At 68.6% G+C, this 57,384-nt stretch carries 49 protein-coding genes (2 of these 49 only partly in view); 29 read left to right on the top strand and 20 right to left on the bottom strand.

The annotated features are described in order from the left end of the window. Positions 1–285, bottom strand: partial view of a lipoyl(octanoyl) transferase LipB gene (gene lipB / locus P7L68_RS08895; protein ID WP_372004268.1) — the beginning only. The gene continues 411 nt to the left of window position 1, outside the view; 285 of the gene's 696 nt are visible here — the first part of the coding sequence; it begins with the start codon at positions 283–285; its stop codon lies off the left edge, out of view. 267 nt (positions 286–552) lie between these two features. On the opposite strand from lipB, the gene P7L68_RS08900 reads away from it, so the two are divergent. Both P7L68_RS08900 and mgtE read left to right on the top strand, forming a co-directional pair. After that, positions 553–2,862 carry an NADP-dependent malic enzyme gene (locus P7L68_RS08900; RefSeq protein WP_372004270.1) on the top strand — a complete coding sequence of 770 codons (2,310 nt, stop codon included), beginning with the start codon at positions 553–555 and terminating at the stop codon, positions 2,860–2,862. 80 nt (positions 2,863–2,942) lie between these two features. Beyond that, entirely contained in the window at positions 2,943–4,352 is a 1,410-nt protein-coding gene (gene mgtE, locus P7L68_RS08905; RefSeq protein WP_372004271.1) for a magnesium transporter, read from the top strand. Here the strand turns inward: mgtE and P7L68_RS08910 are convergent. After that, positions 4,334–5,455, bottom strand: coding sequence for an acyltransferase family protein (locus P7L68_RS08910; RefSeq protein ID WP_372004273.1), 1,122 nt, complete (start codon positions 5,453–5,455; stop codon positions 4,334–4,336). The genes mgtE and P7L68_RS08910 overlap by 19 nt on opposite strands. Positions 5,456–5,500: 45 nt before the next feature. Here P7L68_RS08910 and P7L68_RS08915 point away from each other — a divergent pair, with 45 nt between their 5' ends. Next, positions 5,501–5,989, top strand: a complete 489-nt coding sequence (locus P7L68_RS08915) for a YbjN domain-containing protein (protein WP_372004275.1) — start codon at positions 5,501–5,503, stop codon at positions 5,987–5,989. A 62-nt stretch (positions 5,990–6,051) separates the two neighbouring features. Here the strand turns inward: P7L68_RS08915 and P7L68_RS08920 are convergent, their stop codons facing one another. The 5 genes from P7L68_RS08920 to P7L68_RS08940 form a co-directional block, all read right to left on the bottom strand. Beyond that, positions 6,052–8,346 carry a TonB-dependent receptor gene (locus tag P7L68_RS08920; protein ID WP_372004277.1) on the bottom strand — a complete coding sequence of 765 codons (2,295 nt, stop codon included), beginning with the start codon at positions 8,344–8,346 and terminating at the stop codon, positions 6,052–6,054. Positions 8,347–8,460: 114 nt separating this feature from the next. Further along, a complete protein-coding gene (locus tag P7L68_RS08925) occupies positions 8,461–9,423 on the bottom strand; it encodes a FecR domain-containing protein (RefSeq protein WP_372004279.1) in 963 nt (320 codons plus the stop codon). A gap of 58 nt (positions 9,424–9,481) precedes the next feature. Beyond that, positions 9,482–10,027: a sigma-70 family RNA polymerase sigma factor gene (locus tag P7L68_RS08930; protein ID WP_372004280.1), complete on the bottom strand. Its 546-nt coding sequence runs from the start codon at positions 10,025–10,027 to the stop codon at positions 9,482–9,484. A 50-nt stretch (positions 10,028–10,077) separates the two neighbouring features. Further along, entirely contained in the window at positions 10,078–11,262 is a 1,185-nt protein-coding gene (locus tag P7L68_RS08935; protein WP_372004281.1) for a multidrug effflux MFS transporter, read from the bottom strand. A gap of 96 nt (positions 11,263–11,358) precedes the next feature. Further along, complete coding sequence (locus tag P7L68_RS08940; protein WP_372004283.1) at positions 11,359–12,057, bottom strand: DJ-1/PfpI family protein; 699 nt, start codon at positions 12,055–12,057, stop codon at positions 11,359–11,361. Positions 12,058–12,191: 134 nt separating this feature from the next. Between P7L68_RS08940 and P7L68_RS08945 the strand changes: the two genes are divergently transcribed. Beyond that, positions 12,192–13,202, top strand: a complete 1,011-nt coding sequence (locus P7L68_RS08945) for a GlxA family transcriptional regulator (RefSeq protein ID WP_372004285.1) — start codon at positions 12,192–12,194, stop codon at positions 13,200–13,202. 68 nt (positions 13,203–13,270) lie between these two features. Beyond that, on the top strand, positions 13,271–13,600 hold the full coding sequence (locus tag P7L68_RS08950; RefSeq protein ID WP_372004287.1) for a hypothetical protein: 330 nt from the start codon (positions 13,271–13,273) through the stop codon (positions 13,598–13,600). 19 nt (positions 13,601–13,619) lie between these two features. Here P7L68_RS08950 and P7L68_RS08955 read toward each other — a convergent pair whose 3' ends face one another. Beyond that, a complete protein-coding gene (locus P7L68_RS08955) occupies positions 13,620–14,525 on the bottom strand; it encodes a LysR family transcriptional regulator (RefSeq protein ID WP_372004288.1) in 906 nt (301 codons plus the stop codon). Positions 14,526–14,860: 335 nt separating this feature from the next. On the opposite strand from P7L68_RS08955, the gene P7L68_RS08960 reads away from it, so the two are divergent. The 15 genes from P7L68_RS08960 to P7L68_RS09030 all read left to right on the top strand — a co-directional run bounded on the left by P7L68_RS08960 (position 14,861) and on the right by P7L68_RS09030 (position 32,971). Then, positions 14,861–15,349 carry a PaaI family thioesterase gene (locus P7L68_RS08960; protein WP_062764716.1) on the top strand — a complete coding sequence of 163 codons (489 nt, stop codon included), beginning with the start codon at positions 14,861–14,863 and terminating at the stop codon, positions 15,347–15,349. A gap of 57 nt (positions 15,350–15,406) precedes the next feature. Beyond that, positions 15,407–16,576, top strand: a complete 1,170-nt coding sequence (locus P7L68_RS08965; protein ID WP_372004290.1) for an isovaleryl-CoA dehydrogenase — start codon at positions 15,407–15,409, stop codon at positions 16,574–16,576. Between the two features lie 95 nt (positions 16,577–16,671). Continuing rightward, the gene (locus P7L68_RS08970; RefSeq protein WP_345959839.1) at positions 16,672–17,865 is read left to right on the top strand and encodes an acetyl-CoA C-acetyltransferase; all 1,194 of its coding nucleotides are present in this window, start codon (positions 16,672–16,674) and stop codon (positions 17,863–17,865) included. 191 nt (positions 17,866–18,056) lie between these two features. Further along, positions 18,057–19,190 (top strand): acyl-CoA dehydrogenase, encoded by a 1,134-nt coding sequence (locus P7L68_RS08975; protein WP_372004292.1) that lies wholly within the window; start codon positions 18,057–18,059, stop codon positions 19,188–19,190. A 79-nt stretch (positions 19,191–19,269) separates the two neighbouring features. Then, positions 19,270–19,872 carry a 2-hydroxychromene-2-carboxylate isomerase gene (locus P7L68_RS08980; protein WP_062764706.1) on the top strand — a complete coding sequence of 201 codons (603 nt, stop codon included), beginning with the start codon at positions 19,270–19,272 and terminating at the stop codon, positions 19,870–19,872. 128 nt (positions 19,873–20,000) lie between these two features. Further along, a complete protein-coding gene (locus P7L68_RS08985; RefSeq protein ID WP_372004294.1) occupies positions 20,001–21,608 on the top strand; it encodes a carboxyl transferase domain-containing protein in 1,608 nt (535 codons plus the stop codon). A gap of 64 nt (positions 21,609–21,672) precedes the next feature. Then, positions 21,673–22,470, top strand: a complete 798-nt coding sequence (locus P7L68_RS08990; protein ID WP_372004296.1) for an enoyl-CoA hydratase/isomerase family protein — start codon at positions 21,673–21,675, stop codon at positions 22,468–22,470. A 63-nt stretch (positions 22,471–22,533) separates the two neighbouring features. Then, positions 22,534–24,555, top strand: a complete 2,022-nt coding sequence (locus P7L68_RS08995) for an acetyl-CoA carboxylase biotin carboxylase subunit (protein ID WP_372004298.1) — start codon at positions 22,534–22,536, stop codon at positions 24,553–24,555. Positions 24,556–24,580: 25 nt separating this feature from the next. Then, on the top strand, positions 24,581–25,492 hold the full coding sequence (locus P7L68_RS09000; protein WP_372004300.1) for a hydroxymethylglutaryl-CoA lyase: 912 nt from the start codon (positions 24,581–24,583) through the stop codon (positions 25,490–25,492). Positions 25,493–25,498: 6 nt separating this feature from the next. Beyond that, complete coding sequence (locus P7L68_RS09005; RefSeq protein WP_372004301.1) at positions 25,499–26,905, top strand: SLC13 family permease; 1,407 nt, start codon at positions 25,499–25,501, stop codon at positions 26,903–26,905. Between the two features lie 179 nt (positions 26,906–27,084). Then, positions 27,085–27,585: a MarR family winged helix-turn-helix transcriptional regulator gene (locus tag P7L68_RS09010; RefSeq protein WP_372004303.1), complete on the top strand. Its 501-nt coding sequence runs from the start codon at positions 27,085–27,087 to the stop codon at positions 27,583–27,585. A gap of 235 nt (positions 27,586–27,820) precedes the next feature. Beyond that, entirely contained in the window at positions 27,821–28,888 is a 1,068-nt protein-coding gene (locus P7L68_RS09015) for a Glu/Leu/Phe/Val dehydrogenase (protein ID WP_372004305.1), read from the top strand. A gap of 134 nt (positions 28,889–29,022) precedes the next feature. Further along, the gene (locus P7L68_RS09020; RefSeq protein ID WP_372004307.1) at positions 29,023–30,426 is read left to right on the top strand and encodes a bifunctional enoyl-CoA hydratase/phosphate acetyltransferase; all 1,404 of its coding nucleotides are present in this window, start codon (positions 29,023–29,025) and stop codon (positions 30,424–30,426) included. Further along, on the top strand, positions 30,423–31,601 hold the full coding sequence (locus P7L68_RS09025) for an acetate/propionate family kinase (protein WP_372004309.1): 1,179 nt from the start codon (positions 30,423–30,425) through the stop codon (positions 31,599–31,601). The genes P7L68_RS09020 and P7L68_RS09025 overlap by 4 nt, the downstream gene beginning before the upstream one ends. 293 nt (positions 31,602–31,894) lie before the next feature. Next, the gene (locus tag P7L68_RS09030) at positions 31,895–32,971 is read left to right on the top strand and encodes an agmatine deiminase family protein (protein WP_372004311.1); all 1,077 of its coding nucleotides are present in this window, start codon (positions 31,895–31,897) and stop codon (positions 32,969–32,971) included. A gap of 25 nt (positions 32,972–32,996) precedes the next feature. Here P7L68_RS09030 and P7L68_RS09035 read toward each other — a convergent pair whose 3' ends face one another. After that, positions 32,997–34,358 carry an OmpP1/FadL family transporter gene (locus tag P7L68_RS09035; RefSeq protein ID WP_372004313.1) on the bottom strand — a complete coding sequence of 454 codons (1,362 nt, stop codon included), beginning with the start codon at positions 34,356–34,358 and terminating at the stop codon, positions 32,997–32,999. A gap of 326 nt (positions 34,359–34,684) precedes the next feature. Between P7L68_RS09035 and aguB the strand changes: the two genes are divergently transcribed. The 3 genes from aguB to P7L68_RS09050 all read left to right on the top strand — a co-directional run bounded on the left by aguB (position 34,685) and on the right by P7L68_RS09050 (position 37,086). Further along, on the top strand, positions 34,685–35,566 hold the full coding sequence (gene aguB, locus P7L68_RS09040; RefSeq protein WP_372004315.1) for an N-carbamoylputrescine amidase: 882 nt from the start codon (positions 34,685–34,687) through the stop codon (positions 35,564–35,566). Positions 35,567–35,794: 228 nt separating this feature from the next. Beyond that, positions 35,795–36,604 (top strand): cell envelope integrity EipB family protein, encoded by an 810-nt coding sequence (locus tag P7L68_RS09045; RefSeq protein WP_372004317.1) that lies wholly within the window; start codon positions 35,795–35,797, stop codon positions 36,602–36,604. Positions 36,605–36,648: 44 nt separating this feature from the next. Beyond that, complete coding sequence (locus tag P7L68_RS09050) at positions 36,649–37,086, top strand: PaaI family thioesterase (RefSeq protein WP_372004319.1); 438 nt, start codon at positions 36,649–36,651, stop codon at positions 37,084–37,086. Positions 37,087–37,090: 4 nt separating this feature from the next. Here the strand turns inward: P7L68_RS09050 and P7L68_RS09055 are convergent, their stop codons facing one another. From P7L68_RS09055 to P7L68_RS09065, 3 genes are all read right to left on the bottom strand, one after another. Further along, complete coding sequence (locus P7L68_RS09055; protein WP_372004321.1) at positions 37,091–38,371, bottom strand: DNA polymerase IV; 1,281 nt, start codon at positions 38,369–38,371, stop codon at positions 37,091–37,093. 93 nt (positions 38,372–38,464) lie between these two features. After that, positions 38,465–39,580, bottom strand: coding sequence for an ISAs1 family transposase (locus P7L68_RS09060; RefSeq protein ID WP_372006792.1), 1,116 nt, complete (start codon positions 39,578–39,580; stop codon positions 38,465–38,467). A 99-nt stretch (positions 39,581–39,679) separates the two neighbouring features. Next, positions 39,680–40,705 (bottom strand): ROK family protein, encoded by a 1,026-nt coding sequence (locus P7L68_RS09065; protein WP_372004323.1) that lies wholly within the window; start codon positions 40,703–40,705, stop codon positions 39,680–39,682. Between the two features lie 234 nt (positions 40,706–40,939). Between P7L68_RS09065 and P7L68_RS09070 the strand changes: the two genes are divergently transcribed. Then, positions 40,940–41,305, top strand: coding sequence for a response regulator (locus tag P7L68_RS09070; protein WP_372004325.1), 366 nt, complete (start codon positions 40,940–40,942; stop codon positions 41,303–41,305). A 6-nt stretch (positions 41,306–41,311) separates the two neighbouring features. Continuing rightward, complete coding sequence (locus P7L68_RS09075; protein WP_372004327.1) at positions 41,312–42,688, top strand: PleD family two-component system response regulator; 1,377 nt, start codon at positions 41,312–41,314, stop codon at positions 42,686–42,688. A gap of 162 nt (positions 42,689–42,850) precedes the next feature. Here P7L68_RS09075 and rpmG read toward each other — a convergent pair whose 3' ends face one another. Next, complete coding sequence (gene rpmG, locus P7L68_RS09080; RefSeq protein WP_014746073.1) at positions 42,851–43,018, bottom strand: 50S ribosomal protein L33; 168 nt, start codon at positions 43,016–43,018, stop codon at positions 42,851–42,853. A gap of 321 nt (positions 43,019–43,339) precedes the next feature. Here rpmG and P7L68_RS09085 point away from each other — a divergent pair, with 321 nt between their 5' ends. Continuing rightward, the gene (locus P7L68_RS09085; protein ID WP_372004329.1) at positions 43,340–43,537 is read left to right on the top strand and encodes a hypothetical protein; all 198 of its coding nucleotides are present in this window, start codon (positions 43,340–43,342) and stop codon (positions 43,535–43,537) included. Positions 43,538–43,570: 33 nt separating this feature from the next. Beyond that, positions 43,571–43,927: a hypothetical protein gene (locus P7L68_RS09090; RefSeq protein ID WP_372004331.1), complete on the top strand. Its 357-nt coding sequence runs from the start codon at positions 43,571–43,573 to the stop codon at positions 43,925–43,927. Between the two features lie 30 nt (positions 43,928–43,957). On the opposite strand, the gene P7L68_RS09095 is transcribed toward P7L68_RS09090, so the two are convergent. The 6 genes from P7L68_RS09095 to dprA form a co-directional block, all read right to left on the bottom strand. Then, the gene (locus P7L68_RS09095; protein ID WP_372004333.1) at positions 43,958–44,731 is read right to left on the bottom strand and encodes a ferredoxin--NADP reductase; all 774 of its coding nucleotides are present in this window, start codon (positions 44,729–44,731) and stop codon (positions 43,958–43,960) included. Positions 44,732–44,857: 126 nt separating this feature from the next. Next, positions 44,858–46,105 (bottom strand): Bcr/CflA family multidrug efflux MFS transporter, encoded by a 1,248-nt coding sequence (locus P7L68_RS09100; RefSeq protein WP_372004335.1) that lies wholly within the window; start codon positions 46,103–46,105, stop codon positions 44,858–44,860. Between the two features lie 47 nt (positions 46,106–46,152). Further along, on the bottom strand, positions 46,153–46,923 hold the full coding sequence (locus tag P7L68_RS09105; RefSeq protein ID WP_372004337.1) for an HpcH/HpaI aldolase/citrate lyase family protein: 771 nt from the start codon (positions 46,921–46,923) through the stop codon (positions 46,153–46,155). Further along, positions 46,923–49,268 carry a ribonuclease R gene (gene rnr, locus P7L68_RS09110; RefSeq protein WP_372004339.1) on the bottom strand — a complete coding sequence of 782 codons (2,346 nt, stop codon included), beginning with the start codon at positions 49,266–49,268 and terminating at the stop codon, positions 46,923–46,925. Before rnr ends, P7L68_RS09105 begins: the two co-directional genes overlap by 1 nt. Before the next feature lie 156 nt (positions 49,269–49,424). Next, on the bottom strand, positions 49,425–52,292 hold the full coding sequence (topA, locus tag P7L68_RS09115) for a type I DNA topoisomerase (protein ID WP_372004341.1): 2,868 nt from the start codon (positions 52,290–52,292) through the stop codon (positions 49,425–49,427). 99 nt (positions 52,293–52,391) lie between these two features. Continuing rightward, a complete protein-coding gene (gene dprA, locus P7L68_RS09120) occupies positions 52,392–53,537 on the bottom strand; it encodes a DNA-processing protein DprA (protein ID WP_372004343.1) in 1,146 nt (381 codons plus the stop codon). Between the two features lie 207 nt (positions 53,538–53,744). Here dprA and P7L68_RS09125 point away from each other — a divergent pair, with 207 nt between their 5' ends. Beyond that, positions 53,745–54,305: a hypothetical protein gene (locus P7L68_RS09125; RefSeq protein ID WP_372004345.1), complete on the top strand. Its 561-nt coding sequence runs from the start codon at positions 53,745–53,747 to the stop codon at positions 54,303–54,305. Next, positions 54,302–57,010 (top strand): AMP-binding protein, encoded by a 2,709-nt coding sequence (locus tag P7L68_RS09130; protein WP_372004347.1) that lies wholly within the window; start codon positions 54,302–54,304, stop codon positions 57,008–57,010. The genes P7L68_RS09125 and P7L68_RS09130 overlap by 4 nt, the downstream gene beginning before the upstream one ends. Here P7L68_RS09130 and plsY read toward each other — a convergent pair. Further along, positions 56,995–57,384: the 3' portion of a glycerol-3-phosphate 1-O-acyltransferase PlsY gene (gene plsY / locus P7L68_RS09135; protein WP_372004349.1), read on the bottom strand. Its footprint extends 246 nt past the window's final position; the window shows 390 of its 636 coding nt (coding positions 247–636); its start codon lies off the right edge, out of view; the stop codon is at positions 56,995–56,997. The two genes, P7L68_RS09130 and plsY, sit on opposite strands and share 16 nt — an antisense overlap.

The raw sequence follows: 57,384 nt of genomic DNA on the forward strand, positions 1-57,384 counted from the left end.
GGCCACGCGCTGGCCGGGGCCGTGATAGGTGATCTGGCCGCCGCGGCCGGTCCGGTAGACCGGAAAGCGCGGCGGCACCAGCAGATCGCGTTCCTGCTGCGCGCTGGTGCCGGCGGTCAGGATCGGCGGATGTTCGACCAGCCAGACCCGCTCCCCCGCAGTCCCCTCGCGGATCCGGGCGGCGCGCGCCTCCATCTCGGCGACAGCGGCTTCGTAATCGGTCAGCCCCGGGGCGATGACCCATTCCACCGGTGAGAGCCCGTTACCCCGCAGAGTTCCCGCCATCCGTCTCGTCCTTGTTCTCATCAGCGACAGCTGGCCCCAATCTAGTGTGCCGGGGCGGGTTGCGCCATATCGCGCGACATCCCGCACGATGGTGCGGCGAGGCCCCGCCCATGCGATGGTTGCAAACCGGACCTCCGGCGGCTGCGGCCGGGTGCCGGTGGCCTTTCGGGGCGCGGCGGCTATACTGTGCGCGCAGGCGGGACGGGAGCGGATGAAGAGGCCGGAGCCCGGGCCCGCGGCGCAAGATACCGGGGGAGACGACCGCGAATGTCGAAGGAACTGCGCGACGGCGCGCTCGAATATCATCGCCTGCCGAAGCCGGGCAAGTTCAGCATCGAGCCGACCAAGCCGCTCGCCAACCAGCGCGACCTCGCGCTCGCCTATTCTCCGGGCGTGGCCTATGCCTGCGAGGCGATCGTCGAGGATCCGCTCAACGCCTCGCTCTACACCACCCGCGGCAACATGGTCGCGGTGGTGACCAACGGCACGGCCGTTCTGGGCCTGGGTGCGATCGGCCCGCTGGCGGCCAAGCCGGTGATGGAAGGCAAGGCGGTTCTGTTCAAGAAGTTCGCCGGCATCGACGCGGTGGACATCGAGATCGACGAGCGCGACCCCGACAAACTGGTCGAGATCATCGCCAGTCTGGAGCCGTCTTTCGGCGCGATCAACCTTGAGGACATCAAGGCGCCGGAATGCTTCGAGATCGAGGAACGGCTGAAGGACCGGATGAAGATCCCGGTCTTCCACGACGACCAGCACGGCACCGCGATCGTGGTGGCGGCGGCGATGCTGAACGCGCTGCGCGTGGTGGGCAAGCCGCTGGATCAGGTGAAGCTGGTGGCCTCCGGCGCCGGTGCCGCGGCACTGGCCTGCCTGGACCTGCTGGTCGAGCTGGGCCTGCCGCGCGCCAACATCACCGTCACCGACATCGTCGGCGTGGTCTGGAAGGGCCGCAACGAGCAGATGGATCCGCGCAAGGAGACCTATGCGGTCGAGACCGAGGCGCGGACGCTGGCCGAGGTGATCTCCGGCGCCGACATCTTCCTGGGCCTGTCAGCCCCGCGGGTGCTGACGGCCGAGATGGTCAAGACCATGGCGCCGCAGCCGATCATCATGGCGCTGGCCAACCCGACGCCCGAGATTCTGCCCGACGAGGCGCGCCGGGTGCGCCCCGATGCGATCATCGCCACCGGCCGGTCGGACTTCCCCAACCAGGTCAACAACGTCCTCTGCTTCCCCTTCGTGTTCCGCGGCGCGCTGGATGTGGGCGCGACCACGATCAATATCGAGATGAAGAAGGCGGCCGCCCAGGCGATCGCCGATCTGGCCTTGGCCGAACCCTCGTCCGAGGTGGCGCAGGCCTATGGCGGACAGGAGCTGCGTTTCGGCCCGGAATATCTGATCCCGAAGCCCTTCGATCCCAGGCTGGTGGTCGAGGTGTCGTCGGCGGTGGCCCGGGCCGCGATGGAAAGCGGCGTCGCCACCCGGCCGATCGAGGATTTCGACGCCTATCGCCAGGTGCTGTCGTCCTATTTCTTCCGCTCGGGCCTGGTCATGCGGACCGTGTTCGAGCGCGCGAAGGCGCAGCCCAAGCGCGTGGTCTATGCCGATGGCGAGGATGAGCGCGTGCTGCGCGCAGCCCAGATCGTGGTCGACGAGGGCTTTGCCCAGCCGATCCTGATCGGCCGCCGCGCGGTGGTGCAGCGGCGCATCGAGCGGCTGGGGCTCAGGCTCAAGCTCGACAAGGACATCGAGCTCTGCGATCCCGAGGATGATCCGCGCTACAACACTTATTGGTCGGAATATCACCGGCTGATGTGCCGCCGCGGCGTCACGCCCGAAAGCGCCCGTACCGTGGTCCGCACCCGGGCGACGGTGATCGGCGCGCTGATGGTCCATATCGGCGAGGCCGACGCCCTGATCTGCGGCCCGGTCAGCCGGTTCGTGAAGAACCTGCGCCACCTGAAGGAGATCTTCGGGGTCCGCCGGGGGGTGAGCGAGCCCTGCGCCATGCAGGCGCTGATCCTGCCGACCAAGACGATCTTCGTGGCCGACACCCAGGTCGAGCACAAGCGCAGCCCCGAGCAGATCGCCGAAATGACGATCATGTGCGCCGAAGAGGTCCGCCGCTTCGGCATCACGCCCAAGATCGCCCTGCTGTCCTCGTCGAGCTTCGGCACCGGCGAGACGCCGTCGGCGCAGATGATGCGCGATGCCTTCGCCCTGGTCCGCGAACAGGCACCGGAGCTGGAGGTCGAGGGCGAGATGCAGGCCGACGCGGCCATCTCGGAAGAGGTGCGCCACCGGGTCTTCCCGGGGTCCCTGCTCCAGGGCTCGGCCAATCTGCTGATCACGCCGGACCTTGATTCCGGCAACATCGCCTTTAATCTCGCCAAGGCGCTCACCAGCGGCACCTCGGTCGGGCCGGTGCTGATCGGGCTCAACCATCCGGCCCATATTCTCACCCCCGCGGTGTCGGTGCGCGGTATCGTCAACCTGTCGGCCCTGGTGGTCGTGGACGCGATCGAAAAGTCGCGCGACACGCCCTGGTGCCCGATTCCGGCGGAACCTGCCTGACATGATCTGAGCGGTCGGCTTTCCGGGAACGGGATGCCGGCCGGCATCCCCTGACCCCTCGATCCCCGGAGAACGGCAGCTTGCGCGACGACGACGACATCCAGGGACGCGAAGGTGAGGTGGCCACCGCGGCGGGCGAGGCCGAAGCGCTCTACGGCGTTTCGGACGAACTGGTCCGCCGCGTGGCCGATGCCCTTGACGAAGGCGACGCGCCCACGGCGCGTATGCTTGTCGCCGAACTGCATGCTGCCGACATCGCCGATCTGCTGGAGCGGCTGTCGGGCGACGAGCGCCGTGCGCTGGTGGAGCTGCAGCGCGACGGCTTCGACCCTGAGATCCTGCCGCATCTGGGCGGCAATGTCCGCGATCAGGTCATCGCCCAGTTGGGCCCCCGGGCGCTGGCCGAAGCGCTGTCGGAACTGGACAGCGACGATGCGATCTACCTGATCGAGGATCTGGACGACGACATCCAGGCAGCACTGCTGGCGGCGGTGCCCCCCGCCACCCGGCGGGCGCTGGAGGAAAGCCTCGCCTATCCGGAATACTCCGCCGGCCGCCTGATGCAGCGCGACCTGATCGCGATGCCGGCCTTCTGGACGGTGGGGCGCGCGATCGACTTTCTGCGCGAAACCCCCGACCTGCCCGAGGAATTCTACGAAATCTTCGTGGTCGACCCGCGGCACAAGCCGATCGGGTCGGTGCCGCTGGCCCGCATGCTGCGCCATCCGCGCAAGGTGCTGTTGCGCGACATCATGGACCGTGACGTCGATGCGATCGCGGCCGCCACCGACCAGGAAGAGGTGGCCCGGCTGTTCCGGCACTACTCCCTGGCCTCGGCGCCGGTCGTCGACGATCAGGGCCGGCTGATCGGCGTGATCACCTTCGACGACGTGGTCGACGTCATCCAGGAAGAGGCCGAAGAGGACATGGCCCTGATGGCCGGTGTCGGCTCCGAGGTCGACGTGAATGCCAGCCTTGCCTCCGTCGTGCGCCAGCGCATCGCCTGGCTGGGGGTCAATCTGGGCACCGCGCTAATGGTCAGCTCGGTGATTTCGCTGTTCGAGGCGACGATCGAACAGATCGTCGCCCTGGCGGTGCTGATGCCGATCGTGGCTTCGATGGGCGGCAATGCCGGCACCCAGACCCTGACCGTGGCGGTCAGGGCGCTGGCGTTGAAGGAACTGACGCCGTCCAACGCCATGCGCATCCTGACCCGCGAGGTGGGGGTGGGTACGATCAACGGCCTGGTCTTCGGCATCGCGGTCGGCGCCGTGGCGGCGGTGATCTTCGACCCCTTCATCGGCGGGGTGCTGTTCTGCGCCCTGCTCGCTAATCTGGTGACGGCGGGCCTGGCCGGCATGCTGATCCCGCTGGCGCTGGACCGGTTGAAGGTCGACCCGGCGGTCTCGGCGGGCGTGTTCCTGACCGCGGTGACCGATGTGGTCGGGTTCTTCGCCTTTCTGGGGCTGGCTCAGCTCGTGCTGCTCTGAGCCCTGTCTCTGTGCTTCAGGCGGCGTTGCAACCAGGCCTGCGCGGGACGCTCGATGAGATGGCGGCAGGGGAAAGCCGCCAGGACCGAGAGCGTCATCATGATCAGGGCGAGCGGCAGGGCCTGACGGAGATGGCCGGTATCGACAAGCAGCTTTGCGACCGTTGCCAGCACCAGTGGATGAACGAGATAGAGGGCATAAGAGGCGTCGCCCAGGCGGATGGCTGCACGGGAGCACCACCCGCGGGGAACAGGCAGCAGTGCGGTGCCGAGGACGATGCCGAGGCCGGGCACGCCGTAGATCAGGGCCCGATGGCCGCCCACCGGCCAGATCACCTGCAAAACCAGCAACAGGATGCCTGCCGCCAGCAGCCAGGGCGCGCCCGGGCGCAGATGCTCCGCCCTGTGCCGACAAAGAAGGGCCGCCCCCATGCCGGCAGCGAATTCGAGCAGCAGGGGGCTGGTATAGAAGGCGATGACCGGATCGGCCGGATCGAAGATTTGACCGGCAATGACCAGCCCGATCAGAACTCCGGCACAGCGACCGGCCGTGCGGCTGGCCGTCCCTGCGAAGCAGGCGGCGAAGAGGGCATAGAAGGCCATTTCGTAATTGAGGGTCCAGCCGACGTGAAGCACGGGCTCCACGATTCTCCCTGACAGCGTCTGTGGCAGGAATAAGAGTGCCATCAGCCAGGCAGCAGGATCGGCATCGACGGTAGTGAAGCGCTGCGGCGCTGCGGCCGCCATCGCCCAGAGGAGTGTGGTGAGCAGCCAGTAGAGTGGCACGATGCGGAAGATGCGTTTCAGCATGAAGACGGATCGACGGCCATTCGGGCTGAAGGCATGCACCATGATGAAGCCCGACAGCACGAAGAATATGTCGACGCCGGCGATCAGTCCGGGGATCCGTGGGATGCCGTCGATGTTCCGGCTGTGAAGGATGCCGATCGTGTGGTGGAGAACAATCAGCCCCGCAGCGATGAAGCGGAGGATCTGGAGAGCGTCGATCCGAAGAGGTGCGGTCGGCATGTGTGGCTTTTCATCGGAAGATGTCAAGGGTAGACCCGAATCTTGTGCCAGCTTGCCGCTGCCGGCGCCATCCAATAGGCTTCCGTCTCGTGACATCGAAACCGGAAGGCAGGTTCAGGCATGACTGGCATGACGTCGATCCGCGGCGTGGTGGTTGCCGCCGCACTGGGCATGATGCTGCTGGCGCCGCAGGCGGTGGCCGCGCAACAGATGATCGACGGTTCCGACCCCGACCAGATCCTGAATCTGGCCCGCGGCTACGGCTCCGCCAATCTGGAGAAGTCCGACAACGGCGATCCGCTGATCCGCGGCCGCATCGACGGTGTCGGCTATGCGATTTTCTTCAACGACTGCACCAACAACCGCGACTGCGACACGCTGGGCTTCTATGCCGGCTGGACCGACACCAACGTGACCGGGGCCCATGTTGCCGAGTGGAACCGCAGCAAACGTTTCAGCCGGGCCTATATCGACGACGAAGGCGATCCGGTGCTGGAATTCGATGTGAATCTGAAGGGCGGGGTCAGCCGGCGCAATTTCGACGACACGCTGGACTGGTGGAAGACGGTCATGCTCGACTTCCGTGATCAGGTGATCAACCCCAACTGAGATGACGAAAACGCCGGCCGCGACGGGCCGGCGTTCCGTAGGTCCAGGAAGATGGCGATCGTTCAGAAGGCCATGGTCGCCTTGATCAGGAAGGACCGGCCCGGCTCGTAGATCGGGTCGACGTTCGAGAATTCCTGGCCATAGGTCGTGCGATCGGCATAGGCCTGGTCGAAGACGTTGTTGACCTCGCCGCGCAGGGTCAGCCCGTTCACGAGATCCGGGGTGTATTCCGCATAGAGGTTCAGGGCCTGATAAGCTTCGAGTGAGCGATTGCCCTGGCTCACGAGGTCGTCATTTTCGAAGGCGGCTTCGACCGTGCTGCCGATCAGCAGGCCCATCGTCTCGAAACGGTGGGCAATCTCGACCGCGATCAACTGCCCGACCGGCGTCCCCAGATAGAGGCCCAGATCGGAATCACCCGGCTTGCCGTCGATGGTGAGATCGGTGTCGGTGTAGGAAATCCGTGCAAAGCCGGGCCCCCAGCTGTAGGCGGCCGACAGGGTGTAGCCTTCGGTTTCGAAATCGGACGTCAGTTCCGCCCCCCGGGTATAGTCGCGCCCCCCGCCGTTGGGGAGCGTCTCGTAGAAGGCTTCATTGCGAGCGTCCTTGAACCGGCTGCGGAACACCCCGGCCGCAAAGGTGAAGCCTTCATGCCGGTATTCTGCGCCGAGGGTCACATTGTTCGAGCGGACCGGCTTGATTCCCTGCGCATAGGTCCAGCGCTCACTCAAAATGAAGTTCTCAGCCAGCGTCACGCCACCGAAGACGTTCGAATAACCGGCTTTCAGCGTCAGGTCATCCCGAACGTCCCAGGCCACTGAGGCATTGCCGCTGAGGCCGGCATGGTCGATTTCGGTGCCGTTCACGCCTTCGAACCACTGCTGGTCGCCGCGCAGGCCGAAGGAGAGGCGCAGCGGGTCGATCGGCTGCAGGCGGGCCTGGGCATAGACGCCGACATTGGTCGCCGTCTCTGCCATGTCGCTGCTGCGGTCCTTGTACGAGGCTTCGTCGTCGTAGAAATCGACACCGGCGGTGACGCTGTCGTCGGGGGTGAAGAACATGCGGTTCTCGACCCGGCCCGACAGGCTGGTGGTCTCGCCATGGCTGTAGACGACCGTATCGTCGGGGCTGGGGACGCCCAGATCCGTCTCGTTCCAGCCCAGAACCACGCGCGGGTTCCACATCCCCTCGCGGGTCGTGTCCTCGTAGGTCGCGACCAGATTGCGGCGGCGGAGATCATAGAGCCGGTCGTCGGCCGGGCGGTTGGTCAGCCGGCCGATATTGGCGCGGAAGGGGCGAACCGAATCGTCCTGCACCTGCTCGCCCGAGAGTTCGAAGCGGTGGCCGTCGGCGCTTTCCCAGGCACCTTTCGCAAGGATGCTCTGCAGGGCGGCGCCGGTACCCGAGACCTCGCGGCCATTGCCGGCTTCGTAATTGTCGCCATCGGCCTGTTTGAAGAAGGCGAGCCCTTCGAAGCCGTCGGTGGTACGGCCATAGACCGACCCGCCCTTGGTGAAGGTGTTGCCGTTGCTGTCCCAACTGGTCGAGACATAGCCGCCGGCCATCTCGCCCGGATCGAGCAGGTCGGCGGCATCCGCCGTTTCATAGACGATGGCGCCGCCGAGCGCGCCCGGCCCGGCATCGGCGGGTGCGACGCCCGGATCCACCCGCACGGCCTTGAGCAGGGCCGGATCGATCAGCGTGGTGGCGTTGTGGTGGAAGACCTTGTTGTTCTGGCGGGCGCCGTCGATGGTGACCGCCAGATTGGTTTCCTCGATGCCCTGGACATAGATCTTCTGGGCGACCGGCTGGCCGCCGCCGACGGAGACCGTGGCCTCGCCCGCGAAGACGTCCTTGAGGGTCGCCGGGTTGCGCCGTTCCAGATCCTCACGGGTGACGGTCAGCGATCCGGCGCGGTCGGCGGCATTGCCAAAGGCATCGGCGCTGCGGGCACCCTGGACCATCAACGGGTCGAGGGTGGTGCTGCCGCCGGCGCTGTTGCCTGCGGCGGCCTCGAAGATCACCACGCCGCCGGCATCGAGCCGATGGGCGAGCCCCGTGCCCGCGAGCAGACGGTCGAGTGCCGCCGCCACGCTCAGCCGGCCGGAGACACCGCCGGTCGTGGCCTCGCGCACCAGATCGCCATGGGCCGAGACCTGGAGGCCCGCCTGACGACCGAAGACCGGCAGCGCATCGGCCAGTCTCTGGGCCGGGATGTCGAAATCATGCAGGGCGGCCTGTGTGGCCGTCTGTGCCCGTGCCGCGGTGGTCCAGGCTGCCCCCGTCGTCAGCGCCGTTCCCAGCATCAGTGCAGCCGCGACGGCCCGCCCGGCCGTATTGTTCTTCACCGTATTCATACCCCGACCCTTCGGATGCGTTCTTCGGCGTCGCCCGCCATATGCGTCATGGATTTTGCGCGTGCGACGCAGTTGCAGATGTCGATCCGTTGACGACGGCACCGGGGCCGGTGTTCAGATTTTTTTCGAGAGCAGCAGGATCCAGGGCGTGACCTCGATGACGCGGGCCCCCTGGGCAGCGGCGATGGCGTCGAGCGCGGCCCTGGGCCGGCGGAGGTCGTAGATGCCGGTCAGCGGCTGGCGGGCGAGCCCGTCATCGGTGAGCAGGATCATTTCGCGCGCATAGGGGCGCAGCGCGTCGACGACCCGGGTGACGGGCTGGTCGCGCACGATCAGCTGGCCTTCCGTCCAGGCGGCGACCTCGTCCGGGCGCAGACCGTCCTGGGCGAGATGACCGTCCGCCGCGACGATCAGCCGGTCGCCGGCGCCGAGCAGGCGCGGTTCAGGCCCGCCCGTCACCTCCACCCGGCCATGGCGTACCGCAACCGACACGCCCTGTCTGGTCTCCGCCACCTCGAAACCGGTGCCGTGGACGGTGACCGTCGCCCGACCGGCCGAGACCACGAAGGGGCGGGCAGGGTCGGGGGCCACGTCGAAATACGCCCGGCCCTGGATCAGATGGATTCGTCGGCCGGTGGCGTCGATGATGATGTCGACGGCGCTGTGCGGTGCCAGATCCATGCGGCTGCCATCGGCGAGCGCGATCTGGCGGGTTTCGGCAGTGCCGGTCGACTGATCGGCGAGATAACCCGGCAGCCATCCCGGCAGCACGGCAAGTGCGATGCCGGCCGCCAGGGCAAGACCGGCTGCCGCCATCCGTATCCTCCGGCGCGGACGGAGGCCGTGCACCGCTGCGCTGCGGGCCGGGCTTCCGGCGGGCACCGGCAGAACCTGTCCCATCAGCGCATAGGTCTGCACAATCTCTTCCCAGTCGCGCCGATGATCCGGATCGGCGGCAAGCCAGGCGTCGAACCGTCTCTGCAATCCGGTATCGCCGGGCGCATCGAGCAGGCGCACCAGCCAGTCCGAGGCCCGGACCGGCCTCTCTTCTCCGCGCATCGGCGCCTTCCCGTTCATCTGCGGCTCCCGAAACAGAAGACGTTCGGCGACCGGTTTTTGTTCAGATGAAAGGTCATCATTCCCGTCCCCGCAGGCGATGCCGGCAATGTTCGAGCCCGTCGGTCACCAGGGCATGGGCGAGGCCGGTGGAGATGCCGAGGCGCGCCGCGATCTCGCGGATGGTCAGCCCCTGCATGCGGTGAAGCTCCAGCGCCTCGCGGGTGCGGGCCGGCAGTTCCGCCATCGCCTCCGACAGGCGCCGGAGGTCCGATCGCGTCTCGGCCTCCGTTTCGGGCGAGGGATCATCCGCGGCAAGCCGGGCCATGGCCTCGCCCGGGTCGGCTGCACGGCGCAGGTGGTCGCGGCCGATGCGCCGGCGCAGATCCAGCGCCAGATTGCGGACGATCCGGAACAGATAGGCCCGGGGCTCGTCGAGCCGCCGCTCGGGCTCGGCCGCCTCGAAGCGCAGATAGGCGTCCTGGACGACATCCTCGGCATCGGCGCGCTCGCCGACGATGCGCGTGGCATAGCTCACCAGCGCGCCGCGATGGGCCAGGAAGGTGTCGAGCCGGTCGGGTTTCTGATCCAAGCCGAAGCCTGTGGCAAGAAGGATGATCGGCATCCCATAGCACGACCCGCAGCCATATTGCGACTAATTCTCAATGTTATGCCTCAGCGCGGGATCAGCTTCAGGCAGGCAAGGGCGGCAAGGGCACAGGCGGCGAGGGCGAGGCCGAGGCCGGCGGCATCGTCATGGGGCAGCAGGGCGGCGGTGGCCGCGATCACCGCCGATCCGCCCAGCTGAAAGAGGCCGAGCAGCGAGGATGCAGTGCCCGCGAGCATCGGTTCCAACTGCACCGCCCGGGTCATGACATTGGGCACCTGGATGCCGAGCCCGGCGCCGAACAGCGCCATCGGCGCCATGAGGGCGATGGCGGAGAGTGGCAGCAGCAGGGCGGCGGCGGCCATGGCGATACCGGCTGCGACCAGCACCAGCGTGCCGATCCGGATCATCCGGCGGCCGCCCAGGCGCAGCCCTGCGCGGCGCACCACCTGGGTCCCGGCCAGGAAACCCAGCGAGGGCAGCAGCGACCAGAAGCCGTAATGATCGGCGCGGATCCCAAGCGTGCCGATCAGCAGCACGGGGGCGAGGCCGACGAAAATGAACAGTCCGCCGAAGGTGAAGGTCAGCATCAGCCCATAGCCCCAGAAGGCGGGCATGCGCAGGAAGACACCATAGCCGGAGAGTACGCCGGTATGGCGGGCGCGGCTGCGGTCGGCAGCCGAGAGGGTCTCCGGCAGATGCAGCCGGCAGGTGATCCAGGCGGCGACGGCGGCAAGGGCGATCAGGCCGAAACTCCATCGCCAGCCGCCCAGGCGCTCGATCACCCCGCCGATCACCGGGGCGCTGCCGGGGGCGAGTGCCAGCGCCAGGCCCAGCGACGACATCGCCACCACCAGGCGCTCGGGCGGTACGGCATCGCGCAGCACGCCGCGGCCGACCACCGGCCCGGCGGCGGCGCCCAGCCCCTGGACGAAGCGGCAGACGAGCAGCTGGCCGGCATCGGCGGCGAAAGTGGCACCGATCGAGCCCAGCGTCAGCAGGCCGAGGCCGATCAGCAATGCCGGCCGCCGCCCGGCCCGGTCGGCGATCGGGCCGTAGAGCAGCTGGCCGGCACCATTGCCGATCAGGCAGATGGCGAGGGTCAGCTGGGCGGTGGCGGTGTCGGTGCCGAGATCGGCCGCGAGGGCTGCGAGCGACGGGAGATGGATCGTGCCGGCGCCCTGGCCGACGATCACGGCACCGATCACGATCCAGAAGGCCCAGCTGGCGGCGCGGTCGGGGGAGGGCGGCATCGGGGCTCCGGCAATCAGATCCGGTGGGGCGATCCCGCCGGGGCCCTCGACGATAGCCGCAGGCATCCCCGGCCGACAAGCCGGAGGGTTGCATGCTCAGGCAAGGCGGGCGGCGGCTGCGTCCACCAGGCGGCGGCGGGCGGCGATCCGGCCGGCAAAGGCGGTCTCGACCATGGTCAGCACGGCGGGCGGGGCCAGTTCCGGGCGACCTGATCCCATCGGCGGCTCCGGTGCGTATTCGATGGCAAGCTCGGCCGCGGCGGCGATCTCGGGGCCGGCGATGCGGGCGGCGAGGGCGAGAGCGATGTCGATGCCGGCGGTGACGCCGCCGCCGGTCGCGACCGGCCCGTCGATCACCACACGATCGGCCGACGGCTCGGCACCCAGCGCCGCCAGCAGCGGCCGCGAGGCCCAGTGGGTGGCGGCCCGCCGGCCACGAAGCAGGCCGGCCGCCCCCAGCACCAGGGCGCCGGTGCAGACCGAGGCCACGCCGAATTCAGCGGCCTGGGCGCGGCTGCGGACGAAATCCAGCACATCCGGGCGGTCGAGCAGGGCGTCGACGCCGCCGCCGCCGGGGATGATCAGCAGGTCGAGCGGCGGACAGTCGGCGATGCTGGCCTGCGGGGTGATCATCAGCCCGCCATCGGCTGCGACCGGCTGATCATCCAGCCCGATGGCGACCGGCGCCCAGCCGGGCAGGCGCAGAAACACCTCCCACGGACCGATCATGTCGAGCGCGGTGAGGCCGGGGAAGATCAGCAGCCCGGCGCGGTGGCGGATGGCGGTGTCGGTCATGGACGGGGCACTCCTTCAGGGATGGGTGCCGCTATGCTGCCGCGCCGACCCCTTGGCCGAAAGGTCATCAACTCCTCTTTTTCGGCACGGCGATGATGTAGGATCGGGGGGTGGCGCGATCCCGGAGGGCATCCATGCGCGAGATCCTGTTCCTGAGCTTTCCCGGTGCCCAGCTGCTGGACGTGACCGGGCCGTTCCAGGTCTTTGCGACCGCCAATGATCTGGCCCGGCTGGGCGGGCGGCCGGCACCCTATCGGCTGCGTCATGCGGCGGGGGCCGGCGGGCCGGTGGAGACGACCTCGGGCATGCAGCTGCTGGCCGAACCGGCGGCGGTGCTGAGAGAGGCCCGGCCGCATACCCTGATCGTTGCCGGTGGCGACGGGGTGAACGCCGCCGGGCGGGATGCGGCCTTCCTCGATCTTCTGACCACGGGGGCGGGGCGGGCGGAGCGGGTGGCGTCGGTCTGTTCGGGGGCGCTGCTGCTGGCGGCGGCCGGCCTGCTGGAGGGGCGCCGGGCCACCACACATTGGTGCCGGACGGATGAATTCCGACGGCGCTTTCCCGCGGTACGGCTGGAGCCGGACCAGATCTGGGTCCGGGACGGACCGGTCTGGACCTCGGCCGGCATCACCGCCGGGATCGATCTGGCGCTGGCGCTGGTGGAGGCGGATGAAGGCCAGGCCCTGGCCCGGGCGGTGGCCCGCCAGCTGGTGGTGTTCCTGCGCCGGCCGGGTGGTCAGTCGCAGTTCAGCCCGCTGGTGCCGGAACCCGTGACGGCGCCTGAAGGCGGTTTCCTGCAGCTGCGCATAGACGCGACCGCCGACCCGACCGCCGATCTCACGGTGCCGGCGCTCGCCGAACGGGCGGGGATGAGCCTCAGGGCCTTTTCCCGCGCCTTCCATGCGGAAGTGGGCGAGACGCCGGCGCGCTGGGTGGAGGGTATGCGGCTGGATGCGGCCCGCCGGGCGCTGGAGGCGGGCGCCGCCTCGATCAAATCCGTGGCGGTCCGCAGCGGTTTCGGCGATGACGAGCGGATGCGCCGGGCCTTCCTTCGGCGGCTGGGGGTGACACCGGAGTCTTACAGGTCACGTTTCGGGAACCGCCCTGAAAATCCTGCGATGGCGGCCGATCAGGCAAGGTTGTAATGTGCGGCATGCGGCACCGCATATCGGCGCCGCGCTCCGAAACCTCGTGATGCAGAATCGAGGACCAGATGAAGACCGTGCTGCGCATTGCGGCGCTGATCGCCCTGACCGCCTGGAGCGGGACGGCAGCGGCCAACACCTTCTCGCTGACCATTGTGAACAAGACCGGATCGGTGCTGGAGGCGTTCTATACCTCGCCGGTGGGCGAGGATGACTGGGAGGAAGACATGCTCGGCGACGAGGTGATCGCCCCGGGCAAGCAGAAGACCATCCGCTTCAAGGACGACCGCAATGTCTGCAAATACGACATGCGGTTCGAGTTCGGCGGCGGTGATCTGGAACCGCTGGAAGACACGCAGAATCTCTGCGACCTCGGCACCTATACGATCACGGAATAAGGGCTGTCCGGGTGGGGCGTCAGCGCATCCACCCGGCCGCCACCTGCGGCACCGGGCTGGTGCTGCCGGCATGCCAGTCATGGGATGCGGCGAAGGCGCGGAACAGCGTGGTCGCCTCGTCGGGCGCGCCATGCCAGGCGAGGCCGATCAGCCGGGTCGGCTCGTAATCGACGATCGGGATCATGGCGATGCCCGGCCGCTCGAAGCTCTGCGGCATCAGGGCGAGCCCCAGATCGGCGGCGACCAGGGCCACGGTCCATTCATCCTGGGTGGAGCGGTGGACGATGCGCGGACGGGCGCCGCCGGCCAGGAAATTGCGCCGGATGTCGCCCATCAACTCGCAATGCCGCCTCAGGATGAAGGGCAGGCCGTCGAGTTCCGGGATGCGCAGCTGGCTGCGCCGGGCGAGGGGGTTGCGTTCCGAGACGGCAATGCGATAGCGGTCGCGGAACAGGGGCGCCGCCTGGGCGCGGTCGGCATCGTCGGCGATGCGGGTGATGGCGGCATCGATCCGGCCGGCGGTGAGCGCCTCGTCGATCTCGGGCACCGTGCCCTCGAACAGGTCGACATCGACATCGCGCTGACCATCGGCGAACTGGGTGAGCAGGGCCGCGATCCGCTCCACCGGCAGGGTCTTGAGCACGCCCAGCCGGAAACCCTGCCGATCGGCACCACGCCGCGCCGCCTGCTCGGCAATGGCGGCTTCCTGCAGGATCACCCGCGCATGGGGCTGAAACCGCTGCCCCGCCTCGGTCAGCTCCACCCGCCGCGCCCGCCGGATGAAGAGCGGCGTGCCGAGCCCGTCCTCAAGCTTGCGGATGCCGGCCGACAAGGTCGGCTGGGTCACGAACACCCGCTCTGCCGCCTTGGTGAAGCTGCCGGTCTCCGCCACCGCCAGAAAATATCGGATCTGATACAGGTCCACGCTACCGGTCCGATGGAGATGGTGATGTTGCCAGGTGGCCGGGGAGGCGCGAGCCTCCCCAAGCCGCCATTGCGGCGGCGGCCAAGGGCGCGGCAGCGCCCGCCCGGCGAGGGCCATACATATAGACGCTATCGATGCGTCGCATGAAAAGATACAATTTCGTCTATGGGCGAGCCACTGCTATGGTTCGACCCGAACCGGAGCTGCCGCACCTAAGACGGACGCCCGGGAAGCCTCGATGGACACGAACCCCCATGCCGGGAACACGCGGTCGCACCAGCGGGTGCCGGCCGGGCATGTCGGAACGATCCCGAGGGAAGAGGGAGTGACCGCCCATGACCATCACCCTGGCCGAGGCCGAGCGCCTTTTGCCGGCACATGAGCTGCCGGAGTTCCGGGTCCAGGATCCCGATTTCGAGGCGCGCGTCCGGGCGAGCTTCGACGCGCAGGCGATCATGCGCACCATCGGTGCCGTCATGACCGTCTGTGCCCCGGGGATCTGCGAGATCGAACTGCCCTGGTCCGAGATGGTGACCCAGCAGGACGGTTTCTATCACGGCGGCATCGTCGGCGCGGTTGCCGACAGTGCCTGCGGCTATGCCTGCCACACCTTGATGCGGCCCCAGACCCGCGTGCTGACGGTCGAATACAAGCTGAACCTGATGGCACCGGCGGTCGGCCGCAAGCTGATCGCGCGTGCCCGGGTGCTCCGGTCGGGGCGGACGCTGTCGGTCGCGCAATGCGACGTGTTCGGCGATCGCGACGGCCGGCCGGTTTTCTGTGCCGCCTCTCAATCGACGCTGATCGAGGTTGGCGAAGCCTGAGTCACCCCGGCCGTGCCGCCCAGGGCGCCCGGTCGGGATCCAAGGGAGACGATCCAGATGCTGTCGAACTATCCGACGCTGAACTTCGATCTGGGCGAGACCGCCGACATGCTGCGTCAGACCGTGACCAGCTTCTCGGCCCAGGAGATCGCGCCGCGCGCGGCGGAGATCGACCAGACCAACGACTTCCCGGCCGATCTGTGGAAGAAGATGGGCGATCTGGGCCTGCTCGGCATGACCGCCGAAGAGGAATACGGCGGCACCGGTCTCGGCTATCTGGAACATGTGATCGCGATGGAAGAGATCAGCCGCGGCTCGGCCTCGGTGGGTCTCTCTTACGGGGCGCACAGCAATCTCTGCGTCAACCAGATCAGCCGCAACGGCAATGAGGAGCAGAAGCGGCGCTATCTGCCCAAGCTGATCTCGGGCGATCATGTGGGCGCGCTGGCGATGAGCGAGCCCGGCGCCGGCTCCGACGTCGTCTCGATGCGGCTGAAGGCCGAGAAGAAGGGCGACCGCTATATCCTGAACGGCACCAAGATGTGGATCACCAACGGCCCCGATGCCGATACGCTGGTGGTCTATGCCAAGACCGATCCGGAAGCGGGCCCGCGCGGCATCACCGCCTTCCTGATCGAAAAGGGTTTCAAGGGCTTCTCGGTCGCCCAGAAGCTCGACAAGCTGGGCATGCGCGGCTCCAACACCGGCGAGCTGGTGTTCGAGGATTGCGAGGTGCCGGAAGAGAACGTGCTGGGGGGCGTGAACAAGGGCGTCCATGTGCTGATGAGCGGGCTCGACTACGAGCGCGCGGTGCTGGCCGCCGGCCCGCTCGGCATCATGCAGTCCTGCATGGACGTGGTGCTGCCCTATGTCCACGAGCGCAAGCAGTTCGGCCGCCCGATCGGCGAATTCCAGCTGATGCAGGGCAAGCTCGCGGACATGTATGTGACGCTGAGCGCCACCCGCGCCTATGTCTACTCTGTGGCCAAAGCCTGCGACCGGGGTGAGACCACGCGCAAGGATGCCGCCGGCGCCATCCTCTACGCGGCGGAAAAGGCGACCTGGATGGCGCTGGAAGCGATCCAGGCCCTGGGCGGCAACGGCTATATCAACGATTATCCCACGGGGCGCCTGCTGCGCGACGCCAAGCTCTACGAGATCGGCGCCGGCACGTCCGAGATCCGCCGCATGCTGATCGGCCGCGAGCTGTTCGGCGAGACGGCGTGACCGATGGGGGCAGCCCGCGCCGGCCGATGACGGCCGGCGGGGCGCGCTGCCCGTGCAGGGGCCCGCGATAAGAGAGATCGAGGAGAGCAGACGTCATGACCACCGCCACCGATCCGATCGTCATCGTCGGCGCCGCCCGCACGCCCATGGGCGGCTTCCAGGGCGAGCTTAAGGACCTGACCGCTTCCGAACTGGGTGCCGCGGCGATCCGCGCGGCCCTGACCCGCGCCGGCGTCGATGCCGCCGATGTCGAGGAAGTGGTGATGGGCTGCGTGCTGCCCGCCGGCCAGGGCCAGGCGCCCGCCCGTCAGGCCTCGCTCGGCGCCGGCCTGCCGCTGGATGCCGGCTGCACCACCATCAACAAGATGTGCGGCTCTGGCATGAAGGCCGCCATGTTCGCCCATGACCAGCTGCTGGCCGGGTCCAACACCGTGATGGTGGCCGGCGGCATGGAGAGCATGACCAACGCCCCCTATCTGCTCGACAAGGCCCGCGGCGGCTATCGCATGGGCCATGGCCGGGTGATGGATCACATGTTCCTGGACGGGCTGGAGGATGCCTACGACAAGGGCCGCCTGATGGGCACCTTCGCCGAGGACACCGCCCGCCATTACCAGTTCACCCGCGAATCGCAGGACGACTTCGCGATCACCTCGCTGAAGCGCGCCCAGAAGGCGGGCGAGGACGGCAGCGCCGCCGTCGAGATCACCCCGGTCAGCGTCAAGACCCGCGGCGGCACGGTCGAGATCGGCATCGACGAGCAGCCGCGCAAGGCCAATCTCGACAAGATCCCGACCCTGCGCCCGGCCTTCGCCAAGGACGGCACGGTGACGGCCGCGAATTCGTCGTCGATTTCCGACGGGGCCGCGGCGCTGGTGCTGATGCGGGCCTCGGAAGCCGAGCGTCGCGGCCTGACCCCGCTCGCCCGGATCCTCGGCCATGCGACCCATGCCCAGGAGCCGGCCTGGTTCACCACCGCGCCGATCGGTGCCATGAACAAGCTCTTCGCCAGGACCGGCTGGTCGGCGAAGGATGTCGACCTCTACGAGATCAACGAGGCCTTCGCGGTCGTCACCATGGCGGCGATGAAGGAGCTGGATCTCGACCACGAGCGGGTGAACATCTATGGCGGCGCCTGCGCCCTGGGCCACCCGATCGGGGCCTCGGGCGCGCGCATCCTGGTGACCCTGCTCAACGGCCTGAAGCGCAACGGCATGACCCGTGGCGTGGCCAGCCTGTGCATCGGCGGCGGCGAAGCGACAGCCATGGCCGTCGAGCTGATGAACTGACCAGACGCCATGCCCGGCCGGCCGCAGGGATGCGGCCGGCCGGATCCGATCGCGGCGACAGGCATCCCCACCCCCTCTCCAGCCTGTCGCCGCCGGCCCCGCCGCCGCCGTCCGATGCGGCCCGACCCCCGGTCCCCACTGGCCGGTGGCGGCGGTCAAGCCCGACGAGACCATCTGCCGGAGCGCTTTCGATGATCCTCACCGAAGAGCAGAAGATGATCCGCGACATGGCGCGGGACTTCGCCCGGAGCGAATTGCTCCCCCATGCCGCCGAGTGGAGCCGCGAACACGCCTTCCCGCGCGAGGCGCTGGCCAAGATGGGCGAACTTGGCCTGCTCGGCATGATCGTGCCCGAGGAATGGGGCGGGGCCGGCGCCGACAACGTGTCCTATGCGCTGGCGATCGAAGAGATCGCCGCCGGTGACGGCGCCACCTCGACCATCATGAGCGTGCATACCTCGGTCGGCTGCATGCCGATCCTGAAATTCGGCACCGACGAGCAGAAGCGCCGCTTCCTGCCCGATATGGCCCAGGGGCGCAAGATCGGCGCCTTCTGCCTGACCGAGCCCCAGGCCGGATCGGATGCAAGCGCGCTCAAGACCCGGGCGGTGTTCGAAAACGGCGTCTGGTCGCTGAACGGAACCAAGCAGTTCATCACCTCGGGCGCCAATGCCGATGTCGCCATCGTGTTTGCGGTGACCGACCCGGCGGCGGGCAAGAAGGGCATCTCGGCCTTCATCGTGCCGACCGACACCCCCGGCTACAAGGTCGGACGGGTGGAGGAAAAGCTGGGCCAGCACGCCTCCGACACCTGCCAGATCATCTTCGAGGATCTGAAGCTCACCCCCGATCTGATGCTCGGCAAGCCGGGCGAGGGGTACAAGATCGCGCTGTCGAACCTGGAAGGCGGCCGCATCGGCATCGCGTCCCAGTCGGTCGGCATGGCGCGGGCGGCGCTGGACTATGCGGTGCAGTACGCCCAGGAGCGCGAGAGCTTCGGCGTGAAGATTTTCGAGCATCAGGCGGTGTCGTTCCGCCTGGCCGACATGGCGACCCAGGTGGAAGCGGCGCGGCTGATGGTGGTGCGCGCGGCCCAGATGCGCGATGCCGGCCTGCCCTGCCTGAAGGAAGCCTCGATGGCCAAGCTCTTCGCGTCAGAGATGGCGGAGCGGGTGTGCTCGTCGGCGATCCAGACGCTGGGCGGCTATGGCTATCTGGCCGAGTATCCGGTGGAGCGGATTTACCGTGATGTCCGCGTCTGCCAGATTTACGAGGGCACCAGCGACATTCAGCGGCTGGTGATTGCCCGCGCGCTCGCCGCCTGAGTGCCGGACTGATCGAAACGAGGGGGCGACCGGGCCGCACAAGACCCGGCGCCACCGGTGCGGAGGAGACGCCCCGACCATGGCCGAGCCGATCGACTTCTATTTCGACTTCACCTCGCCCTATGGCTATATCGCCGCCCACCGGATCGAGGACGTGGCCGGCCGCCACGGCCGGGCGGTGCGCTGGCACCCCTTCCTGGTGGGCGCGGTGTTCAAGCTGACCGGCACCCGCGCTGCGATCGAGGATCCGCTGAAGGGCCCCTATGCCCGGCGCGATTTCATGCGCTCCGCCAGGCTGGCCGGGCTGCCGCTCAACATGCCGTCGACCTTCCCGTTCAATCCGGTCGCCGCCTCGCGCGCCTTCTATTGGGCCGATGCGATCGATCAGGAGGGCGCGAAGCGTCTGGCGCTGAAGATCTACGACAAGGTCTTCGTGACCGACACCGGCCCGGTGACGCCGGAAGCCGTTGCCGATACCGCCGCCGAGGCCGGGTTCGACCGCGAGGCCTGCCTTTCAGCCCTCGGCTCCGACGAGATCAAGGCGAAGCTCCGTGCTGCCGGCGATGCCGCGGTGGCGCGCGGGGTTTTCGGCAGCCCCTTCTTCCTGGTCGATGGCGAGCCCTTCTTCGGGGCCGACCGTCTGCCGCAGGTGGATCGCTGGCTGGAAACCGGCGGCTGGTGAGCATGCCCGACCACCGCCATCCGGCCACGGCTGCCTGATTCCGTCTTCAGTCTGGCTCCGTCTTCAGTCGGACCCTGTCTTCAGTCCGTCTCCGTCCTCAGTCCTAGACGTCCGGGAACCTGCCTGCCATGCGACAGATCAGAAGCGCGGTGAACACCCGCTCCGACGAGTTCCGCGACAATGCCGCCCATATGCGTGCCCAGGTCGACGACCTGAAGGCCAAGGTCGCCGGGATTGCGGCGGGCGGCGGCGAGGCGGCGCGGCAGCGCCATGTCTCACGCGGCAAGCTGCTGCCGCGCGACCGCGTGCGGGCGCTGCTCGATCCCGGCTCGCCCTTTCTGGAGCTGTCGCAGTTCGCGGCCTTCGGCATGTATGGCGAAAACATTCCGGGCGCCGGCATCATCACCGGCATCGGCCGGGTGTCGGGCGTGGAATGCGTGATCGTCGCCAATGACGCCACGGTCAAGGGCGGCACCTATTACCCGATGACGGTGAAGAAGCATCTGCGCGCCCAGGAAGTGGCGATGCAGAACCGGCTGCCCTGCATCTATCTGGTCGACAGCGGCGGCGCCAACCTGCCGCAGCAGGACGAGGTCTTCCCCGACAAGGAACATTTCGGCCGGATCTTCTACAACCAGGCCCATATGTCGGCCATGGGCATCCCGCAGATCGCGGTGGTGATGGGCTCGTGCACCGCAGGCGGCGCCTATGTGCCGGCGATGTCGGACGAGACCATCATCGTCCGCAACCAGGGCACCATCTTCCTGGGCGGCCCGCCGCTGGTGAAGGCCGCCACCGGCGAGGTGGTGACGGCCGAGGATCTGGGCGGCGCCGATGTGCATTCCCGCACCTCGGGCGTGACCGACCACTATGCCCAGAACGATGCCCATGCGCTGGAGATCGCCCGGCGGATCGTCGCCAATCTGAACTGGCGCAAGCCCGCCTCGCTGGCGCTGGCCAGGCCCCGTGATCCGGCCTACGACCCGTCGGAGCTGGGCGGCATCATCCCGCGCGATTCCCGCAAGCCCTATGACGTGCGCGAGGTGATCGCCCGCGTGGTCGACGGCTCGGAATTCGACGAGTTCAAGGCGCTTTACGGCACGACGCTGGTCACCGGCTTTGCCCATCTCTACGGCTATCCGGTCGGCATCGTCGCCAATAACGGCATCCTGTTCTCGGAATCGGCCCAGAAGGGCGCGCATTTCATCGAGCTTTGCGCCCAGCGCGGCATTCCGCTGATGTTCCTGCAGAACATCACCGGCTTCATGGTCGGGCGGAAATACGAGAGCGGCGGCATCGCCAAGGACGGCGCCAAGATGGTGACCGCGGTGGCCTGTGCCCAGGTGCCGAAATTCACCATGCTGATCGGCGGCAGCTTCGGCGCCGGCAATTACGGCATGTGCGGCCGAGCCTACAGCCCGCGCTTCCTGTGGATGTGGCCCAATGCCCGCATCTCGGTGATGGGCGGCGAGCAGGCGGCGAGCGTGCTGGCCCAGGTGAAGCGCGACGCCATGGAAAAGCGCGGCCAGGATTGGGATCCGGCCGAGGAAGACGCCTTCAAGGCGCCGATCCGCGAGCAGTACGAGGTGCAGGGCCATCCCTATTATTCCTCGGCGCGGCTGTGGGATGACGGCATCGTCGACCCGGCCGATACCCGCCGGGTGCTGGGGCTGGGGCTGTCCGCCTCGCTCAACGCGCCCATCGAGCAGACGCGCTTCGGCGTGTTCCGCATGTGACGGACGCCCTCTCTCCCCGCCAGCCTCCGTCCCTGCCAGACAGCCAATCGAGGATGCCCGGACGATGACCGATACCTCTCCCGTTGCCGTGGTCGTCTCGACCGATGACCGGGGTGTCGCACGCGTCACCATGGCGCGGCCCGAGATCCATAACGCCTTCGACGACAAGCTGATCGCGGAGCTGACCCGGATCTTCCGGGCGCTGGATGCCGATCCCGCGGTGCGGGTGGTGGTGCTGGCCGCCGAGGGCAAGAGCTTCTCGGCCGGTGCCGACCTGAACTGGATGCGGCGCATGGCCGGGTACAGCCGGGACGAGAACCTGACCGATGCCGGCGCGCTGGGGGACATGGTCCGGGCGCTGAACGATCTGTCGAAGCCGACTCTGGCCCTGGTACAGGGGGCGGCCTATGGCGGCGGCGTCGGGCTGGTTGCGGCCTGCGACATCGCGATCGCCACCCCGCGGGCCAAATTTGCCCTGACCGAGGTGAAGCTCGGCATCATCCCGGCGGTGATCAGCCCCTATGTGATCAACGCAATCGGCCTGCGCTGGGCCCGGCGGCTGTTCGTGACCGCCGAGGCGATCGATGCCGACCGGGCGTGCGAAATCGGGCTGATCCACGAGGTGGTCGCGGCCGAGGAGCTGGAAGCGGCGGGTGAGCGGCTGGTGCAGCTGATGCTGGCCAACGGCCCCGAGGCCATGGCCGCCGCCAAGGACCTTGCCTTCGCCGTGGCCGGCCGGCCGATCGACGACAGGCTGGTGGCCGATACCGCCGCCCGCATCGCCGACCGCCGCGCCTCCGACGAGGGGCGCGAGGGGCTCTCGGCCTTCCTTGAGAAGCGCACGCCCTCCTGGCGTGGCTGACGCCCGGCCCAGACAGATTTTCCGTCCTTCACGCCAAGACTTCAGAACCGGGGACCGACACGCATGTTCGGCAAAGTCCTGATCGCCAACCGCGGTGAGATCGCCTGCCGCGTGATCCGCACCTGCCGCCGGCTCGGCATCGCCACCGTGGCGGTCTGTTCCGAGGCCGACCGCACCGCCGCCCATGTCGAAATGGCCGACGAGGCGGTGCTGCTGGGGCCCGCACCGGCGCGCGACAGCTATCTGAAGGCGGATCTGATCCTGAAGGCGGCCCGCGACACCGGCGCCCAGGCGATCCACCCGGGCTATGGCTTCCTGTCCGAAAACGACGCCTTCGCCGAGGCCTGCGCCGCGGCCGGGGTGGTGTTCATCGGCCCGCCCGCCGATGCGATCCGGGCGATGGGGTCGAAGAGCGCCGCCAAGCGGATCATGGAAAAGGCCGGGGTGCCGCTGGTGCCCGGCTATCACGGCGAGGATCAGGATCCGGAGCTGCTGCTGTCGGAAGCCCGCCGGATCGGCTGGCCGGTGCTGATCAAGGCCACCGCCGGCGGCGGCGGCAAGGGCATGCGCGCGGTGCATTCCGAGGCGGAATTCCCCGCGGCGCTGGCCGGCGCCAAGCGCGAGGCGGCGGCGAGCTTCGGCGACGACCGGGTGCTGATCGAGAAATACCTGGTGACGCCGCGCCATATCGAGATCCAGGTCTTCGCCGATCAGGCCGGCAATGCCGTCTATCTGTTCGAGCGCGACTGCTCGATCCAGCGCCGGCATCAGAAGGTGGTGGAAGAGGCCCCGGCGCCGGGTATGGACGAGGCGACCCGACGCGCCATGGGTGAGGCGGCGGTGAAGGCCGCCCAGGCGATCGGCTATGTCGGTGCCGGCACGGTCGAGTTCATCGTCGACGCCTCGCCCGAGGGCAAGGGCGCCTTCTACTTCATGGAGATGAACACGCGGCTGCAGGTGGAGCATCCGGTGACCGAGGCGATCACCGGCCAGGATCTGGTCGAGTGGCAGCTGCAGGTGGCCGATGGCCGGCCGCTGCCGCTGGCCCAGGACGAGCTGACCATCAACGGCCATGCGATCGAAGTCCGGCTCTATGCCGAGGATCCCGATGGCGACTTCCTGCCGGCGACCGGCCGGCTGGCCCATCTGGTGCCGCCGGTGGGGCCGGGGGTCCGGGTCGACAGCGGCGTCCGCGCCGGTGACGAGGTCTCGATCCATTACGACCCGATGATCGCCAAGCTGATCGTCCACGGCGCCGACCGGGCCGAGGCGATCCGGCGGTTGCAGGCGGCGCTGGCCGATTACGAGGTGGCCGGCCTCAAGACCAATCTCGCCTTCCTGCGCCGGGTGGCGGCCCATCCGGCCTTCGCCGCCGCGGAGCTCGACACCCGCTTCATCGAGCGCCACCGCGCCGATCTGCTGCCCGGGCCGGTGCCGGTATCCGACCGGGTGCTGGCGACCGCAGCCCTCTACCGGCTGCTGGTGCTGGCCGGTGCCACGGCGGAACGGGCGGCGGCATCGAGCGATCCTTACAGCCCCTGGGCGATCGCCGATGGCTGGCGGATGAATGCGGTCAGCCATGTCGATGACCACTTCCGCGACGGCGAGCGCGAGATTGCGGTACGCGTGCACTTCCATGCCTCAGGCTATGGCGTGTCGGTGAGCGAGGGGCCGGAGCGGCCGGTCCGCGCGACCATCGAGGCCGATGGCCGGATGATCGTCGATCTGGACGGTCACCGCTTCACCGCCCGGGTCGCCGAGGCCGGTGCCCGGGTCCATGTCTGGGCGGCGGGGGAGCATGCCGCGGTCGAACGCTTCGACCCCTTCGCCTTCACCGGCGACGAAGGGGCGGGCGGCGGCCGGCTGGTCGCGCCGATGCCGGGCAAGGTGGTGCAGGTGCTGACCGAGGCGGGTGCCGCGGTCACCAAGGGCACGCCGCTGATCGTGCTGGAGGCGATGAAGATGGAACACACCATCGCAGCCCCGGTCGACGGCACGGTCGAGGCGGTCCATTATGCCGCGGGCGATCTGGTCGAGGACGGGGCGGAGCTGATCGCCTTCACCCCGGCCGAGAGCAAAGCCTGAGCAATTCCAGACGGAGGACGAGATCATGGCCCTGCCTTCCGAGGTCCGGATCGTCGAGGTCGGCGCGCGCGACGGCCTGCAGAACGAGAAGGAGGTCGTGCCCACGGCCGTGAAGATCGAGCTGATCGAGCGTCTGGCCGCGGCCGGCCTGCCGGCGGTGGAGGCGACCGCCTTCGTCAGCCCGAAATGGGTGCCGCAGATGGCCGACCATGCCGAGGTGATGCGTGGCCTGACCCGGCGGCCGGGCACCCGTTACCCTGTGCTGACCCCCAATCTGAAGGGGCTCGAATCGGCACTGGAGGTGGGGGCCGACGAGGTTGCGGTCTTCGGTGCCGCATCCGAAGCCTTCAGCAAGCGCAATATCAACTGCACCATCGCCGAAAGCCTGGAACGTTTCCGCCCGGTGGTGGAGCGGGCCCGCGAGGCGGGTGCCCAGGTGCGCGGATATGTCTCCTGCGTGCTCGGCTGCCCCTATGAGGGCGAGATCGACCCGGCGAAGGTGGCCGAGGTGTCGAAGGCGCTCTACGAGATGGGCTGCTACGAGGTCTCGCTGGGCGACACGATCGGCACCGGCACCGCCGGCAAGGTGAAGAGGCTGATCGACACCGTCTCGGCCGTGGTGCCGCGCGACCGGCTGGCGGTGCATTTCCACGACACCTATGGCCAGGCCCTGGCCAATATCCTGGCGGCGCTGGAAGAAGGCATCGCCGTGGTCGATGCCTCGGTCGCAGGCCTCGGCGGCTGCCCCTATGCAAAGGGGGCGACCGGCAATGTGGCGACAGAGGACGTGCTCTATATGCTGAACGGCATGGGCATCCGCACCGGCGTCGATTTCGATGCGGTGCTGCAGGTCGGCTGGTTCATCTCGGACCAGCTGGGCCGGCCGCCGGCAGGGCGGGTGTCGCGCGCGCTGCGTGCGAAATGCGAGGCTGCCTGACCGGCCGTGCCCTCCGCCCCCCGCGCCATGTCGACCCTGATTTCAGTCGCCCTGCCGCCGATCGTCTCGGCGGCAGGGCTTCTGCTTGCCGTGATCGCCCCCGGGATCTTCGGGGCGGCGGCCCCGGCCTGGCAGGCGGGCGGGCTTGCCCTCGCCATGCTGGTGCTGGTCGCGACCGCGGCAGCACCCGAGGCCTATGCCGCGATCCTGTTCTTCGCCGGTGCCGCCATTCTGGGTGTGGCGCCACCCGACACGGTGTTCTCGGGCTTCCATTCCGGGGCCTTCTGGCTGGTGCTCTCGGGCCTCGTCTTCGGGGCGGCGGCGCGTCATGCCGGGCTGGCCGACCGTCTGGCCCGCCAGGCGGCGGGTGTGTTCGGCACGTCTTACGCGGCGCTGATCGCCGGCATGGTGGCGGCGGGCGTGCTGCTCGCCTTTCTGGTGCCGGCAGCGGTGGGGCGGGTGGCGCTGCTGGTGCCGATCGCGCTGGCCCTGGCCGAGCGTGCGGGATATGACGCCGGCCATCCCGGCCGCACCGGGCTGGTGATGGCGGCGGCGCTGGGTACCTTCTTTCCGCCCTTCGGGATCCTGCCGGCCAATGTGCCGAACATGATCCTGACCGGTGCGGCGGAAACGCTCTACGACCATCATTTCAGCTATGGCGGCTGGCTGGCCCTGCATTTCCCGGTGCTGGGCATCCTGAAGGCGGTGCTGCTGGTGGTGCTGCTGGTGCGGTTGTTTCCGGCCCCGCCGCCGCGGGAGGCCGGCGCGATGGCGCCGGGTGCGGCGGCCGATCCGCGGGCGCTGGGCCGGCTGGCGCTGATCCTGGGCGCAACGCTGGTGCTCTGGGCGACCGACTGGCTGCACGGGTTGAAGCCGGCCTGGGTCGGCCTTTCGGCTGCGGCCCTGATCCTGACCCCCGGCCTGCGTCTGGTGCCGGCGGACTTCATCCGCACCGGCCTGCCGGTCGGCACGCTGATCTTCATCGCCGCCATGCTGTCGCTCGGCGCCGTGATTTCGGCGGCGGGGCTGGGCGATGCCATGGGCGGTGTGATGATTGATCTCGCCGGTTTCGAACCGGGGGCGGATGCGATCAATGTCTACAAGCTGGGGCTGATTTCGACGGCGGTCGGGCTGCTGGGCTCGCTGCACGGAACGCCGGCGATCCTGACACCGCTGGCCGGCCGTCTGGCGGAGGCGACCGGGCTGTCGCTCGATACCGTGCTGATGACCCAGGCGCTGGGTTTTTCCACCGCCCTGCTGCCCTATCAGTCGCCGCCGGTGATCGTGGCACTCGGCCTGGCAGGCATCGGCCAGGGCCCGGCGGCACGGGCGATGATTGCGCTGGGTCTTGCCACCATGCTGCTGCTCTGGCCGCTTGATCTCGTATGGTGGACCATTATCGGCCGGATCTGAGAAAGGCCGCCATCCGACTGCAGAATGGACGTGCCCGGACTCTTGGCGGGCGCGATAGCCGTGTTATGATTCAATCGTAATGCGACATTGTTTACGATTGGAAGCAACTAATGGTGTCGTCGGATCTGCGAAGACCCGGTCATGGCGCTCGACCGGCCGCCGAAGTCTATGAGCAGGCCATGGCCGGCGCGGATTTCCCGCTGTTCGAGAGCATCGGCTATCTGGTGCGCGACGCCCATCGGGCCTATCTGCGGGCTATGCAGATGCGGGTGGCGGATACCGAAGTCACCATGGGCATGTGGTTCTTCCTGCGCATCCTGTGGCAGGAAGAGGGGATCACCCAGCGCGACCTCAGCCGGCGCATCCGGATGATGGAGCCGACGACGGTCACGGCGCTCCGGCTGATGGAGCGCCGCGGTCTGGTGCGCCGCGAGCGCGACGTGCATGACCGCCGCCGCAGCCTGGTCTATCTGACCGATCGCGGCCGGGCGCTGCGCCACGAATTGCTGCCCTGTGCCGCCGAAACCAATATCGCCGCCATCGACGGCCTGGCCAGCTGCGAGATCGATGCCCTGCGCGAGCTGCTGGTGCGGGTGATCGCCAATCTGGATCGCGACATCGCCGAACGTGGCGCCGACCCCGAGGTGGTCGAGGACGAGATCGCCGATCGCGGGAGCTGAGCGCCCGGAATCCCCCTGTCACGGCAGGTAATTTTATTACCCATTCTTCCGGACGCTTTCGAAGGGAAAATGACGCCGAATTGGCGGCCGGCAACTTTCCCTCTATTTCAGACAGGCATGCGGAGGGCGATTGAAAGCCCTGCGGCGCGGTGACAGATTGACTCCCAACAGCAACAGAATTCGCTTCGGCGAAGACAGTCGGCTATCTTGGGAAGATGGCCGGAGGGGAGAAAACATGTCCGTATTTTCTTGTGCCGCGTTCGACGGTCACGAGCAGGTGGTCTTCGGCCATGATCCCGAAACCGGGCTGAAGGCAATCGTCGCCATCCATTCCACCGTGCTGGGGCCCGGCGTCGGCGGCTGCCGGATGTGGGCCTATCCGGACGACGCGTCTGCCGTGACCGATGTGCTGCGGCTCGCACGGGGCATGACCTATAAGAATGCCATGGCGGGGCTGGATTTCGGTGGGGCGAAGGCCGTTATCCTGGGCGATGCCCGCCGCGACAAGACGCCGGCGATGATGCGCGCCTTCGGCCGCTTCGTCGACAGCCTGGCCGGCCGCTACATCACGGCCGAGGATGTCGGCATCGGCACCGACGACATGGCCCATGTGCGGCGGGAAACCGGCCATGTTCTGGGCCTGGCCGAGACCAGCGGCGACCCGTCGCCCTTCACGGCACTGGGCGTGTTTCTGGGCATCCGCGCGGCGCTGGCCCATGCTCGCGGCAGCGACGACCTGACCGGGGTGACCGTGGCGGTCCAGGGGCTGGGCCATGTGGGGGCCGATCTGGCCCGGCGGCTGCACGAGGCCGGCGCCCGGCTGGTGGTGGCCGATATTCACCGCGATGCCACCGACCGCGTGGCGGCCGCCACCGGCGCCCGCGTCGTCGATCCGGCGGTGATCCATGCCGAGCCGGTCGATGTTTATGCCCCCTGCGCCCTGGGCGCCGTGCTGAACGACCGCACCATTCCCGAGATCAGGGCGGGGATCATTGCCGGTGCCGCCAATAACCAGCTGGCGGAACCGCGCCATGCCAGGATGCTGGCCGATCGGGGCGTGCTTTATGCCCCTGATTACGTGATCAATGCCGGCGGCGTGATCAATATCGCGGTCGAGCACGGACCGACGGGGTATGACGCGGCGCGGGCCACGGCCCTGGTTCATGGCATCGGCGACACCATGTCGCGGATCTTCGCCGAGGCGGCCAGAACCGGCCGCACCACCGCCGAGGTGGCGGATGCCATGGCCGAGGCGCGCATCCGGGCGGCTGCCGCGAAGAAGAAGGCGGCCGACGCGGCCTGAATGCGGGCTGGGGGTGTGCCGATCGGTCGCGGGGGTAAAACTCGCGGTCGCAATCGTCATGCATTCCGGCGAGGATGGTGCAAAGCAACAAGCCAAGCGTCCGTCCACACAAGGCCCGGAAACCTACCGTTCCCATGCTCAGGATCGTCAACCGACCCTTCGAGGACATCCGCCCCGGCGACAGTGCCTGCCTGGTTCACGAGGCAGGCCAGCCGCTTGCCGACCGGCTGGGCGAGATCGCCCGCGAGATCGACCCCGCCCATATCGACCCGGCGCTTGCGGCCGATGCCGGCTTTCGTGGTGTCGCCGCCTTCGCCGCCCTGCCGGGGCTGATGATCGACCTGCTGATCGCAGCCGAACTGCCCGGCCCCGGCGCCGAGATTCTGGGCTCGCGGCTGGACCGCACCGGCCCGGTCGCGGCAGGCGACCGGCTGACGGCGAAGCTGGTCGTCCGCGCGCTGGGCGCGGATCGCCGGCTGACGCTGGATGCGACCGTGGTTACCGCCGACGGCCGCATGGTTGCAACCGGCACCGCCGAGGTCCGTGCCGCCGAGGTGCGGGTCGACCGCCCCTTCGTCGTCACCCCGCAGGCGACCGTCGCCGCCGAGGCGGCGGCGCCCGAAAACCGGCCGGTCTATCGCCGCCTGCTGGCCGCCACCGCCGAGCTGCCGCCGATCGCGACCGCCGTTGTCCATCCGGTCGATGCCAATTCGATCGAAGGCGCCCTGGATGCGGCGGCAGCCGGGCTGATCCAGCCGATCCTGATCGGGCCCGAGGCCAAGATCCGGGCGGCGGCAGAGGCCGCCGGCCGCAGCCTTTCGGGCATCCGCATCGTCGATCAGCCGCACAGCCATGCTGCCGCGGAGCGGGCGGTGGCGCTGGTGCGCGAGGGCGAGGCGGCCGCGATCATGAAGGGCGCGCTGCACACCGACGAAGTGATGGCCGCCGCCGTCGACAAGGTGACGGGGCTGCGCACCGGCCGGCGGATGAGCCATGTTTTCGCGCTGGACGTGCCGGCCTATCCCAAGCCGCTTTTCGTGACCGATGCGGCGATCAACATCTATCCCGACCTCGCCGCCAAGCGCGACATCGTCCAGAACGCCATCGACCTGGTCCGGGCGCTGGGGACGGACCGGCCCAAAGTCGCCATCCTCTCGGCGGTCGAGACGGTCTATCCGGCGATTGCCTCGACGGTTGAAGCTGCGGCCCTGTGCAAGATGGCCGATCGCGGCCAGATCACCGGCGGCCTGCTCGACGGCCCGCTCGCTTTCGACAATGCGGTCTCGAAGGCCGCAGCCCGCGCCAAGGGCATCGTGTCCGAGGTGGCAGGCGATGCCGACATCCTGGTCACCCCGGATCTTGAGGCCGGCAACATGGTCGCCAAGCAGCTGATCCATCTGGCCGGCGCCGAGGCAGCAGGCCTGGTGCTGGGCGCGCGCGTGCCGATCATGCTGACCAGCCGGGCCGACGGCCCCGCCGCCCGCCTCGCCTCGGCGGCCTTGGCGCAGATCTTCGTCCATCGCGGGGCCCGGCCATGACCGAGCAGCTGATCATCACCGTCAATGCCGGCTCGTCGAGCCTGAAATTCGGCGTCGTCCGCGTGTCGGACATGGAAGAAATCGGCCGGGCCGAGGTTGAGTCCATCGGCACGCTGAAGGGGCCGTCGGCCAATGGCCGCGGCGCGCATCTGGAGGATATCGGCCAGCCGCCCGAAGGGCTGGCCGATCATGCCGGGCTGACCGCCTGGGCGCTGGACCGGATCGCCGCGGTCGTCCACAACCTGGGCGAGGTGGCGGCGGTCGGCCACCGCGTGGTTCATGGTGGCGCCCGTTTCGATGCGCCGGTTCTGGTCGACGATGCGGTGATCGCGGCGCTGGAGGGGTTTGTGGCGCTGGCGCCCAATCACCAGCCGCATAATCTCTCCGGGATCGCGGCCACCCGCCGGCTGTGGCCGACCCTGCCGCAGGTGGCCTGCTTCGATACCGCCTTTCACCGCAGCCAGCCCCGGATCGCCCAGACCATGCCGATCCCGCGTGAGCTGAGCGACGAGGGCGTGCTGCGCTACGGCTTCCATGGCCTCTCTTACGCCCATATCGCCCATGTGCTGCCGGCTCATGCGGGCCCGCGCGCCGACGGGCGGGTGATCGTGGCGCATCTGGGCCATGGCGCCAGCCTTTGCGGTATGCTGGACCGGCGGTCGGTGGCCACCACCATGGGCTTCACCGCACTCGACGGGCTGATGATGGGCAAGCGTTCGGGGGCGATCGACCCGGGCGTGGTTCTGCATCTGATCCGTGATCGGGGCATGAGCGCGGCCGAGGTCGACCGGCTGCTCAATGCCCGGTCCGGCCTGCTTGGCGTCTCGGGCATTTCCGGGGACATGCGCGTCCTTGAAGCATCGGATGACCCGAAGGCCGAAGAGGCGATGGCGCTGTTCGCCTATCGTGCGGGGCGCGAGGCGGGGTCGGTGGCGGTGGCGATCGGCGGGCTGGACGTGCTGGTCTTCACCGCCGGTATCGGGCGGCATTCGGCCGCCATGCGGGCGCGGATCGCCGCCCATCTGGGCTTTCTGGGGGTGAGGCTCGATCCGGCCGCCAATGCCGCCCATGGACCGGTGATTTCGGCCGCCGACAGCTCTGTGCTGGTGCTGGCACTCGACACCGATGAAGAGGCGGTGATCGCGCGTGAGACGGCACGGCTGATCTTCGGATAGGGGATCGGCAGTCGCAGGGGCGAGGAGGGGGAAGGTGCGCTGCGGATTGCACCTTTTCCCCCACACGCGCTAGGATGGGGCTTGGGACACGACCAGACGTGCCGCCGGCAATGACCGGAACACCCGACTCCGGCTGCACGCCATCCGCACCAGCGACGACCGATCCCCCTTCCGCCGGAGATTGCGGCCCGATATGCCGGGCGTTGACGGCCCGGCCATGTCCGGCGGGCCATGCCATGCCCGGGCAGGATCGCCCCGACCGCATCCCGGCGCCCCGGAGCGGAGACGCCTTCATGTCCGAGATTTCAACCCATCCGGGTGCCCCGCCGCATCCGTCCTGCCATCTGCCGGCTCCCGATCAGCCGGCACGGCTTTGGCTCGCCGTCTGGCCGTCGGCGGCCGACGGGATCCGTGATCCACGCGATGCCGGCCTTGCCATCGCCGAGGCCGCCCGGATCCTGGCCCGGGATACCCGGGTTGCCATGCTTGCCCGTGCCGGCGACCTTGCCGATGCCTCGATGCGCTGCGGCGCCGGTGTAGGGGTGTCGTCCTGGGAGGGAAGCCTTGCCTGTTTCGCCGACCGGCGCCCATCGATGGGGCGAACCGCCGATGGTGCGCCCTGTGCGGTGGAATGGCCGGTCGACCGCAGCCACCACCATGACGACTGCGATGTCGCCGGCCGTCTGCTTGCACTTGCCGGTGACGGGACCGTGGGCCGGGTGATCGTCGATATCGACGGCCGCGCCGGCATGGTCGCGGCCGATGGCGGCGGGGTGCTGGTGGCCAGCGATGCGCTGCTCGGCGGGCAGGAAGCCGCGCGCGAAGCCATGGCTGCCCGCCTGGCCGCGACCTTCGGGGCCGGGCAGGTGGTCTGGGTACCGGGCGGTCTGGCCGATGACGAACGCCCCGGCAATCTGGACGGCGTGGTCCGCTTCCTGGCGCCGGGTGTGGTGGCCGTGGCCGTGGCGGCCGAGGGTGACCCCGATCATGCCGTTCTGGCCGAGACCCGGCGCCGGCTGGAGGTGGTGACACTGGCCGACGGCATGCCGATGAGCGTCGTGCCGGTGCCTCTGCCGAAGCGCCGGCCGCGGGACGAGGCCGGGCGGCTGCTGCCCGCAAGCTATCTGAGCCTGCTGCGCGACGGCCGCCGGCTGGTGGTGCCGGGCTTCGAGGACGGCAATGACGCCGCGGCGCTCAAAGCCTTGTCCCGTGCCCTGCCCACTGCCGCGATCGAACAGGTGCCCTGCCCGGCGCTTGCCCCCTTCGGCGGCTTTGCCCGCCTGGCCGTGGCCCTGCCGCAACCCGCCCCGACGTCCCGGGCTGACGATGCAGGCCTGATCGAGACCGCCTCTGCCGACGACCTCCGTTGAGGGGAGGTCGCCGGCGGGCGGGGGATCAGAATTTCAGCCGGGCCTGCAGGCTGACGATATCGATGCTGCTTTCGACATCGGCACGCACATTGACCTGGCCGGTACCGCCGATCCCCGGCTCGATCAGGTCGATCCGGGTGTCGTCGACGAAGATATGGGCATAGGCCATGTCGACGCCGATCCACTCCGAGATTTCCCAGCTGGCCCCCGCCGCCAGCCACAGCCGGTCGGCATCGGGGGTACGGGTGGTGCGGTATTCATCCACCGTGGGCGTCTGGTCCCACTGCATGCCGCCGCGCAGCGTCCAGGCCGGATCCAGCCGGTATTCGGCGCCCAGGCTGACGCCCCAGCTGTCTTCGTAGTTCTGGGTCTTCACCGAATCCGGCAGGCCATTGGAGAACTGCACCCGGATCTCGTCGAACCGGCTCCATTCATAGAAGTTCACCTGGCCGAGCAGCGTCAGCCGGTCGGTGACGTCCACCGCCACCGCGGCCGAGGCCACGGCCGGCAGGTCGAGCGCCGCCTGACCGTCGGAGCGGAAATTGGCGGCGGCCAGCGGGCCGGTGAGATCGGAGAGTGAAGCCGTGCCTTTGAGGTCGTGGGAAATGGCCGAGCGGTAGTGCAGGCCGATTCGCGCCTCGGGCACGGGCGTGAAGATCACACCCAGATTATAGCCGACGCTCCAGTCATCACCCTCGACCCGGGCATGGCCGTCGGTGGCCGGGTTGGGCCCGCCGGGGGTGAGCCCGTTGGCGACCGCGTTCTCCAGCGTCGCTTCGGCATACTGGATGTCGAGGCCGCCGCCCACCGACAGCCAGTCGCTGGCCTTGAAGGCGATGCTGGGGGCGATGTCGATGGTTTTGAGTTCGGTTTTGGTCGAATCATAGCGGCCGAACCAGTCGTCGCCGTAATCGGCGACCAGGCCGAAGGGGGCCGAGATGCCCACACCCAGCCAGACCCGGTTGTCGTCGTCCACCGGCATAGCGGCGTAGAAATTCGGCACCGGCGTGGTGTCGAAGGGGTCGCCATTGGCGCCGCCATAGCGCACCGCGGCACCGCCGGTGCCGAGGGTGGTGGCGGTGGAGCCGGCATCGGTCAGATCCGCTTTCAGGATCAGCACATGGCCGCCCAGCTGGACCTGACGGCCGTCGAGCCGGGTCATGCCCGCGGGGTTGCTGAAGATGGTAGAGGCGTCGGAGCCGAGTGCGGCTTCACCGGCGAAGGCGCGACCGACGCCCTTGACGCTCTGTTCCTGGATGAAGAAGCCGGCGGCGGCGGCGGGGCCGGCGGCGAGCAGGGCCGCCGCAAGCGCAGGCAGGCCGAGGAGGGTCGGCAGGCTGGCCGCGGCGGCGCGGCCCGGATGACGTCTGGGCGGACGGGCGTGCATCGGACGTTTCCCCAATAAGATTCTTTTGATCCGGAAAGATTCCCTTTCAGGATGTGTCTTTGGTATCCAAAGCGGGCATACGGCCCGGATTGAATTCCCTCTGACGACTCGATGGTTAAGTAACGTTTACGTTAACGTCAATTGCAGAAAGCACTGCCCATCGATCAATAGGGGAATTATGTCCAGGATTGGAAACCCTCTGTTGCGAAAACGCCACGGCGCCGCAGCCTTGTCACAAGGGCTTCGGTTGCGGCGAGAGGCCGGCGCCGGATAGGCTGAAGGGATCATATGCCCCGGATTTCAGATGCCGCTGACGGAGTTCCGACATGACCGACGGCCTGCTGACGGTTGCCGCCCTGCAGATGGAGGTATCCGACGACCGTGACCGGAATCTCGACCGGGTCGAGGAGATGATCCGCACGGCCGCTGCCGCCGGTGCCCGGCTGGTGCTGCCGCAGGAACTGTTCGAACTGCCCTATTTCTGCAAGGACCAGGACCCCGCCTGGTTCGATACGGCGCGGCCCTATGAAGGCAACCCGGCGATCGCCCGGCTGTCGGCGCTGGCCGCGGAACTGGGCGTGGTGATCCCGGTCAGCTTCTTTGAACGTGCCGGCCAGGCGTTCTTCAACAGCCTGGCGATGATCGATGCCGACGGGCGGGTGCTGGGTCTCTATCGCAAGAGCCATATTCCCGACGGGCCCGGCTATCAGGAAAAATTCTACTTCTCCCCCGGCGATACCGGCTTCAAGGTGTTCGACACGAAGGTCGGGCGGATCGGCGCTGCCATCTGCTGGGACCAGTGGTTCCCCGAAGCGGCGCGGACAATGGCGCTGGCCGGTGCCGAGCTGCTGCTCTACCCGACGGCCATCGGATCGGAACCGCAGGCGCCCGACTGGGACAGCCGCGACCATTGGCGGCGGGTGATGCAGGGCCATGCCGGCGCCAATATCGTGCCGGTGATCGCCGCCAACCGGGTGGGGACCGAGGCGGGGCGCGATGCGACGCTCACCTTCTACGGATCCAGCTTCGTCGCCGACCCGACCGGTGCGATCCTTGCCGAAGCCGGGCGCAGCGGCGATGCAGTGGTGATGGCAGAGATCGATCTGGCGATGGCGCGCCGGCTGAGAGCCTCGTGGGGGCTGTTCCGTGACCGCCGGCCGGATCTTTACGGCGCTGTTGCAACACTTGATGGCGGGATCCGCCGCTGAGAGAAGCCGGCCGCACGGGCAGGCCTTCCGGGCCGATGGCGCCCGTGGCACACTCTTGCGCCCGCGGCGCCGACGGCCTGCGTCCCGCAGACGTCTTCCCGACCGCAGTTCCCGGAGCTTTCGCCCATGCCTCTGCCCAGCCGTTCCGCCGCCGCCCGTCATCTCGTGATGCCGCGTCTGATCGCAGCCCGGGGGCGGTTCCGGATCGGGCAAGGGGTCCTGGGGGGCATGGTGGTGGCCGGAGCCGTCCTGGCGTTGATGCCTGCGGCCCTGGCGGCGCCCCATTCGGTGCCGCACCGCGCGCATTACGCGATGAGCCTGCTTAAAGCCGAGCCCGATGCCGCGATCACCGGCGTTGCGGGCGATATGGCCGTGATCTTCGACCGGGCCTGCGACGGCTGGTCGGTGCTGCAGGCCAGCCGGATGGAGATCGATTTCGACGAGGCCGAACCGGTCGTCTCGGACATCCTGTTCGATTCCGAGGAGTCCGACGATGGCACACGCTTTCGCTTTCGTTACGAAGAGCGGGAAAACGGCGAGAGCGTCGAACTGGCCATCGCCCATCTCGATCGTGGGTCACCGGATCGACCTTCGAAACTTCGTTTTGCCAATCCGCCGGGCGTGACCGAAAACGTGCCGGCCGGTGCCCTGCTGCCGACGGCCCATACCGAGCGGCTGCTTCAGGCGGCGGAGGCGGGGGACGCGTTCCTGCGGGCCCAGGTTCTGACCGGGTCGGGCCAGGACAGCCTGTCCTTCGTGAGTGCCCATATCGGGCGGCCGGCGGAGATCGCACCCGACCAGGACTGGCCGGCACAGGCCGGTGAGGCGGCGGACGCGCTGCGCACGGCGACCGTCATTCCCATGCGGCTGGCCTTCTTCAAGCCGGACGACCAGTCCGAGACACCGATCTACGAACTTCTTTACCAGATCCAGCCGAACGGAGTCGTCCGGCGATTCGATATAGATTATGGTGAATTTGCGATATCTGCTCGTCTCGTCTCGGTAGAAAACCGACCGGCGGCGGAGTCGTGCGACTGACACAGCCCATCCCCCGGGGCGTTCCGCACAGAGAGACGCCATTCATGACTGTTATGGTCGAACCCGGTATCGACCGGATCCGTCCGGACGCCTTTAACCAGATCATCCGCGACGAACTGCCCATGGCCGAGCTTCTGGGCATTCGGGTGGAACGCATCGGCGACGGTGTCGCCCGTGGCCGCCTGCCGGCCACGGTGCAGCTGATCCGCCCCGGCGGTACGTTGAGCGGCCCGGCGCTGGCGACGCTTGCCGATGTCACCTTTTATGCCGCGATCATGGGTCGGCTGGGCCCGGCGCGGATGGCGGTGACCAGCAATCTGAACATCAACTTCCTGCGCCGGCCGGCCATGGTCGACGTGCTGTCCGAAGCCCGGCTGATCCGTTGCGGTCGCAGGCTGGCCTATGGCGAGGTGTCGCTCTATTCCGATGGCGATGACGAGCCGGTGGCACATACCACACTGACCTTCGCGCTGCCGGGCTGATCCCTCAACCGGATGCGGCGCCGAACAGATCCGGCGCAGCGGGGTCACCCTCCCGGTTGCGGACGGGCTGCGCGCCCAGCCCGATCAGCCTGAAGGCGGTATGGCCGGTCGCCTCGGCGGTGAGCAGATCCTGCGCCGCGGCGATCAGGGGAGCCGATTGATCTGTCGGCACTTTCAGCCGACGGCTGCGGGTGAGGGTCTGGAAATCGGCGGTTTTCAGCTTCAACACCACGCCTTCGGCCACCAGACGGCTGCCGGCCAGACGGGCTGCCACCCGTTCGGCCAGCGGCGGGAGCAATTCGGCCAGGCGATCGGCGGCGCGTTCATCGCGGGCCAGGGTGGTTTCGGCCGATACGCTTTTGGCCGGGCGTGACGGCGTGACCCGACGCGGGTCGCGCCCGCTGGCAAAGCCTGCGATCTGGGCGCCGATCCGGCCATAGCGGCGGGCCAGCGCCTGCGGCCCCAGCGACTGCAGCTGGCCGATCCGGGTGATGCCGTCGGTGGCCAGCCGGCGTTCGAAGGCCGGGCCCACCCCCCACAGCATGCGCACCGGCTTGTCGGCCAGGAAGGCGGTGGCTTCGGCTGCGCCGATCACCGCGAAGCCACGCGGCTTGTCCAGTTCCGATGCCAGCTTGGCCAGGAATTTGTTGGGGCCGAGCCCGACCGAGACCGTGACCCCCACCTCGCGCTCCACCCGCCGGGCCAGGGCGGCGAGGCGCTGGGCGGGGCTGGCCCGGCTGTCGGGCGCCCCAGATTCCGGCCCCAGATCCAGATAGGCCTCGTCGATCGACAGCGGTTCGACCAGCGGGGTAAGGGCGCGCATCAGCCGGCGGATCTTAAGCCCTGCCTCGCGATAGCGCGCCATGTCGGGCGGCAGCACCACCGCATCCGGGCACAGCTCGCGCGCCTTGAACATCGGCATGGCCGAGCGAACGCCTTTCATCCGGGCCAGATAGCAACAGGTGGAGACGACACCGCGATGACCACCGCCCACGATCACCGGCCGTTGTGCCAGTTCGGGCCGGTCGCGCTTTTCGACCGAGGCATAGAAGGCATCGCAATCGACATGGGCAATTGTCAGCCGGTGCAGTTCGGCATGGATCACGATCCGCGTCGAACCACAGGCCGGGCAGCGCCGGCTGTCGTCTTCAGCCGCGCGGGTGGATCCGCAATCGCGGCACAGCCATCCCGCGGCCGATGCAGGCGTGCAGCCTGCGGGCGGGGAGATGACGGGCGGGGAGGCCTGATCTGTGCCGCCGTCATCGGCGGCAGGGGCTGCGGACATGGATTGTGGAACTCGCCAGGAACGGCCGGATGTTCCGGTCATGTTCCCATGCGGCGGCGAGCGCGTCCAGTGCGGAGCCGCAGCCCGTCAGGGCTATCGCATTTGCCCGATGACGGATCGGGCGAATGCGTCGGACCATCCGGATCGCTTTCGCTTGCGACGGATGGAGATGGTTGGCCTGGCAGTTTTGAGGACGTTGAGGGCGAGTTTTCGGATGATGGCGAGGTTTTCCGGGCCGTGGTCCTTGCGAGCGCGGGCCTCGTCCTCGCGGAAGGTGGTGTCGAGAACCCAGTGCAGGCCGTTCTCGATGGCCCAGTGGCCGCGGACGGCCTTGGCGAAGGCGGCGGCGGACAAGCGGGCGGAGGAGAGGTAATAGCGGGTAGATGTGCTTGTCTTTCCGTCCCGCTCGACGGTGGCGACGACCCGGGCGATGGTGGCGAGCGCCGGCATGGCAGGCCGGTCGGGGTCCCGCTTTTCCGGGAACAGCCAGTCGACGTCATGAACCACCTCGTGCCGACGGATCTCCAGACGGCCGTGGTCTGCGTCGGTGGTTTGCAGCGTCTCGGCCGGCGCCGTCGCCGGATCGGCGAACCAGGTCTCGACGTCGGCAAGGGTGGCGGGGCGGTTTTTCTTCAGCGCGAAGAGGTAGTCGCCGCCGCGCTCCAGCACGAGGCGCGCCGTCTCGCCCTGGCAGTGGATCGCGTCAGCGGTGACGAGCATGCCCTTCAGATCGATGATGGCGAGGAGGGCGCGGGCGGCGGTGATCTCGTTGCCGCCCTCTGGAACCGCCGCCTGGCCGAGCACCAGCCCGGCCTCGCCGGCAAAGGCGCTCACCACGTGCAGCGCGCTCTTACCCGCAGCCCGGTCAAACGAACGCCGGAGCGTTTTGCCATCAATGGCGATTACGCCGGGACCATCGGCTCCGAGATCGTCGAGGAACTGTGAGAAGCACGCCGACAACGCTGCGGGATCGATCAGGCGGAACAGCCGCGAGAACGTGTCATGGCTTGGCAAGCCGTTGGGAAGGCTGAGAAACTCCCGGAAGAGCTCCTCGCGGTCCTCTGCGAAGTCGGCAAAATCGACGCAGCTCTCGCAGCCGCAGATCGAAGCCGTCAGCGCGATCACCAGGAGGTCCAGAAGCTCATGGCGTCTCGCGTTACCCGTGCGCGGGTCGGGCACCTGGCGCAGGATGGTGATCAGAGATGGCATCGGTTCCTCCTTGGAACCGAATAAAGAATCCATCTCTGACCATTCCGCTACCCGGGATTTTCAAATGCGATTCCCCTGCGCAGCCCGTGGAGCCTGCGGTCAGGGGGTGTCCCACAGTCGGGCGGCGCCGCGCACGCCGCTGTCGTCGCCATGGCGTGCAATGCGTATCGGCGTGCGCATCCGGTCGGAAAACAGCCAGGGCGCGACCAGGGGCTCGGGATCCGCCACCAGCGCCGGCACCTGCGACAGGCCGCCGCCCAGCACGATCACATCGGGATCCAGGATGTTGACGATCATGGCCAGCGCCCGGCCGAAGCGGTGACGCCAGCGGGCGACAGCGGCGACGGCCCAGGGCGTACCGGTATCAGCCGCGGCCAGAACGGCCTCTGCGCTGCGTTCCCGGGCCGCAGCATCGTCATCCAGGCCGCGCAGCCGGGCGGCATCCCGGGCGAGGCCGGGACCCGACAGCAGCGTCTCGATACAGCCGGTCCGGCCGCAATAGCAGGCAGGCCCCGGCAGTTCGGGCAGCTCTGCGGCATGCGGCGGCGGGATCTCGCCCGGTGCCCGGCTCCAGGGTTGTGCCCAGGGCATCGGGGTATGGCCCCATTCGCCGGCGATGGCATCGGCGCCGTCATGCACATGGCCGCCGATGGCGATACCGCCGCCGATGCCCGTGCCCAGGATCGCGGCGAAGACCAGATGGGAGCCGGCCGCCGCACCGTCGACTGCCTCGGACACGGCAAGACAGTTGGCGTCGTTGGCAAGTCGTATGGCCCTACCCGTGCGCGCCGTGAGGTCGCGGTCGAGCGGTCGCCCGTTCAGCCAGGTGGAGTTGGCGTTCTTCACCAGACCCGTTTTGGGGCTGATGGCGCCGGGCATGCCGATGCCCAGCGGCAGGCGCTCCGTCACCCCGGCCGCCTGTTCGGCACGGGTGGCAATCTCGTCGATGGTCCGTATCGTGGCATCATAGTCGCCGCGCGGCGTCGGCATGCGCAAATGTGCAAGTGTTCGTCCCGTTGCCCGTTCGATGGCGACTGCCGCGATCTTCGTGCCGCCCAGATCGATGCCGACGAGCACCCGGGACTGCATGCGGGAGCCATCATCTGCGGCAGCCGGGTCCAACATGTGTGGTCGTCCTCCTCCTGTTTGACCGGGCCGTGGATATGATCGGAAACGGCCCACCGGGCACGCATGATGTTGCACCGCTTGACGGATGGCCACAAAATGATTGCTGCGGTCATCGGAACCGGGCATCGTGCGCCGGTACGAGGCGAACCGCCGGTCGCGGGCCGTTCGACGTGAGGTCGGGCCGCTGCGGCGACCGAGGGGACCTCCTGATGGCGCGGGGCGGAATTGGCTATGCCGAAGACGGTTCTGATCGTCGAAGACAACGAATTGAACATGAAGCTGTTCAATGACCTCCTTGAGGCGAACGGCTACGTGACTCTGCAGACCCGTGACGGTATGGAGGCTCTGAAGATCGCACGGGATCAGCGTCCCGATCTGATTCTGATGGACATTCAGTTGCCGGAAGTGTCAGGACTGGACGTGACCAAGTGGATCAAGGCCGACGACGACCTCCGCACGATCCCGATCATCGCGGTCACGGCCTTCGCGATGAAGGGCGACGAGGAGAAGATCCTGGATGCCGGCTGCGAGGGTTACATCTCGAAGCCGATCTCGGTGACCCCCTTCCTCGAAACGGTGCGCAAGTTTCTGGATTGAGGGGCGATGCCCGGTCGCGTTCTGGTGGTCGACGATCTCCTGCCCAACCTCAAGCTCTTCGAAGCGAAGCTTGCGGCGGAGTATTACGACGTCGATCTGGCACAGAACGGCGAGATGGCGCTTGCCCGTGCCCTTGCCCATCCGCCGGACATCGTTCTGCTCGACATCATGATGCCGGGCATGGATGGCTACGAAGTCTGCCGGCGCCTGAAGAGCAATCCCGAGACCGCCCATATCCCCGTCGTAATGGTCACGGCTCTCAGTGACAGCGTGGAACGGGTGCGGGCGCTGGAAGCCGGCGCCGATGATTTCCTGACCAAGCCGATCAACGATCTGGCCCTGTTTGCGCGCGTGCGCTCGCTCACCCGGCTCAAGATGATGCTCGACGAGCTTCGGCTGCGCGAGCAGACCATCTCTGATTTCGGGGTCGGTGCCGCGGCGCCGCTGCCGCTGGATGAAAGCGGCGACAATGCCCGGGTGCTGGTGGTCGACGACAGCGAGATCGAGCGCGACTTCCTGGCCGACCGGCTGAAGCGCAACCACAGCGTCGCGGCGGTGGGCACGGCGGCGGAGGCGCTGGATCTGGCGCGCACCGCCGGCTTCGACCTGATCGTGATCAACCTGCTGATCGAGAGCTTCGATCCGCTGCGTCTGTGCAGCCAGCTGCGGGCGATCGACGAGACCCGCCAGACCCCGATCCTGGTGATCGTGGGGCATGACGATGTCGAGCGCATGGCCAAGGCGCTGGATCTGGGCGTGAACGACTATCTGATGATGCCGCTGGACGTGAACGAGCTGGGCGCGCGTGTGCGCACCCAGGTCCGTCGCAAGCGCTATCAGGATCGGCTGCGGCAGAACTATCAGCGCTCGATCGCACTGGCGGCCACCGACGGCCTCACGGGCTTGTACAACCGTCGCTATCTGTCGGCGCATCTGCACCGCATGTTCATGCGTGCCGGCAGTGACGGCCGCCCGCTGGCGGTGCTGATGCTGGACATAGACCGCTTCAAGCAGTTGAACGACACCTATGGCCATGACGCCGGCGACCGGGTGCTGCAGGCGATCGCCGACCGGATGAGCCGCCATGTCCGCGGTGTTGATCTGGTGGCCCGCTATGGCGGCGAGGAATTCGTGATGGTGCTGCCCGACAGCGACCATCGTTCGGCGCGGGAAGTGGCCGAGCGGGTCCGGGCGGTGATCTCGGGCCAGCCGATCGTGATCGACGACGAGGGCACCAAGGTCACCGTCACCGCGAGCCTGGGCGGGGCCGAGCGCATACCGGCCGATCAGGATGCCGACGACATGCTCCGCCGCGCCGACCAGGCGCTCTACCGGGCCAAGGCCGCCGGGCGCGACTGCTTCATCTTCGACCGGCCCGCCTGATCGGCGCCCGCCTGATCTGCTTCCGGGCCGCCAGGGCGATCCGGATCTGCCGAACGACATGTCTGCCAAATGAAAAGGCCGCGTACCCGGAGCGGGCATGCGGCCTTTTTCGCGTCGTCGGTCGCCTGAGCGATCCGCTTCCTCCCCGAAAGGAGGCCGCGATCACTTGATCTTGGCTTCCTTGAACAGCACGTGCTTGCGCAGCTTCGGGTCGTACTTGCGCAGCTGGAGCTTCTCGGTCTGGGTGCGCGGGTTCTTCTTGGTCACGTAGAAGAAGCCGGTCCCCTCGGAGCTGACCAGCTTGATCTGCACGGTGGCGGGCTTGGCCATCGCTCAATCCTCGTATCGCTATCCGGTTGCCCCGGAGGGCGGCGGCTTCAGGGCCACCGGCGCCCCGCCGTCCCCCGGTCTCCCGGGGGCGGGCGACCGGCTGGCGGCCGATCGCGCGGGTGTTCGTTGACGGCGCCGTGACGTCGGCGCCGGACGTAGAGACGTGCACCTTATTCATGGGCGCAGCCTTGTCAAGCGCCGTGTCTGGTTGTTGCGGTTTCAGCAGAGCCCCTGCTCATTTCGAGCCGCTGAGGCTAAGCTCTGCCGGGCATGCGAAGGCAGGCCGACAGGGGCCGTCTGGACAGAACCGGAGAAGAGAGGGTGGAGTACGAGGTCGACGAAGAGGGCTTCCGGCGGCTGCTGGGGCGCCGCGGCATGTTTGCGTCTCTGTTTGACCTCTGGCGCGGCTGGCGGCCGTCTCCGGCGGTGCTGCCGCCCCCGACAGCCGTCGATCCGCTGGCGCTGCGCCGGATGCTGCCCCGGCTGATGCTGCTGGATGTGCTCGCGCCCGACCGCTAGCGAGTGCGGACGGCTGGTGAGCACCTGCGGGAGATGTTCGATCGGGATCTCACCGGGCAGGAGCTGCCCGATGCACTGCCGGAAGAATTGCGGGAGCGCGCCACCCGGACCTACGGGCCGTCCACGGCTGAAGGGCTCTGCTGGCTGGCGCTGGCGCTCTACATCCGTCCCCGCAGCCGGCGCCGGCTGTATTACGGGCGCATGGTGCTGCCGCTGGGCCATGGCGGTGCGGAGGGCGTGCAGCCGGTGGTGACCCGGCTGCTGGTCGCCGTCCACTGGCGGGCGGTGCCGCCCCTCTCCCTGCCGCTCTGGGAGCTGTTGGACGAGGCCGCGCTGCCGGCACGGCGGCGCGACGTCATCTACAGGCCGTTCTCCACCCCCGAAGGGTGATTGCCTGCCGGCCGCAGGCCGGCCAGCCGCTCAACGGTCGACGAAAGCCTTCTCGATCACGTACTCGCCGGGGCGGCTGCTGTTGCCCTCGGTGAAGCCGCGGGCCTCGGCCCGCTTCTGCAGGTCGGCGAGCATTTCCGGGCTGCCGCAGATCATGATCCGGTCATGCTCCGGCGTGAATTCCGGCAGGCCGATATCGGTGAACAGCTTGCCGCTGTCGATCAGGTCGGTGATCCGGCCCTGATTGCGGAACGGTTCCCGGGTTACCGAGGGGTAGTAGATCAGCTGTTCGCGCACCGCGTCGCCGAAATACTCGTGCGCCGGCATCTCCTTCGAGATGTAGTCGTGATAGGCCAGCTCGGCGACCTCGCGGCAGGTATGGGTCAGCACGACCTTCTCGAACCGATCGTAGACGTCGGGATCGCGGATCAGGCTCATGAACGGGGCAAGGCCGGTGCCGGTCGACAGCATATAGAGCGTGCGGCCCGGGCGCAGATTGTCCTTCACCAGCGTGCCGACCGGCTTGGCGCCGACCAGCAGCGCGTCGCCCCGCTTGATGTGCTGCAGGCGCGATGTCAGCGGGCCGTCCTGCACTTTGATGCTGAGGAATTCCAGCGTCTCTTCATAGTTCGGGCTGGCGACGCTGTAGGCGCGGAGCAGCGGCTTGCCGTTGACCTCAAGGCCGATCATGGTGAACTGGCCGTTTTCGAAGCGGAAAGCCGGATCACGCGTCGTCGTGAAGCTGAACAGCCGGTCTGTCCAGTGGTGAACGTCGATCACGCGCTCGGTACGGATGTTGCTCATCGCTCAAGCTTCCAAGGTCTGGCGTGGAGAGGGCCGCATCGCGAAACGAGAAAAACACAAGTTCGTTTCGCGTCTTAAGATGGTCGCGCTTCTTCGATTAGTAGTGGTTTCATCCGGGCATGGCAATCATCGCCTCATCCCTTGGGGCGCAGGTGCGGCAAGACGTGCCGCGATCGCTCCGGCGATGCCCATGCCCGCGATGACCGCCGCCATCGGCCAGGCCGTGCCGTCGTCGAGCGCGCCGACGATGGCGGCCGAGACAGCCCCGGTCCCGAACTGGATCAGCCCCAGCAGGGCGGCCGCGCTGCCGGCCCGGGCGCCGAACGGCGCCATGGCCACGGCGGTCGCATTGGGATTGATCAGCCCGTTCATGGCGATGCACAGGAAAAGCGGCAGCATGATGGCGACCAGTGCCAGGCCGGTACCTGGCGTCGAAACGGCGCTGATCGCCACCACCACCAGGGCGAGCCCCGCCAGGGCCTGGACCAGATTGGCGCGGCGCATGATCTGTGCCGGACTGGAGCCCCGCACCAGCCGGGCGTTGAACTGCGAGGCCAGGATCAGGCCGGCGGCATTGACGCCGAACAGCCAGCCATAAGCGGCCGGCGGCACCTGATGCAGTTCAATGAAGACAAAGGGCGACCCGGAGATATAGGCGAACATCGCCCCCATCGCGGCTCCGCTGGCCAGGGCCGGGGCGATGAAGCGCCGGTCGATGGCGAAGCGCAGATAGGTGAGGGCGATCTCCCCCGGCCCCTGCCGGCGACGGCGTTCGGCCGGCAGGCTTTCGGGCAGGAACAGGGCCACCACCACCAGCGCCAGCACGCCGATCCCCGACAGCAGCCAGAAGATCGATCGCCAGCCGGCAATCTCCAGCAGCTGTCCGCCGATCAGCGGTGCCAGGATGGGGGCCGCCCCCATCACCAGCATCAGCCGGGCCAGCATCACCGCCGACTGGCGTTCGTCGAACAGGTCGCGGATCACCGCCCGCGACATCACCATGCCGGCACAGCCGCCCAGCGCCTGGACCAGGCGGAAGGCGATCAGCTGGTCGACATCGGTGGCGAGCGCGCAGCCGATGCTGCCGGTCGCATAAAGCAGACAGCCCGCCAGCAGCGGTCCCCGCCGGCCGAAGCGGTCGGCCAGCGGCCCGTAGATCAGCTGGCCGCCGGCGATGCCCACGAAGAACAGGGCCAGCGTCGCCTGTACGGCGGCGGGTTCGGCCTTCAGATCGGCCCCGATCGCCGGGAAAGCCGGCAGATACATGTCGATCGACAGAGGCCCGAAGGCCGCAAGCAGCCCCAGGATCAGGGCAAGCTTCATCATCGGCGGCTGGCTCGCACCGGCGGCGGCATGCTCGGGACGTACGGACATGAGAGCGGCAGACCTTCGTGGTCGGACGGGTGGCTATGGGTGGCTGGTCAGGGGGTGCGGGACTGGTCGGCGCTGGTAGCGGCCGCCTGGGCCATCAGCCCCAGATCGCTGCCGACCGTGGCGAAGCGGTAGCCCAGGCCGCGCATGGCCCGGGCCATCGCCGGATCGGTACAATGGATGCCGGCGGGGATGCCGGCACCGCGGGCGCGGGTGACGATGCCGGTGACGGCTTCGGCCAGAGCCGGCTGATTGTCGGTCCGCCCGCCGGTGAAGCCGAGGCCGAGTGCAAGCCCCAGATCATTGGGGCCGACGAAGATCGCATCCAGCCCGGGGGCGGCCAGGATGTCGTCCAGCGCCTCCAGCCCGGCCCGGGTCTCGATCATCGCGATCGCGAGCACGCTGTCGTCGATGGCCTTCAGATAGCTGCGGCCAAGGATCGGGGCCGCGCGTACCGGGCCGAAACTGCGCCCGCCGCGGGGCGGAAACCGGCAGGCGGCGGCGAGTGTCGCGGCACCGGCGGCATCGTCGATCAGCGGTGCGATCACACCCAGCGCGCCATGGTCCAGCGCGCGCATGGCATCCTCGGGCCGGTTGGCCGGGATGCGCACGATCGGCGTGGTGCCGTGACGGCCGCATTCGGCCAGCAGGCGCAGACAGGCGGCATCGTCGATCACGCCATGCTGGCGGTCGATGGCCAGGAAGTCGTAGCCTGCGGCATCCATCAGCGCCGCCGAGGTGGCGCTGTCGGACATCAGGAAGGTGCCGACGGCGAAGCCGTCCGCTTCCTGAATGATGCGGCGCAGCCGGTTCTCGATCATCAGCGTCTCCTCGATCCCCCATGCCGGCCGTTCTGGTTGCGGCCGGTTTTCGGCCCCCGACCGCCGCCGCCGTCATGGCGGTTCCGGGCACGTTCGGCCGCAGCTTCGCGGGCAATGGCCTTCAGGCGCTTGACCTGGCCCGGGGTGGGCGGCTTGCCGGCACGGCCGCCCTCGATCAGTTCGAACAGCAGCCCGCCCGCCACGATATCCGCCTCGCGCAGCCGCACCTCGACCCGGTCGCCCAGGGTGAAGCGCATGCCCGAACGCTCACCGATCAGAGCCTGCTCCGACGGATCCAGGATGAAGAATTCGCGGCCGAGGGTTGAGATCGGCACGAAGCCGTCGGCCCCGGTCTCGTCGAGTTCCACGAACAGGCCGACGCCATGGACGCCGGTGATCCGGCCGCCGAAGGTGGCGCCCACCCGGTCGGCCAGGAAGACCACCAGCAGGCGGTTGGTCACCTCGCGCTCGGCCAGGTCGGCGCGGCGCTCGGTGATCGAGAGATGCTCTCCCAATGCATGCAGCCCGTCGGCGGCCGCGCCGTCCAGCCCGTCGGGGCCGAGGTTCAGTGCCTTGATCAGTGAGCGGTGCACGATCAGGTCGGCATAGCGCCGGATCGGCGAGGTGAAATGGGCGTAGCGTTCCAGCGACAGGCCGAAATGGCCGATATTGTCGGGGCTGTAGGTCGCCTGTGACTGGCTGCGGAGCACGGTGGTGTTCACCTGATGCTCCAGCGGCGTGTTTGCCACCGCCTTCAGCAGGCGGTTGAAGTCGCGCGGGTCGACATGCACCGAATTGGTGAAGCTGAGGCCCAGAGACTTCACGTAATCGCGCAGCACCGAGACCTTGTCGGCCGGCGGCTGGTCGTGGACCCGGAACAGGCAGGGCCGGTTGCGGCGAAGCAGCGTGTCGGCCGCAGCCACATTCGCCAGAATCATGAACTCTTCGATCAGCTTATGGGCATCGAAGCGCTGGCGGGTGCGGATATCGGTCACCCGGCCGGTCTCGTCCATGACCACCCGGCGTTCGGGCATGTCGATCTCAAGCGCCCCGCGTCGGCGGCGCGCGGCATCCAGCACCTGGAAGGCGGCATAAAGCGGCCGGATGACCGGCGCCATCAGCGGCTCGATCTCGGCGTCGGGCCGGCCCTCATGCGCGGCCTGGACCCGGGTATAGGTCAGCCGCGCGGCCGAGCGCATCAGCCCGCGCACGAAGCGGTGTTCCAGCAGGGTGCCCTGGCCGTCGATGCGCATCATCGCTGCCAGACAGTAGCGATCCTCGTGCGGGCGCAGCGAGCACAGCCCGTTGGAGAGCGCTTCCGGCAGCATCGGCACCACCCGGTCGGGGAAATAGACCGAATTGCCGCGCTCTTCGGCCGACCGGTCGAGCGCGCTGCCGGCGGTGACGTAATGGGCGACGTCGGCGATCGCGACCCGGATGATATGGCCGTCGGGGTTGGTCGGGTCTGTATCGGGCTCGGCATGGACCGCGTCGTCGAAATCGCGGGCGTCCTCGCCGTCGATGGTGACGAAGGGGATGGAGCGCAGATCCTCACGACCGGCGGAGAGTTTCGGTGCCGTCGCCGCCTCGGCCTCGCGCACGGCGGCGGCCGGGAAGTGATCGGGAATACCGTGGGCCTCGATCGCAAGGTCGATGATCGCGGCCGCCGTCTGCTCCTGTCCCAGCCGCTTCACCACCCGGGCGCGGGGCAGGCCCAGCCGCCGGCCGGGCAGGGTCTCGGCCACGACGAACTCGCCGTCCTCGGCGCCGCCCAGATCGGCCTCTTCGATCGAATAATCGGTCTTGGCGCGGCGATCGGCCGGAATCAGCCGCCAGCCGTAATCGATCGAGCGGATGGCCCCGGTCACCCGGCGCGACCGGGTTTCCAGCCGGCGGATCACCCGGGCTTCATAGGCATCGGCATCGCCGCGATGCAGGCGGACCAGCAGCCGGTCGCCGAAACCCGGCGCCGCCTCGTCGCGCGGGCGCAGGCCGCCCTCGCGCAGCACCACGATCGGCGGCGGGGGCCCGCGCTCCTCGTCGTCCCAGACCGCCGGCCGGGCTTCGGCCTCGCCGGTTTCGTCGTCGATCGAGACCACGTCGACCACCAGCACCGAGGGCAGCACGCCCGGTTCGGCAACGCGGCGCGCCCCGGCACGCTTCAGCGTGCCGTCCTCCTTCAGCTCGCGCAGGATCCGCTTCAGCGCGATGCGGGCGCCGCCGGTGATGTTGAAGGCGCGTGCGATCTCGCGCTTGCCGACCGGTCGGTCGCTCTCGGCGATGAAGGCCAGGATCTGTTCGCGGGTGGGCAGGCGGTCGGTGCCGTCATCCGAGGAGGAGGTCAAGGCTGCTGGTTGCTTTCTTTGCGGGCGCCGCCGTGGACACACGACCGGCATCATCCTGCGGCACGGTACGCCGCCCGCGTCCGCCCCGCAAGCCGCGGGCACGCAAACCTGCCGTGTTCGATCAAGTGCTTGGGGCGCGAAAGGTTGCCGCCGGCCTCAGCCGGCGGCACTCGTCTTCGCGGCCGCCTTCTTCGGTGCCGCCTTCTTCGGCGCGGGCTTCTTCGCAGCGGCCGCCTTGGGGGCGGCTGCCTTCTTCGGTGCCGCCTTGCTCGCAGCCGGCTTGCTCGCAGCTGCCGTCTTCGCAGCCGCCTTCGCCGGCACGGCATCGTCGAAGGGCACCTCGTCGGGCTCGGCAGCTGCGGCGGCCTTGCGCTTCGGCGCGGCCTTGGCCTTGGTGGCGGTGGCGGCCTTGGCGGTGGACGCCTTCGTCGCCTTGGCCGCGGGCTTCTCGGCCTTGGCCTTCGACGCTGCCGCCTTCTTCGCCGGCTTTGCCGTCTTGCCGGTCGCTGCTGCGCGGGCATCGACCAGAGCCACGGCCTCGTCCAGCGTCAGCGCCTCGGGATCGGTCGCGCGGGGCAGGGTGGCGTTCACCGACCCGTGCTTCACGTAAGGTCCGTAGCGGCCCTTGTAGAGCGCGATCTCCCCGCCCGAGGGATGCTCACCCAGCACGCGCAGCGGCGCGACCGAGCCGCCGCGCCCCTTGGGCGCCTCGGCGAGCAGGGCGACCGCCCGGTTGATGCCGATGGTCAGCACGTCGTCGTCGGGGGTGAGCGACTTGAAGGCGCCGTTATGCTTCAGATAGGGCCCGAAGCGGCCGATGCCGGCGGTGATCACTTCGCCGGTTTCGGGATGGCGCCCGATTTCGCGCGGCAGGGCCAGCAGGCCGAGGGCGATGTCGAGCGTGATCGCCTCGGGCGTCAGCCCCTTGGGCAGCGAGGCGCGCTTGGGCTTTTCTTCTCCCTTGCCGCCATCGCCCAGCTGGACATAAACGCCATAGGGCCCCTTGCGCAGGGTAACCGGCAGTCCCGTTGCCGGATCGTCGCCCAGATGCTTCGGGCCCACATCCAGCCCGGTGGCACCGGCTTCCGACGCGCCATCACCGGTGCCGGCAGCACCGCCGACCGGCCGGGTGAACTTGCACTCGGGATAGTTCGAGCAGGCGACGAACGAGCCGAACTTGCCGAGGCGCAGCGACAGCCGGCCATTGGCGCAGGCCGGGCAGGCACGCGGGTCGGTGCCGTCGCCCTTGTCGGGGAAGACATGGGATTCGAGCCGCGCCTCGACCGCCGTCAGCACGTCGGAAATCTTCAGGTCGCTGGTGCCGTCGATCGCCATGTGGAAGGCATCCCAGAAGGCGCGCAGCACGGCCTTCCAGTCCACCTCGCCCTCTGCCACCTGGTCGAGTTCGTTTTCGAGCCGGGCGGTGAAATCATATTCGACATAGCGGTCGAAGAAGCTGACCAGGAAGGCGGTGACCAGCCAGCCGCGGTCTTCGGGTACGAAGCGCTTCTTGTCCAGCACCACGTAATTGCGGTCCTGAAGCACCGAGATGATCGAGGCATAGGTCGACGGCCGGCCGATGCCCAGCTCTTCCAGCTTCTTCACCAGCGTCGCTTCGGTGTAGCGCGGCGGCGGTTCGGTGAAATGCTGGTCGGATTTGAGCGGCCCGCGGTCGAGCGGTTCGGCCCGTTCGAAATTCGGCAGGCGCTTTTCCTCGTCCTCTTCCTCGTCGTCGCGGCCTTCCTGGTAAAGCGCCAGGAAGCCGTCGAAGGCGATGACGCTGCCGGTGGCGCGGAAGGTCGCGACCTTCGCACCATCCGTCACCTCGATCGCGACCTGATCCAGGATCGCCGCCGCCATCTGGCTGGCCACCGTGCGCTTCCAGATCAGTTCGTAGAGCCGGAACTGATCGTCGTCGAGATGGGAGCGGACCTCTTTCGGCCGGCGGAACACGTCGGTCGGGCGCACAGCCTCGTGTGCCTCCTGGGCGTTCTTGGCCTTGTTGGCGAAGCTGCGCGGCCGGTCGGGCAGGTAGCGGGGCCCGTGGACCTGGTCGACCATGTCGCGGATCGCGGCCACCGCCTCGTTCGACAGGTTGACGCTGTCGGTTCGCATATAGGTGATCAGACCCACGGTCTCGCGGCCGAGCGAGATGCCCTCGTAGAGCTTCTGGGCAACCTGCATGGTCTTCTTGGCCGAGAAGCCGAGCTTGCGGCTGGCTTCCTGCTGCAGGGTCGAGGTCGTGAACGGGGGGGCCGGGTTGCGGCGGCCCTGCTTGCGCTCGACGTCCGAGACCCGCCAGTCGGACAGCGCCTCCAGCCGCGCCAGCACCGCCCTGGTCTCGTCCTCGGAGCCGAGGGCGAATTTGTCGAGCTTCTTGCCGTCGAGTGCGTGAAGTCGGGCGAGCAGCCGGCGTTCACCGGCCGCGAACTCGGCATCGATCGTCCAGTATTCCCGGCTGCGGAAGGCCTCGATCTCGGCCTCGCGCTCGCAGATCAGCCGCAGTGCCACTGACTGGACCCGACCGGCCGAGCGCGAGCCGGGCAGCTTGCGCCACAGCACCGGCGACAGGTTGAAGCCGACCAGATAGTCCAGTGCCCGGCGCGCCTGCTGGGCGTTGACCAGGTTCATGTCGATGTCGCGCGGGTTGGCGATCGCCTTCTGCACCGCGCTTTTGGTGATCTCGTGGAACACCACCCGCTTGACCGGCACGCCCTTGAGCGCGCCACGCCTGTTCAGGGCGTTGTGGACGTGCCAGCTGATCGCCTCGCCCTCGCGATCCGGGTCGGTGGCGAGGAAGAGCTGATCGGCGCCTTTGAGCGCACTGGCGATGGCCTTCAGATGCTGTTCAGACTTCGGATCGACCTCGTAGGTCATCGCGAAGTCTTCATCCGGGCGCACCGATCCGTCCTTGGCCGGCAGATCGCTGACATGGCCGTAGCTCGCGAGGACCTTGAAGTCATCGCCGAGATACTTGTTGATCGTCTTGGCTTTCGCAGGCGATTCGACGACGACGACCTTCATGAGCTGCCTTGCTGGTCTCCGCGCTTCAACGGACCCGCCGGTACCCATCTGACGAAGGGAGCGTCGGGCCTTCCTCGCGCCGCGGCCGGGGCGCGGGGATCAGCCCATGCTCAGCGACACTTTCTGTCCGGGCAGGCGATCGAGCCGCCCGGCAAGTTCCAGTTCCAACAAAATCGTGAGAATGGTCGCCGCCGTCAAGCCGGACTCATGGACCAGATCGTCGAGACGTGCGGCAGACGCGCCGATCCGGCGGGGAATTTCGCGTCGGGCATGGTCGAGTTCCGCCGGATCCGGGGCCATGGGCGGCGGGGCGACGGCCGTCTCCATGACCGGTTCGGCAAGCGGCCGGTCGATCAGCGGGCGGATCGCCTCCAGCACGTCGGCGGCATCGCGGACCAGGGTCGCGCCGTCGCGGATCAGCCGGTTGGCCCCTTCCGAGCGGGGATCGGCGGGGGAGCCCGGCACCGCCAGCACCTCGCGGCCGTATTCGCCCGCAAGCCTGGCGGTGATCAGCGAGCCCGAGCGCGGCGCTGCCTCTATCACCACGGTGGCGAGCGTGGCGCCGGCGACGATCCGGTTGCGGCGGGGAAAATGACGCGCCTGCGGCTCGGTGCCCGGCGGCTGCTCTGCGACCAGCAGCCCTTCACCCGCAATGCGGGCCTGGAGTGCCGCGTGTTCCGGCGGGTAGACGACATCGATCCCGCCCGCCACCACCGCCATCGTCCCGGCACCGCCGGGGCCGGCTCTCAGGGCGCCGTCATGCGCGGCGGCGTCGATGCCACGGGCAAGGCCCGAGACCACCACCACACCGGCGGCGGCCAGATCCGCGGCCATGCGGCCGGCGAGCCGCATGGCGGGCAGGGCGGCGGATCTGGAGCCGACCAGGGCCACGGCGGGTGCGGCAGCGACGGCATCATGGCCGCGGATCTGGAGCAGGGGCGGCGGGTCCGGGATGCTGGCCAGCGGCGCCGGATAGCCGGGCTCTCCCGGTGCCACCAGCCGGGCGCCCGCGGCGCTGATCCGGCGCAGTTCCGCCTCTGCCGCACTGCGTGAAGGCGGGGTCAGCGGCCGGGTGCGGCCGCCGCGTTGCGCCAGCTCCGGAATGGCCTCCAGCGCCGCTGCGGCACTGCCATAGCGGTCGAGCAGGTCGAAAAAGGTGATGGGGCCGACCTGTTCGGTCCGGATCAACCTCAACCAGTCGAGGCGCTCCGCCCGCGTCAGCCCGCCGACGCGGGTTCTGGACATGGGCCACAGGATGCATGCTCATCCCGTAAGGCGTCAATGATCCAGGAATTATACGCGTATGTCTCTTTTCGGTTGTAGCTTCCACTCCGGGATCTACGGAAAGCGCCCCTGTGATCTGGCCGCGGGGGGGCGGCTCGGGGTAGGGTGCCATGGTCATCATACCGGGCAGATCCGTGTACACGATCCATATAAAAGTGAGGTGAGACCGTGCCTGGCAGACCCGAGACAGGATGGCGGGCATATGGTCATCGGACGAAGGTCGCGCTCTGGCGCCATCATCCGCGGCGTGACGTCACCGCGTCGGCCCTGCACACCATTCTGCACCGGCCGGTCGCGACCGTGTCGGACTGGGCGAGGGTCGAACAGGCTGCGGCAGCTGCACCCTGGCATCCGCGCGAGCGGGCGGTTCGGGAGGCGACCGCCGATGTGGCGGCGACCCGCACCCGACCGGTGCCGCTGCTGACCCGGCTGGCGGCCGCGATCGATGAAACCGACCGCCGTGTGATGCTCGCGGTGGTCGGGCTGGGGTTCAACATGCGGCATCTTCACGAGGCAGATGCCGCGGGCTGGTGGCCTCTGCCGGCCGTGGGGCTGGACCACCGGCTGATCGGTCGGGGCGGCCGCGATCTGACCGCGGTGGTGGACCGGCTGCGCGCCGAGCCCGGTGCCGGGGGGATGATCCTGGCCAGTGCCTGCGTGCTGCCGCTGTCGGTGGATCTGCGGGCTGCGGCGCGGATGATACGGCAGCTGCGCCGGGTGGCGACATGACCGGGCGACCTGCCGCGACGCCCGAGGCGCTGCTGGTGCCGATCGCGCCCGATCGTCTGGAACGGCCGGTCTTCGCGGTCTTTGCCGATCAGGCCATCCGCAACCCCCGCGCCCCTGCGGTTCTGGGGGCCGGGCTGGCGACGAGCTATGGCGATCTGCTGGAACAGGCGCTGCGGATCGCCGCGGCGATCGACGGCCGGACGGCGGCGGCCGGAGAGGGGCGGGGTCCTGAGGAGGGGGAGCCTGTGGCGGTGGCGATCCCCGCCTCGGCCGGCTGCCTCGCGGCCCTGTTGGGGGCGCTTGCGGCCGGGCGGCCCTATGTGCCGCTCGATCCCTCCTTTCCCGCGGCCCGCAACGAGCTGATCCTGGGCCATGCCGGGGTGCGGCTGGTGCTGACCGATCAGGCGACCGCAGCCGGGCGGCCGGAGCTGATGGCGGCGGCCACGGCCGCAGGGGCCACGGTGCTTGCCATTGACGATCTGGCGGCGCCGCCGGCCGCCTGGTCGCCCCGGGGCGGGCCGGATGATGCGGCCTATGTTCAGTACACCTCCGGCTCCACCGGCCGCCCCAAGGGGGTCTGGCAGACCCAGAGGGGGCTGCTGCACGACGTTCTTCAGTATCGGGATGTTCTTGACATCTCTGCCGCTGATCGCCTGACCTGGCTCTATTCTCCGGCGGTCAGCGGTGCCATTCGCGACATGTACGGCGCGCTGCTTGCTGGCGCTGCCGTCATTCCGGTGGATCTGAGAACCGAAGGCGTCGCCGCCGCCGGCCGGCGCTTCGCCACCACCCGCCCGACGATCTTTCACGCCATGCCGACGGTGCTGCGGGTGCTGACCGATGGCGGGGCCGGCGCGGCGGCGCTGGGCGGCATCCGTGTCGCCTATCTGGCGGGAGAGCGGATTTTCGCGGCCGATCTGGCGCGGGTCTTCGCCGATGCGCCGGCCGAGGCCCGGATCTATGTCGGCATCGGCTCCACCGAGAACGCCACCATCTACCGGCACTGGCTGATCGATCGGGAGGCCTGCCCCACCGAGGGTGTGGTGTCGGTCGGCTGGCCGGTTGCGGACCGGCATATGCGGCTGGTGGATGCAGAGGGCCGGCCGGTTCCGGATGGCGGGATCGGCGAGATCGAGGTCGAAAGCCGCTATATGGCCGCAGGCTATTGGCGGGATCCGGAGCTGACCGCCGCCACCTTTCTGACCGGCGGCGATGTGGCGCCGGGGGCGCGGCGGCTGCGGCCGGGCGATCTGGGCCGGATCCGCGCCGACGGGCAACTCGAATTCCTGGGCCGGGCCGATGGTCAGCTCAAGATCCGCGGCCATCGGGTGGAACCGGCCGAGGTGGAGGCTGCCCTGCGCGCCCTGCCGGGGGTGGGGGATGCCGCGGTTCTGCCGGACCGGACACCGCAGGGCGAGACGGCCCTGGCCGGGGTGGTGGTGCCGGCACCGGGCCGGCTGATCGACCCCGCGGCCCTGCGCAGCCGGCTGGCTGCGGAGCTGCCGCCCCATCTGGTGCCGCGGCGTCTGCTGGTGATGGCGGAACTGCCGCGGCTGGCCAATTTCAAGCTGGATGGTCGCGCCCTTGCCGGCTGCCTGGCCGATCTGCCGGCAGCACCTTTGGCACCCCCGGGGCCGGAACCGGCCGGCGAGACGGGCGACCCCGCACTGGCCGATGTCGTCGACCGGGCCTGGGCCGAGATGTTCGGCACCGCCGCCCCAAAAGCCGGCGTCACCTTCTCTGAACTGGGGGGCGACAGCCTGGAATTGATGCGCTTCGCCGCACGGGTGGAGGCGCTGGCCGGCCGACCGCTGCCGGTTACCCTGCTGACCGGCGCGATGACCCCGGCCGATCTGCGTCAGGCGCTGAGCGGCCCAATGACTGCGACGACGGCGCGGATGCTGTTCTTCGTGCCGGGGGTGATGGGCATGGCCCGGCATCTGATCATCCTGGCCGCGCGCTGCGCAGGGATGGCGACGGTGCGTCTGGTGGCCCTGCCGGACCTGGATGCGGAACTGTCCCGGCGGCGGGGCATCGACGATCTGGCGGCGGAGGTGGCCGACAGGGTCGCCACCCATCTGACCGGCGCAGCCGGACCTGGCGGCGTTACACCCGATTTCGGTCTGGTTGGTCTGTCCTTCGGCGGCCGGCTGGTGGTCGCCGCGGCGCAGATCCTGGCCGATCGCGGTCTGGCGGCCGGAATGGTGGTGGTCGGCGACATCGTTGCCAGCCATGACGATGCGGCATCGCTGCTGCAGGCGGGCAGGATCCCCGATCCGTCGCCGAGCTTTCGACGCCGGCTGGTTCGCGGGATCGGCCAGCCGATGTCGAAGCTGTTCTTCACCCTGGCGCAGAGGCCCGACCATCGGGCGCTCAGGCTGGTCGCGGCCCTGGCGCGGCGGGCGGCACCGGGACGCCGGAACCGGATCCGGGTGGAACGGGCGCTGATTTCGGCCATCCGCCGGGCCATGATCATGGGATGGCGGCCGGGCCGGCTTCACTGCCGTCTGCTGCTGATCGTGACATCGCATACCCGGTCGTTATATGCCGGACATGGCCATCTTCTGGGCTGGGACAGGGTGTCGCCGGATGTCCGGCTGGTGGAGGTTGCAGGCGATCATGCAGCGCTCGCGACCGACGAGGCCAATCTTGCGCGCATCGTGGCTTCGATCGGGGACGCCTGGCCGGATCAGCCCTCCGCCTGATCCGTCCCGGCCCTGTCCTTCTTCTTCCCGATCTTCGGCTCGGTTCCGGCCAGCAGCCGGGCGATGTTGGTCTTGTGACGGATGAAGACCAGCACGGCGATGAACAGCGTGACGCCGGCCAGCTCCGGCGTGGCCAGGAACCACGACAGCACCGGGGCGGCGGCAAAGGCGACCAGCGCCGCCAGCGACGAGAAGCGGGTGAGGAAGGCGATGGCGAGCCAGACGGCGCAGGCGGCAAGGCCGATCCGCCAGTCGGCGGCCAGCAGCACGCCAAGCCCGGTGGCGACGCCCTTGCCGCCCTTGAAGCCCAGCCAGACCGGGAAGAGATGGCCCAGAACCGAGCCGGCGGCGGCGGCCAGCGCCGCGTCGGGGCC

This window comes from Tistrella mobilis (assembly GCF_041468085.1).
Taxonomy (GTDB): domain Bacteria; phylum Pseudomonadota; class Alphaproteobacteria; order Tistrellales; family Tistrellaceae; genus Tistrella; species Tistrella mobilis_A.

Coding starts and splice junctions, on each gene's coding strand:
- P7L68_RS08900 (WP_372004270.1), top strand. CDS start 553: ATGTCGAAGGAACTGCGCGACGGCGCGCTCGAATATCATCGCCTGCCG.
- P7L68_RS08915 (WP_372004275.1), top strand. CDS start 5,501: ATGACTGGCATGACGTCGATCCGCGGCGTGGTGGTTGCCGCCGCACTG.
- P7L68_RS08920 (WP_372004277.1), bottom strand. CDS start 8,346: ATGAATACGGTGAAGAACAATACGGCCGGGCGGGCCGTCGCGGCTGCA.
- P7L68_RS08925 (WP_372004279.1), bottom strand. CDS start 9,423: ATGAACGGGAAGGCGCCGATGCGCGGAGAAGAGAGGCCGGTCCGGGCC.
- P7L68_RS08930 (WP_372004280.1), bottom strand. CDS start 10,027: ATGCCGATCATCCTTCTTGCCACAGGCTTCGGCTTGGATCAGAAACCC.
- P7L68_RS08935 (WP_372004281.1), bottom strand. CDS start 11,262: ATGCCGCCCTCCCCCGACCGCGCCGCCAGCTGGGCCTTCTGGATCGTG.
- P7L68_RS08940 (WP_372004283.1), bottom strand. CDS start 12,057: ATGACCGACACCGCCATCCGCCACCGCGCCGGGCTGCTGATCTTCCCC.
- P7L68_RS08945 (WP_372004285.1), top strand. CDS start 12,192: ATGCGCGAGATCCTGTTCCTGAGCTTTCCCGGTGCCCAGCTGCTGGAC.
- P7L68_RS08950 (WP_372004287.1), top strand. CDS start 13,271: ATGAAGACCGTGCTGCGCATTGCGGCGCTGATCGCCCTGACCGCCTGG.
- P7L68_RS08960 (WP_062764716.1), top strand. CDS start 14,861: ATGACCATCACCCTGGCCGAGGCCGAGCGCCTTTTGCCGGCACATGAG.
- P7L68_RS08965 (WP_372004290.1), top strand. CDS start 15,407: ATGCTGTCGAACTATCCGACGCTGAACTTCGATCTGGGCGAGACCGCC.
- P7L68_RS08970 (WP_345959839.1), top strand. CDS start 16,672: ATGACCACCGCCACCGATCCGATCGTCATCGTCGGCGCCGCCCGCACG.
- P7L68_RS08975 (WP_372004292.1), top strand. CDS start 18,057: ATGATCCTCACCGAAGAGCAGAAGATGATCCGCGACATGGCGCGGGAC.
- P7L68_RS08980 (WP_062764706.1), top strand. CDS start 19,270: ATGGCCGAGCCGATCGACTTCTATTTCGACTTCACCTCGCCCTATGGC.
- P7L68_RS08985 (WP_372004294.1), top strand. CDS start 20,001: ATGCGACAGATCAGAAGCGCGGTGAACACCCGCTCCGACGAGTTCCGC.
- P7L68_RS08990 (WP_372004296.1), top strand. CDS start 21,673: ATGACCGATACCTCTCCCGTTGCCGTGGTCGTCTCGACCGATGACCGG.
- P7L68_RS08995 (WP_372004298.1), top strand. CDS start 22,534: ATGTTCGGCAAAGTCCTGATCGCCAACCGCGGTGAGATCGCCTGCCGC.
- P7L68_RS09000 (WP_372004300.1), top strand. CDS start 24,581: ATGGCCCTGCCTTCCGAGGTCCGGATCGTCGAGGTCGGCGCGCGCGAC.
- P7L68_RS09010 (WP_372004303.1), top strand. CDS start 27,085: ATGGCCGGCGCGGATTTCCCGCTGTTCGAGAGCATCGGCTATCTGGTG.
- P7L68_RS09015 (WP_372004305.1), top strand. CDS start 27,821: ATGTCCGTATTTTCTTGTGCCGCGTTCGACGGTCACGAGCAGGTGGTC.
- P7L68_RS09020 (WP_372004307.1), top strand. CDS start 29,023: ATGCTCAGGATCGTCAACCGACCCTTCGAGGACATCCGCCCCGGCGAC.
- P7L68_RS09025 (WP_372004309.1), top strand. CDS start 30,423: ATGACCGAGCAGCTGATCATCACCGTCAATGCCGGCTCGTCGAGCCTG.
- P7L68_RS09030 (WP_372004311.1), top strand. CDS start 31,895: ATGTCCGAGATTTCAACCCATCCGGGTGCCCCGCCGCATCCGTCCTGC.
- P7L68_RS09035 (WP_372004313.1), bottom strand. CDS start 34,358: ATGCACGCCCGTCCGCCCAGACGTCATCCGGGCCGCGCCGCCGCGGCC.
- aguB (WP_372004315.1), top strand. CDS start 34,685: ATGACCGACGGCCTGCTGACGGTTGCCGCCCTGCAGATGGAGGTATCC.
- P7L68_RS09045 (WP_372004317.1), top strand. CDS start 35,795: ATGGTGGTGGCCGGAGCCGTCCTGGCGTTGATGCCTGCGGCCCTGGCG.
- P7L68_RS09050 (WP_372004319.1), top strand. CDS start 36,649: ATGACTGTTATGGTCGAACCCGGTATCGACCGGATCCGTCCGGACGCC.
- P7L68_RS09055 (WP_372004321.1), bottom strand. CDS start 38,371: ATGTCCGCAGCCCCTGCCGCCGATGACGGCGGCACAGATCAGGCCTCC.
- P7L68_RS09060 (WP_372006792.1), bottom strand. CDS start 39,580: ATGCCATCTCTGATCACCATCCTGCGCCAGGTGCCCGACCCGCGCACG.
- P7L68_RS09065 (WP_372004323.1), bottom strand. CDS start 40,705: ATGTTGGACCCGGCTGCCGCAGATGATGGCTCCCGCATGCAGTCCCGG.
- P7L68_RS09070 (WP_372004325.1), top strand. CDS start 40,940: ATGCCGAAGACGGTTCTGATCGTCGAAGACAACGAATTGAACATGAAG.
- P7L68_RS09075 (WP_372004327.1), top strand. CDS start 41,312: ATGCCCGGTCGCGTTCTGGTGGTCGACGATCTCCTGCCCAACCTCAAG.
- rpmG (WP_014746073.1), bottom strand. CDS start 43,018: ATGGCCAAGCCCGCCACCGTGCAGATCAAGCTGGTCAGCTCCGAGGGG.
- P7L68_RS09090 (WP_372004331.1), top strand. CDS start 43,571: ATGTTCGATCGGGATCTCACCGGGCAGGAGCTGCCCGATGCACTGCCG.
- P7L68_RS09095 (WP_372004333.1), bottom strand. CDS start 44,731: ATGAGCAACATCCGTACCGAGCGCGTGATCGACGTTCACCACTGGACA.
- P7L68_RS09100 (WP_372004335.1), bottom strand. CDS start 46,105: ATGTCCGTACGTCCCGAGCATGCCGCCGCCGGTGCGAGCCAGCCGCCG.
- P7L68_RS09105 (WP_372004337.1), bottom strand. CDS start 46,923: ATGATCGAGAACCGGCTGCGCCGCATCATTCAGGAAGCGGACGGCTTC.
- topA (WP_372004341.1), bottom strand. CDS start 52,292: ATGAAGGTCGTCGTCGTCGAATCGCCTGCGAAAGCCAAGACGATCAAC.
- dprA (WP_372004343.1), bottom strand. CDS start 53,537: ATGTCCAGAACCCGCGTCGGCGGGCTGACGCGGGCGGAGCGCCTCGAC.
- P7L68_RS09130 (WP_372004347.1), top strand. CDS start 54,302: ATGACCGGGCGACCTGCCGCGACGCCCGAGGCGCTGCTGGTGCCGATC.